The sequence below is a fragment of the Stenotrophomonas sp. C9D9 genome (assembly GCF_056491205.1).
This window is the reverse complement of the sequence record NZ_JBSZIF010000007.1, coordinates 1-57,671: the sequence shown is the minus strand read 5'-3', so window position 1 is coordinate 57,671 and position 57,671 is coordinate 1. Positions and strand designations below refer to the sequence as shown.

39 protein-coding genes (1 of these 39 running past the window's edge) are annotated in these 57,671 nt (G+C 67.1%); 9 read left to right on the top strand and 30 right to left on the bottom strand.

Going from position 1 to position 57,671, the window contains the following annotated elements; all coding sequences use genetic code 11:
* Together ACXI0D_RS21150 and galE are read left to right on the top strand one after the other, a co-directional pair.
* Nucleotides 1-237, top strand: the end of a protein-coding gene (locus ACXI0D_RS21150; protein ID WP_014037956.1) for a polysaccharide deacetylase family protein. 621 nt of this gene lie to the left of the window's left edge; the window shows 237 of its 858 coding nt (coding positions 622-858); its start codon lies off the left edge, out of view; it ends in the stop codon at nucleotides 235-237.
* A 74-nt stretch (nucleotides 238-311) separates the two neighbouring features.
* Nucleotides 312-1,334 carry a UDP-glucose 4-epimerase GalE gene (galE, locus tag ACXI0D_RS21145; protein WP_479643126.1) on the top strand — a complete coding sequence of 341 codons (1,023 nt, stop codon included), beginning with the start codon at nucleotides 312-314 and terminating at the stop codon, nucleotides 1,332-1,334.
* A gap of 48 nt (nucleotides 1,335-1,382) precedes the next feature.
* On the opposite strand, the gene ACXI0D_RS21140 is transcribed toward galE, so the two are convergent.
* From ACXI0D_RS21140 to trpB, 6 genes are all read right to left on the bottom strand, one after another.
* Nucleotides 1,383-1,865, bottom strand: a complete 483-nt coding sequence (locus ACXI0D_RS21140; protein ID WP_479643125.1) for an RcnB family protein — start codon at nucleotides 1,863-1,865, stop codon at nucleotides 1,383-1,385.
* Nucleotides 1,866-2,121: 256 nt separating this feature from the next.
* Entirely contained in the window at nucleotides 2,122-3,483 is a 1,362-nt protein-coding gene (gene glmM / locus ACXI0D_RS21135; protein WP_049445557.1) for a phosphoglucosamine mutase, read from the bottom strand.
* Nucleotides 3,483-4,358, bottom strand: a complete 876-nt coding sequence (gene accD / locus ACXI0D_RS21130; RefSeq protein ID WP_005410473.1) for an acetyl-CoA carboxylase, carboxyltransferase subunit beta — start codon at nucleotides 4,356-4,358, stop codon at nucleotides 3,483-3,485. The genes glmM and accD overlap by 1 nt, the downstream gene beginning before the upstream one ends.
* A 261-nt stretch (nucleotides 4,359-4,619) precedes the next feature.
* Complete coding sequence (gene trpA / locus ACXI0D_RS21125; protein WP_479643124.1) at nucleotides 4,620-5,429, bottom strand: tryptophan synthase subunit alpha; 810 nt, start codon at nucleotides 5,427-5,429, stop codon at nucleotides 4,620-4,622.
* Nucleotide 5,430: 1 nt separating this feature from the next.
* On the bottom strand, nucleotides 5,431-6,111 hold the full coding sequence (locus ACXI0D_RS21120) for a hypothetical protein (RefSeq protein ID WP_014037961.1): 681 nt from the start codon (nucleotides 6,109-6,111) through the stop codon (nucleotides 5,431-5,433).
* Nucleotides 6,108-7,325 (bottom strand): tryptophan synthase subunit beta, encoded by a 1,218-nt coding sequence (gene trpB / locus ACXI0D_RS21115; RefSeq protein ID WP_014647880.1) that lies wholly within the window; start codon nucleotides 7,323-7,325, stop codon nucleotides 6,108-6,110. Before trpB ends, ACXI0D_RS21120 begins: the two co-directional genes overlap by 4 nt.
* A 97-nt stretch (nucleotides 7,326-7,422) precedes the next feature.
* Between trpB and ACXI0D_RS21110 the strand changes: the two genes are divergently transcribed.
* Nucleotides 7,423-8,310, top strand: a complete 888-nt coding sequence (locus ACXI0D_RS21110) for a LysR family transcriptional regulator (protein ID WP_479643123.1) — start codon at nucleotides 7,423-7,425, stop codon at nucleotides 8,308-8,310.
* A gap of 71 nt (nucleotides 8,311-8,381) precedes the next feature.
* Here the strand turns inward: ACXI0D_RS21110 and ACXI0D_RS21105 are convergent, their stop codons facing one another.
* The 13 genes from ACXI0D_RS21105 to prmB form a co-directional block, all read right to left on the bottom strand.
* Nucleotides 8,382-9,491: a toxic anion resistance protein gene (locus ACXI0D_RS21105; RefSeq protein ID WP_049445566.1), complete on the bottom strand. Its 1,110-nt coding sequence runs from the start codon at nucleotides 9,489-9,491 to the stop codon at nucleotides 8,382-8,384.
* Between the two features lie 44 nt (nucleotides 9,492-9,535).
* Nucleotides 9,536-10,243, bottom strand: coding sequence for a hypothetical protein (locus ACXI0D_RS21100; RefSeq protein ID WP_119006568.1), 708 nt, complete (start codon nucleotides 10,241-10,243; stop codon nucleotides 9,536-9,538).
* On the bottom strand, nucleotides 10,240-15,630 hold the full coding sequence (locus ACXI0D_RS21095; protein ID WP_479643122.1) for a DNA repair ATPase: 5,391 nt from the start codon (nucleotides 15,628-15,630) through the stop codon (nucleotides 10,240-10,242). The genes ACXI0D_RS21100 and ACXI0D_RS21095 overlap by 4 nt, the downstream gene beginning before the upstream one ends.
* Nucleotides 15,631-15,715: 85 nt before the next feature.
* The gene (locus tag ACXI0D_RS21090; protein WP_075677095.1) at nucleotides 15,716-17,734 is read right to left on the bottom strand and encodes a hypothetical protein; all 2,019 of its coding nucleotides are present in this window, start codon (nucleotides 17,732-17,734) and stop codon (nucleotides 15,716-15,718) included.
* Nucleotides 17,731-18,405, bottom strand: coding sequence for a DUF1449 family protein (locus ACXI0D_RS21085; protein ID WP_049445573.1), 675 nt, complete (start codon nucleotides 18,403-18,405; stop codon nucleotides 17,731-17,733). Before ACXI0D_RS21085 ends, ACXI0D_RS21090 begins: the two co-directional genes overlap by 4 nt.
* Nucleotides 18,406-18,573: 168 nt before the next feature.
* A complete protein-coding gene (locus ACXI0D_RS21080; RefSeq protein ID WP_014037969.1) occupies nucleotides 18,574-19,230 on the bottom strand; it encodes a phosphoribosylanthranilate isomerase in 657 nt (218 codons plus the stop codon).
* Complete coding sequence (gene truA, locus ACXI0D_RS21075) at nucleotides 19,227-19,997, bottom strand: tRNA pseudouridine(38-40) synthase TruA (RefSeq protein WP_014037970.1); 771 nt, start codon at nucleotides 19,995-19,997, stop codon at nucleotides 19,227-19,229. The genes ACXI0D_RS21080 and truA overlap by 4 nt, the downstream gene beginning before the upstream one ends.
* A 32-nt stretch (nucleotides 19,998-20,029) precedes the next feature.
* On the bottom strand, nucleotides 20,030-20,392 hold the full coding sequence (locus ACXI0D_RS21070) for a VOC family protein (protein ID WP_075677367.1): 363 nt from the start codon (nucleotides 20,390-20,392) through the stop codon (nucleotides 20,030-20,032).
* 26 nt (nucleotides 20,393-20,418) lie between these two features.
* Nucleotides 20,419-22,443 carry a motility hub landmark protein FimV gene (locus tag ACXI0D_RS21065; RefSeq protein ID WP_479643121.1) on the bottom strand — a complete coding sequence of 675 codons (2,025 nt, stop codon included), beginning with the start codon at nucleotides 22,441-22,443 and terminating at the stop codon, nucleotides 20,419-20,421.
* Between the two features lie 150 nt (nucleotides 22,444-22,593).
* Nucleotides 22,594-23,622 (bottom strand): aspartate-semialdehyde dehydrogenase, encoded by a 1,029-nt coding sequence (locus ACXI0D_RS21060; protein ID WP_049445577.1) that lies wholly within the window; start codon nucleotides 23,620-23,622, stop codon nucleotides 22,594-22,596.
* 92 nt (nucleotides 23,623-23,714) lie between these two features.
* Nucleotides 23,715-24,752 carry a 2-hydroxyacid dehydrogenase gene (locus ACXI0D_RS21055; protein ID WP_049445580.1) on the bottom strand — a complete coding sequence of 346 codons (1,038 nt, stop codon included), beginning with the start codon at nucleotides 24,750-24,752 and terminating at the stop codon, nucleotides 23,715-23,717.
* Entirely contained in the window at nucleotides 24,745-25,848 is a 1,104-nt protein-coding gene (gene aroC / locus ACXI0D_RS21050) for a chorismate synthase (protein ID WP_005410486.1), read from the bottom strand. The genes ACXI0D_RS21055 and aroC overlap by 8 nt, the downstream gene beginning before the upstream one ends.
* Nucleotides 25,845-26,774 (bottom strand): 50S ribosomal protein L3 N(5)-glutamine methyltransferase, encoded by a 930-nt coding sequence (prmB, locus tag ACXI0D_RS21045; RefSeq protein ID WP_014037975.1) that lies wholly within the window; start codon nucleotides 26,772-26,774, stop codon nucleotides 25,845-25,847. The genes aroC and prmB overlap by 4 nt, the downstream gene beginning before the upstream one ends.
* A 122-nt stretch (nucleotides 26,775-26,896) precedes the next feature.
* Between prmB and ACXI0D_RS21040 the strand changes: the two genes are divergently transcribed.
* On the top strand, nucleotides 26,897-27,547 hold the full coding sequence (locus ACXI0D_RS21040; protein ID WP_005417991.1) for an SCO family protein: 651 nt from the start codon (nucleotides 26,897-26,899) through the stop codon (nucleotides 27,545-27,547).
* Nucleotides 27,544-28,386, top strand: a complete 843-nt coding sequence (asd, locus tag ACXI0D_RS21035; protein WP_049445583.1) for an archaetidylserine decarboxylase — start codon at nucleotides 27,544-27,546, stop codon at nucleotides 28,384-28,386. The genes ACXI0D_RS21040 and asd overlap by 4 nt, the downstream gene beginning before the upstream one ends.
* Before the next feature lie 71 nt (nucleotides 28,387-28,457).
* Here asd and ACXI0D_RS21030 read toward each other — a convergent pair whose 3' ends face one another.
* Together ACXI0D_RS21030 and ACXI0D_RS21025 are read right to left on the bottom strand one after the other, a co-directional pair.
* The gene (locus ACXI0D_RS21030; protein ID WP_014037978.1) at nucleotides 28,458-28,805 is read right to left on the bottom strand and encodes a ribonuclease E inhibitor RraB; all 348 of its coding nucleotides are present in this window, start codon (nucleotides 28,803-28,805) and stop codon (nucleotides 28,458-28,460) included.
* A gap of 23 nt (nucleotides 28,806-28,828) precedes the next feature.
* A complete protein-coding gene (locus tag ACXI0D_RS21025; protein ID WP_119006573.1) occupies nucleotides 28,829-30,439 on the bottom strand; it encodes a transglycosylase SLT domain-containing protein in 1,611 nt (536 codons plus the stop codon).
* Nucleotides 30,440-30,561: 122 nt separating this feature from the next.
* On the opposite strand from ACXI0D_RS21025, the gene ACXI0D_RS21020 reads away from it, so the two are divergent.
* Nucleotides 30,562-32,067, top strand: coding sequence for a helicase HerA-like domain-containing protein (locus tag ACXI0D_RS21020; RefSeq protein WP_014037980.1), 1,506 nt, complete (start codon nucleotides 30,562-30,564; stop codon nucleotides 32,065-32,067).
* 89 nt (nucleotides 32,068-32,156) lie between these two features.
* Complete coding sequence (greB, locus tag ACXI0D_RS21015) at nucleotides 32,157-32,663, top strand: transcription elongation factor GreB (RefSeq protein WP_014037981.1); 507 nt, start codon at nucleotides 32,157-32,159, stop codon at nucleotides 32,661-32,663.
* Between the two features lie 87 nt (nucleotides 32,664-32,750).
* Here greB and ACXI0D_RS21010 read toward each other — a convergent pair whose 3' ends face one another.
* Together ACXI0D_RS21010 and rimO are read right to left on the bottom strand one after the other, a co-directional pair.
* Nucleotides 32,751-33,590 carry a DUF3025 domain-containing protein gene (locus tag ACXI0D_RS21010; RefSeq protein ID WP_119006574.1) on the bottom strand — a complete coding sequence of 280 codons (840 nt, stop codon included), beginning with the start codon at nucleotides 33,588-33,590 and terminating at the stop codon, nucleotides 32,751-32,753.
* Nucleotides 33,587-34,945 carry a 30S ribosomal protein S12 methylthiotransferase RimO gene (rimO, locus tag ACXI0D_RS21005; protein ID WP_479643120.1) on the bottom strand — a complete coding sequence of 453 codons (1,359 nt, stop codon included), beginning with the start codon at nucleotides 34,943-34,945 and terminating at the stop codon, nucleotides 33,587-33,589. The genes ACXI0D_RS21010 and rimO overlap by 4 nt, the downstream gene beginning before the upstream one ends.
* Nucleotides 34,946-34,991: 46 nt before the next feature.
* Between rimO and ACXI0D_RS21000 the strand changes: the two genes are divergently transcribed.
* Nucleotides 34,992-36,614, top strand: coding sequence for a recombinase family protein (locus tag ACXI0D_RS21000; RefSeq protein WP_479643119.1), 1,623 nt, complete (start codon nucleotides 34,992-34,994; stop codon nucleotides 36,612-36,614).
* Nucleotides 36,615-36,678: 64 nt separating this feature from the next.
* On the top strand, nucleotides 36,679-36,999 hold the full coding sequence (locus tag ACXI0D_RS20995) for a hypothetical protein (protein WP_479642750.1): 321 nt from the start codon (nucleotides 36,679-36,681) through the stop codon (nucleotides 36,997-36,999).
* On the opposite strand, the gene ACXI0D_RS20990 is transcribed toward ACXI0D_RS20995, so the two are convergent.
* The 7 genes from ACXI0D_RS20990 to ACXI0D_RS20960 form a co-directional block, all read right to left on the bottom strand.
* Nucleotides 37,000-50,682 (bottom strand): PLxRFG domain-containing protein, encoded by a 13,683-nt coding sequence (locus ACXI0D_RS20990; protein WP_479642751.1) that lies wholly within the window; start codon nucleotides 50,680-50,682, stop codon nucleotides 37,000-37,002.
* A 3-nt stretch (nucleotides 50,683-50,685) separates the two neighbouring features.
* The gene (locus ACXI0D_RS20985) at nucleotides 50,686-52,194 is read right to left on the bottom strand and encodes a hypothetical protein (protein WP_479642752.1); all 1,509 of its coding nucleotides are present in this window, start codon (nucleotides 52,192-52,194) and stop codon (nucleotides 50,686-50,688) included.
* A gap of 17 nt (nucleotides 52,195-52,211) precedes the next feature.
* Entirely contained in the window at nucleotides 52,212-54,125 is a 1,914-nt protein-coding gene (locus tag ACXI0D_RS20980; RefSeq protein ID WP_479642753.1) for a hypothetical protein, read from the bottom strand.
* On the bottom strand, nucleotides 54,125-55,324 hold the full coding sequence (locus tag ACXI0D_RS20975) for a hypothetical protein (RefSeq protein ID WP_479642754.1): 1,200 nt from the start codon (nucleotides 55,322-55,324) through the stop codon (nucleotides 54,125-54,127). Before ACXI0D_RS20975 ends, ACXI0D_RS20980 begins: the two co-directional genes overlap by 1 nt.
* On the bottom strand, nucleotides 55,317-56,702 hold the full coding sequence (locus ACXI0D_RS20970) for a hypothetical protein (RefSeq protein ID WP_479643118.1): 1,386 nt from the start codon (nucleotides 56,700-56,702) through the stop codon (nucleotides 55,317-55,319). Before ACXI0D_RS20970 ends, ACXI0D_RS20975 begins: the two co-directional genes overlap by 8 nt.
* A complete protein-coding gene (locus ACXI0D_RS20965; protein WP_479643117.1) occupies nucleotides 56,699-57,340 on the bottom strand; it encodes a hypothetical protein in 642 nt (213 codons plus the stop codon). The genes ACXI0D_RS20970 and ACXI0D_RS20965 overlap by 4 nt, the downstream gene beginning before the upstream one ends.
* 109 nt (nucleotides 57,341-57,449) lie before the next feature.
* On the bottom strand, nucleotides 57,450-57,671 hold a 222-nt coding region (locus ACXI0D_RS20960; protein ID WP_479643116.1), incomplete at its 5' end, for a hypothetical protein.

The following is a 57,671-nucleotide window of genomic DNA, read 5'->3' as shown; positions in this document are numbered from 1 at the left end:
TTCGACGATGACTACATCGAAGTGGCGCGCGAACAGGGCTTCCGCTACCTGCATACCACCCATCCGTTCGGCCGCAACGTGGTGGGTGGAGATCCGGAGCGCATCTACCGTTTCGCGATCCGCAACCGCCCGGCCAGCTGGCTGCGCAAACGCATCGCCTGGAGCTACAACCCGCTGATCGCGCCAATCTTCAACGGCTTCAAGGCCCGGCAGAAGAAGATGGTGCCGGGCCCGTAAACGGCGCAGAGGCGCCCATCCCTGTGATCGGCAGCACCCGATTCTTGAATGGATTCGAAGGAACAGTGAAGGCAATGAACGTACTGGTGACCGGCGGCGCTGGCTATATCGGCTCGCATGCCTGCGTCGAGCTGCTGCAGCAGGGACACGACGTCGTCATCGTGGACTCGCTGTGCAACAGCGACGCCAGCGTCGTCGAGCGTATCGGACGGATCACCGGCACGGCACCGGTGTTCGTGCAGGCTGACATCCGTGATCGACTGCGCATGGCCGCCCTGATGCAGCAGCATGCGATCGATGCCGTGCTGCACTTCGCGGCGCTCAAATCCGTGGGCGAATCGCAGACGGTGCCCCTGCAGTACTTCGACAGCAACATCAGCGGCACGATCGCCCTGCTCGGTGCGATGCAGGATGCGGGGGTGACGCTGCTGGTCTTCAGCTCCTCCGCCACCGTGTACGGCAACCAGGAGCATTGCCCGGTGGCCGAGTCCGCTTCAACCTGTGCAATGACGCCCTACGGCCGTACCAAGCTGGTGGTGGAGCAACTGCTCGCGGACCTGGTCGCGACGGGCCAGGACCTGCACGTGGCGACGCTGCGCTACTTCAATCCGGTCGGCGCACATGACACGGCATTGATCGGTGAGCTGCCGCACGGCACGCCGAGCAACCTGATGCCCTACATCGCGCAGGTCGCTGCTGGCCTGCTGCCGGAAGTCCAGGTCTTCGGTGATGACTATCCGACCCATGACGGCACCGGCGTACGCGACTACATCCATGTGCAGGATGTGGCCAACGCCCACGTGCTGGCCCTGCAGTTCCTGCGCGACCAGCGGCGCAGCATCACGCTCAACCTCGGCACCGGCCAGGGCCACAGCGTGCTGGAACTGATCCAGGCCTTCGAGCAGGTCACCGGGATCCGGATTCCGTTCCGCATCGTCCCGCGACGCAATGGCGACATCGCGGTCAGCTTCGCCGACGCCTCGCTGGCGCTGCGCGAGCTGGGCTGGAAGGCCCGTCACACGCTGGCCGACATGTGTCGTGACGCCTGGAAGTGGCAGCGGGAAATGCCGGCCCAAGCGCCACCGACACGCCCGTGAACGAACGACTGCACCTGCCTGCGCCGTGACGCAGGCAGGTTCTTTCAGTCAGAAGAATCGCCCGTAGACGACCTGCACGATCTCACCGTTCCCGGTATTGATCAGCAGCGCGTCCGGCCCATAGCGCACCCATTCAAAGCCCATCGGTGGCATGTCCAGGCCGAACAGCCAGAAGTCGTTGAGGATGTAGTCTCCGACCCAGTAGGGGCGCGGCAGGATCTGACCGTAATGCCAACGCTGGTAGGCGTAGCCGACCGGCGGATGGTACGGGCCGATTCGGAAGGCATGGTCGGCACGGAAATTGTGCCGGTAGTCATCGCGGAACACCGGTCGTGCATTGCCCAGCTCACGTGGCCGCTCCATTCGCGGATAGCCCCACGGCGCGCGCAGGGGCTCCTCGCGTGGGGCAGTCATATGCGGCCCGCCTTCGGGGCGACGTTCGGCACTGGCAATGGAGACACCGCCCAGCAGCGGCAGCACCAGCAGCGCACCTGCCAGCAGGCGGCGGCTGTAGCGCAGTGAGGTGTTCATGGTCATGGTCCTTGCAACGAAGGAAGAAGGATGGAGCGTGGTCCGCTCCGACCGGGCCCCCGCCTGCGCATCGCGTGCGTCGATGCGGGGATCCTGATGCCGGGGATACGCCGCGCATCGTTCAGAGCGCGTCACAAAGCGCACAGCCGCAGCTGAACGTGATCGCAGGTCGCAATCGGTTCAGTCAGTGGTGCGGGAAAGCGACATGGCCGCAGAAGCGGCCATGTCGGGGTGCCAGATTGTACCGTCGCCAGCCTCAGGCGGCGGCGTCGCGCACCGCAGCGGACAGGCGGTCCAGCGTATCCTGCATCAGCGTTGCGTCATCGGCCTCGACCGTGACCCGCACCACCGGCTCGGTACCGGACGGGCGCAGGAATGCACGACCACGGCCAGCCACCGATTGCTGCGCGACGGCCAGCGCGGCCTGCACGCTGTCGGCCTGCACCGTGGCCTTGGCAGAGACATTGCCCAGCCGCACGTTGACCGTCTTCTGCGGCACCCGCACCAGCCCCTTCAGCGCCTGGCGCAGGGTCTGCCCGCTGTTGCGCAACGCCACCAGTACCTGCAGCGCGCTGACGATGCCGTCACCGGTGGTGGCCCGGTCCAGGCACAGCAGGTGGCCGGAGGCTTCGCCGCCGAGCACGCCGCCGCCTTCCATCAGCGCCTGGTGCACGTAGCGATCGCCGACATTGCTGCGCACGAACGGAATCTGCAGGTCGGCGAATGCCTTCTCCACACCGTAGTTGCTCATCAGCGTGCCGACCACCGGGCCGCGCAGGCGGCCTTCGGCCTTCCAGGCGCGTGCCAGGATGTACAGCAGGTCATCGCCGTCGACCGGATTGCCCTGGTCGTCGGCCATCAGCACGCGGTCACCATCGCCATCGAAGGCGATGCCGAGATCGGCACGGGTTTCGCGGACCTTGGCCGCCAGGTTGTCGATATGGGTGGAACCCACGCCGGCGTTGATGTTGACGCCGTTGGGCTCGGCACCAATGCCGATCACCTCGGCGCCCAGTTCGCGGAACAGCAGCGGTGCGATCTGGTAGGTGGCACCGTGCGCGCAATCCAGCACCAGGCGTACGCCACGCAGGTCGAACGCGCGCGGCACGCTGGCCTTGCAGAACTCGATGTAGCGGCCGACCGCCTCGCGCGCACGCGACGCCTTGCCAAGCTTCTCCGATTCAGCGGTGGTGAACGGAACGTCCAGCGCCGCTTCCAGGGCCAGCTCGGTGGCATCGTCGAGCTTCTCGCCCTGGGCGGAGAAGAACTTGATGCCGTTGTCGTAGTGCGGGTTGTGCGAAGCACTGATGACGATGCCGGCATCCACGCCCAGCGTGCGGGTCAGGAACGCCACCGCCGGGGTCGGCATCGGCCCCAGCAGCTGCACGTCGGCACCGGCGGCGACCAGGCCGGCTTCCAGTGCCGCTTCGAACATGTAGCCGGAAATGCGGGTGTCCTTGCCGATCACCACGATCGGCCGGCGCCCGTCCTGGCCGCGCTGGGCGACCAGGACACGGCCCAGGGCATTGCCCAGGCGCAGCACGAAGTCGGCCGAGATCACGCCCTGGCCGACCCGCCCACGGATGCCATCAGTACCGAAGTACTTGCGGCCTCCCATCAAGCCACCTCCGGCGCCGGCTGACGGCCCAGCATTGCCAGCAGATCGGACAGGCGGTCGCGCATTTCGCGGCGGTCGCAGATCTGGTCGATGGCACCATGCTCCAGCAGGAACTCCGAGCGCTGGAAGCCTTCCGGCAGCTTCTCGCGCACGGTCTGCTCGATCACGCGCGGGCCGGCGAAGCCGATCAGCGCCTGCGGCTCGGCGATGTTGATGTCGCCCAGCATCGCGAACGAGGCCGACACGCCGCCGGTGGTCGGATGGGTCAGCACCGAGATGTACGGCAGGCCGGCTTCACGCAGCTTGCCCAGCGCAGCCGAGGTCTTGGCCATCTGCATCAGCGAGAACAGGCCTTCCTGCATGCGCGCGCCACCGCTCTGCGAGAAGCACACGTAGGGCGCACCGATCTCGACCGCGGTCTCCGCGGCCAGTGCGAAACGCTCGCCGACCACCGAGCCCATCGAGCCGCCCATGAAGGCGAAGTCGAACGACGAAGCCACCAGCGCACGGCCCTTGAGCAGGCCGCGCATGGCGATCAGCGCGTCGTACTCGCCGGTATTCTTCTGCGCGATCTTGATGCGCTCGCTGTACTTCTTCTGGTCCTTGAACTTGAGCAGGTCGGTCGGGCCCAGGCGCGCACCGATCTCGGTGGTGCTGTCGGCATCGAACAGGGCAGCCAGGCGCGCACGCGCACGGATCGCCATGTGATGGCCGCACTTCGGGCAGACTTCCAGGTTCTCTTCCAGTTCCGGACGGTACAACGCGCTGCCGCAGTTGCTGCACTTTTCCCACAGGCCCTCGGGGACACTGCGCTTCTTGCTGGGGGTGTTGTCGGTGCGGATGCCGGACGGCATCAACTTGCTGAGCCAACTCATGCGGGAGGACACTTCCGTTCAGGGCGGCCCAGGGGCCGCAAAGGCGGACAGTCTAGCTCCGCTTTCCCCGCCCGTGCACCCCCTTGCCAGCCACGGGGCCGCCGGAAAAAACCATGCTGGGACGTACGTTTAGGTGTGGGGTAGTGCCGGCCGCTGGCCGGCAACCATTGTGTTTGGACCGATGGGTAGTGCCGGCCGCTGGCCGGCAGCCCCTGCGCGCAGGCGGGTATGGACGATGCCGGCCAGCGGCCGGCCGTCCTGTTACGCGTCCAGCGCCTGCCGCAGCGGGGCCAGGAAGGCCCGGGCGCGCTGCGCGGCCTCTTCCGCCGAGCCCGCTTCGGCCAGCGCCGCCACCAGCGCGCTGCCCACCACCACGCCGTCGGCCTGGCGGGCCATGGCCGCGGCACTGTCGGCATCCTTGATGCCGAAGCCCGCCACCACCGGCACCGACGCACGCGCGCGCAACGCCTGCAGGCGGGCACTGGCGGCATCGCTGTCCAGGCGCTCGGACGCGCCTGTGACACCGGCAAAGCTGACGTAGTAGAGGTAGCCACGGGCCAACGCCAGCAGCTTGTCAGCGCGCGCCTCGCTGGTGGTCGGCGACACCAGCAGCACCAGCGCCAGGCCGGCTGCGTCGAACGCCTGCAGGGCCTCGCCCGCTTCTTCCGGCGGCAGGTCGACCAGCAGCACGCCGTCCACGCCGGCGTCCACGGCGGCCTTGGCGAAGGCCGCGTAGCCGTGGATCTCCACCGGGTTCAAGTAGCCCATCAGCACCACCGGAGTCTGCGCATCGCGCTCGCGGAACTGCGCCACGGCCTGCAGCACGTAGCGGCTGCCAGCACCGCGCGCCAGCGCGCGCTCGGAGCTGCGCTGGATGGTCGGGCCATCGGCCATCGGGTCGGAGAACGGCACGCCCAGTTCGATCACGTCGGCGCCGGCATCGACCAGTGCGTGCATGACCGGCACGGTGGCTTCCAGCGAGGGATCACCGGCCGTGACGAAGGGGATCAGCGCCTTGCGCTGCTGTTCGCGCAGACGCTGGAAACAGGCATCGAGTCGGGATACGGACATTTCAGGCACATCCTTCAATCAGTTCAATCGCATCGCTGGTTCCCCAGTACATCTGGGTGACCCTTCCTTCAAACAGTTCCACGCGGATACCCAGGTCCGAACCCGGGTCCTGCCAGGTGAGGTACTCGCCCTGGTCACCGTCGTAGGCATGCGGGCTGGATACCGGCGGCTTCGGGAACTGGGCCATGGCCTGGGCGCGGGTCATGCCGACACGCAGGCCGAACGGACCGGGCTGCTGGGTCGGCGCCCCGCTCTCCGGATCCAGGCCGAGATCGAAACGGACGACGCGATCTTCATCGGTCATCATCGACACGCCGGGCGGTAGCCCCTTGCCGTCGTAGTACTCGCAACTGCCGCCGATGGCTTCGACCGCCCCTTGCGCGGTCCACGGCCCGAGTGCCTTCAGATCGGTCATATGCTGGCCGATCAGCACCTCGCCGGCATGGTCCAGCGCCACCGAGACCACCGCGGGCGCGCCATCGCTGTCCGTATCTTCCATGGACGGCGGATCGACAATCGGCGCACGCGCCATCGGGTCGAGGTCATCGTTGGCGGCCGGCTGCTGTGCCGGCTGCGTGGTGGCCTTGGCGGCCGGTGCCAGCACCGGCGGCTCCGGCGGCTGGCATGCGGCCAACCCCAGCGCCAGCAGCAGCACGCCACTGTTGCGCAGCAGCGCGCTCACAGCACCAGCCCTTCGCGCGCGGCGATGGTATGCACGTCCTTGTCGCCACGGCCGGACAGATTGCACAGCACGATCTGGTCACGCGGACGCTCACGCGCCAGCTTGATCGCCTGTGCCAGCGCATGGCTGGACTCCAGCGCCGGCAGGATGCCCTCGGTATGCGCCAGCAGGTGGAAGGCCTGCAGCGCTTCTTCATCGGTGATGCCGAGGTAGCGTGCACGGCCGGTGTCGGCCAGGAATGCGTGCTCGGGGCCGACGCCCGGATAGTCCAGGCCGGCCGACACCGAATGGGTCTCGATGATCTGGCCGTCGTCGTCGCACAGCACATAGGTGCGGTTGCCATGCAGCACGCCGGGACGACCGGCGGCGATCGACGCGGCGTGGCGGCCGGTGCTGATGCCATCACCTGCGGCTTCGGCGCCGACGATCTCGACCTGGCGATCGTTGAGGAAGGCATGGAACAGGCCGATGGCATTGCTGCCGCCGCCGACGCAGGCGGTGATCGCATCGGGCAGGCGGCCGTACTCGGCCAGCATCTGCTCGCGTGCCTCGCGGCCGACGATGGCATTGAAGTCGCGCACCATGCGCGGATAGGGATCCGGGCCGGCGACCGTACCGATGATGTAGAAGGTGTCCTGCACATTGGTCACCCAGTCGCGCATCGCTTCGTTGAGCGCGTCCTTCAGGGTGGCCGAGCCGGAGGTGACCGGCACCACCGTCGCGCCGAGCAGCTTCATGCGGTAGACGTTGATCTTCTGCCGCTCGATGTCGGTGGCACCCATGTACACCACGCATTCCAGGCCCAGCCGCGCGGCAACGGTGGCGCTGGCCACGCCGTGCTGGCCGGCACCAGTCTCGGCGATGATGCGCTTCTTGCCCATCCGCGCCGCCAGCAGCGCCTGGCCGATGGTGTTGTTGATCTTGTGCGCGCCGGTGTGGTTCAGGTCTTCGCGCTTGAGCAGGATCTGCGCGCCGCCGACATGGTCGCTCAGGCGCTGGGCGTGGTAGATCGGGCTCGGCCGGCCCACGTAATGGGCCAGGTCGCGATCGTAGGCGGCCTGGAATGCCGGGTCCTGGCGGGCCTGGTCATAGGCCTGGGCCAGTTCCTGCAGCGGGCCGACCAGGGTTTCGGCAACGAAGCTGCCGCCGTAGCGGCCGAAATGGCCCTGGGCATCCGGGAAGGCGTGGTAGTCGGCAATGGGGGAGGCAGACATGGAAGCGACCGCTGGTTCGAGACAGGTGGATACTCTAGCGCACGGGTCGTGACCGGAAAATGGATATTATCTGGCGCATATCGTCAGGAAATCTCACATGAGCCATTCCCTGCTGCCACCGCTCAATGCGCTGCGCGCGTTCGAGGCCACCGCCCGCCTGGGCGGGGTTGGCCGCGCCGCGCAGGACCTGCACGTCACCCACGGTGCGGTCAGCCGCCAGCTGAAGCTATTGGAAGACCACCTCGGCCTGGCGCTGTTCCAGCGTGCCGGTCGCGGCCTGCGCCTGACCGCTGCGGGCACGCGCCTGCAGGCCGCGTGCAGCGAGGCCTTCAGCGGCATCGAAGACTGCGTGCGCGAACTGCGGCGGCCGGCGGCGGCTCCGGCGCTGGTGCTGGGTTGCAGCGGCAGCGTGCTGGCGCGCTGGATGATCCCGCGCCTGCCTGCGCTGCAGGCCGCCCTGCCCGGCGTACGCCTGCAGTGGTCGGCGCTGGATGGCAGCTTCACCGAGGCGCAGGCCGCACTGGATGCGGTGCTGCTGCTGGCGCAGGGGCCGTGGCCCCGGGGCTGGCAGGTGCGTGAGCTGGCGCCGGAACGGGTCGGCGTGGTGGTGGCCCCCTCGCATCCGGCCGCGCAGCGCCTGCGGCATGTACCGCCCTCGGCGCTGCTGCAGGAGACGCTGCTGCACACCAGTTCACGGCCGCAGGCGTGGCCGGCGTGGGCGCAGGCACACGCTCTGGACACCTCGAAGCTGCAGCTGGGCACTGCCTTCGAGCATCTGTACTACCTGCTGGAGGCAGCAGTGGCCGGGCTGGGCCCGGCGATCGCACCCGAGCCGCTGGTGGCCGAGGACCTGGCCGCCGGGCGACTGGTCGCGCCGTGGGGGTTTGCCGCCACCGGTGGTTTCTGGGTGCTGGCGCGACCGGACGGACCGGCCGATGCGCGCGTGGATGCGCTGGCCGACTGGCTGGGCCAGCAACTCCGTTGACAACAAAAAGGGGACGGAGGGGATTAAGTCGCAAGTGGCACAAACGACTTAATTCCCTCCGTCCCCTTTTTTCAGCTGGCGGTCGGTGTGGCCAGGCGCTGCTGCAGGTCTTCGCGCAGGCGCGACAGCTCGACTTCGGCCTGCTGCCGCTGCTGCATGCCTTCGCGATGGATGCTGCGCACTTCCTCGACCGTGGCGATCAACTGGTCGTGCACGTGGCGCAGCGTGGCCACGTCGATCACGCCGCGCTGGTTGCTGCGCGCGGTATCCACCGAGGCCTGGCGCAGCAGATCGGCATTGCGGCGCATCAGCTCGTTGGTGGCATCGTCGATGGCGGTGGACAGCTCGACCGCGGCCTTCTGCTCACCCAGCGAAAGCTGGATCGCGAACTGGCGCTTCCACGACGGGATGGTGATCTCGCGCACCGTGTTGAACTTCTCGATCAGCTGCAGCGCATTGGCCTGGATCAGGCGGATCATCGGCAGCGACTGATCGGCCGCATGCTGCATCAGCTGCAGGTCGGACACGCGCTTTTCGATCAGGCGGATCGCGTTGTCGACTTCGCCCTGGCGGATGCGCTGCTGCGGATCCTCGCTGCCCTGCCCGGCCTGCTGCTCGGCCTGCAGTTCGGCCAGGCGCTGCTTGCCGGCGGCAGCATACAGGCCCAGCGCATGGCGTTCTTCGCGGACGATGTCATGCATGCGGTCGAACTCGCCCACGCGCTTGCCCATCAACGCCTGCTGCACACCGACATCGCCCAGCAGCTGCTCGATCTGCGCGTTGGTGTCGCTGAACTTCTGCACCAGCTCACCCTTGGATACGCGCAGGCGGTCGATCAGGCCACCGATCACCGGCACCTTCGACCGCTGGGCGAAGCCGTCCAGCTTCAGGCTGCGCGCGATGCGCACCACTTCGCCCAGTTTCTCGCCACTGGCATCCAGGTCACGATTGCGCACCTGGTCGAGCAACTGGCTGGAGAACGCTGCGGTGCGCGTGGCCGCTTCGCGACCGAACACCTGCAGGTTGCCCGGGCGCAGGTCATCCAGCTCCAGACGGATCTCGGCGATGCGCGGCAGATCCTCGCGGACCAGGCCGAGCGCCTGCAATGCGCCGTCATCGAGCGGAGTGGCGGTGGTCGTGCCGGGCACGAGGGCACCGGGGGTCTGGCTGTCCTGGGTCATCGGGCAGTCTCCTTGCAGTTGGGTAAGCGGCAGCGGCGGCCGGCTCAAGGCAGTCTAGCCTGAGCCGCCGCGACCTCGTCATCGATCTGTGCGTGCAGCGTGGCGGCCTTCGCCGCCAGTGTGGCGCCGGCCGCGGCCTGGCCCGCCACGGCGGCCTGCCGCCAGGCCGGCAGCAGGACGTCATGGATGCGCGCGAAGCGTTGCAGCAGCACGTTGTCCTGGTCCTGCAGCAGCTGCCACTGGCCGGCCTCGAGACGGCGCAGCATGGCCAGCCGGCGCAGATGATCGAGCCGTTGCGACAGCGCGGCCTGGCCGGCGATATCCAGCGACGCCAGCCGCGCCGCAGCCAGCTCGACCCAGGCGTCCAGTGCCGTGGCTGCCTCTGAATGCTCGATGATGGCCCTGGCCCGCCGCTGCAGGTGCTGCTGCAGGTGCTGGGCCTGCTCGCGCGCCTGCAGGGCCAGCACGCCCAGCTGCGACTGCAGCGCACGTCCCTCCGCCTCGCGATCGACATCGCGCCCCAGCAGGCGGCCCCACCAGCCCTCCTGCTGCCGGATCTGCGCCGGGTTGGCGGCCTGCAGGGCCAGCGCGATGCGTGCCAGTGCGGCCACCAGGCCGTCGCCCGCACCCGGCGGCAACGGTGTTTCGCGCCGCGCCAGTGCCTGCAGCAACGGCGCACCATAGTTGGCCAGCACGGCGACATCGGCCGTGTCCGGCAAGCTCGGTGGCGGCAGTGGCGCCTGCGTGGTCACGGCAGCGGCGGCGGCTTCGGTGTCGTTGCCGGAATCTCCTCGCTGTCGTCCGGCGGCAACGACTCGCCATAGAAGTGGCGCATCAGGGCTTCATCCAGCGCGCGCTCCTCCGGCGTCGTGGCACGGCGCACACGCGCTCGCTGCGCCACCGCACTGTTCGGCACGCCACGCTCGACCTGCTGCCGCGCCCAGCCGGCGAACGCGGCCAGGGTCTGCGACACCTGTGCCTGCTGCGCCTGCGATGCCGCCAACAATTCCACCAATGGCGCCAGGCCCGCCTGCAGGTCGTCGGCCAGGACCGTGGCCGGCACACTGGGGGCCGCCACGACCGGCTCCGGCGCTGCGGCGGCGGGACGTGTCTCAGAAAGGCGATGCAGGGCCTCCAGCAATGCCGACCACGGTGCCGGGTCGGCAACGGCAATTGCTTCCGGCGCCGGCGGTGGCAGCTGCAGGGCGGTGGCGATGTCGGCCAGCTGCGCGACCACGCGCCCGCCGACATCGCTGTCGTCAGCACCCATGGCCTTGTTGCGCAGGAAATCGCGCTTGATCTGCGTCCAGCGCTGCGCCTGCGTGTCGTCCAGCACGCCGCGCAGCTCGGCCAGCTTCAACAGGTTTTCTTCGGCACCAGTGGTCAGCAGCTGTGCCTCGCCCAGGTAGTGGTCGGAGATCAGCTGCTGCAGCTCGTCCTCGTTCATCACCGGCGAGATTTTCTCGGCCAGCTTGTTCATGTTGCGGTAGCTGCCCTGCAGCCGGAACGGCGGCTCGGTACGGTAGCGATCGTCCTGTGCGGCACTGGCGATGTACTGCTGGTTGACCCGGTAGACCACGTCGCGCACGCGCAGCATGCGCTGCAGGGTGGCGGTGATCTCGTTGATCTCCGCGCTGCTGTAGGCGTGGCTGAGGCCGTTGGTCGAGACCTCCTTGCCCATCGCACGGTCGACCAGTACGTACAGGTCAGCCATGTCGCGCGTGGCCAGCGGCGCCAGCACCGGGTTGGAGGTCAGGCTGTTCTCGATGTAGCTGAGGGTAAAGGCCGCCTCCATGCCACCGAGCACATCACCGAGGTTGTAGATGTCGGCACGGTTGGCCAGCATGTCGGGAATCTTGAACACCTCGCCGGACTCGGTGTACGGGTTGCCAGCCATCACCACGCAGAACTTCTTGCCGCGCATGTCGTAGGTGCGGGTGCGGCCGCGCCACACGCCCTCGATACGGCGGGTGCCATCGCACAGCGAGATGAACTTCTGCAGGAACTCGGGATGGGTGTGCTGGATGTCGTCCACATACAGCATGGTGTTGTTGCCCATTTCCAGCGCGAGGTTGAGCTTCTCCAGCTCCTGCCGCGAGGTCGCGTCCGGCGCCTGGGCCGGGTCCAGCGAGCGCACCTCGTGACCCAGCGCCGGGCCGTTGATCTTCATGAAGACCAGGCCCAGGCGGTGCGCCACGTATTCCATCAGCGTGGTCTTGCCGTAGCCCGGCGGCGAAATCATCATCAGCAGGCCCATCAGGTCGCTGCGCTTGTTCTCGCCGACCGTGCCCATCTGCTTGGCCAGGTTGTCACCGATCACGCCCAGGTAGACATCGTTGATCAGCTTGTTGCGCACGAACGAGGACAGCGGCCGTGCCTTGAACTCGGAAAGCCGCAGGGTCTCGCGCTCGCGCCCGATGATGCCCTGGCGCAGCGCCTGGTAGGCGTGGAACGCCGGCACGAAATGACGCAGGTGCTGCGTCAGGCGCTCCAGGAAATCATCCAGCGATACCACCAGCGTGCCGTTGCTGATGCGTGCGTGTTCACCCAGCAGGCCATTGACCTCCGCCTGCAACGCGGCGTCGCTGGCACGGGTACGCAGCTGGCGCTGCACCAGCAGCAGTGCCGCAGCCTCGTCGACGTAGCCGGCATGCAGGGCATGCGCCGGCATCCGCGCCAGCGCCCGCAGCCACTGCCCGGCCAGCGCCCAGCGCGTGGCCAGCGGATCCTGGCTGCGCTGCAGGGCGCGTTCGACCGCCTCGCGCTGCCCGGCCTGTTCCAGCTGCTGCGCCAGCGCATCCAGCAGCGCTAGCGCATGGCGACTGCTGCTGAACACCGGCTCGCCGGTCGCCAGCTCTTCGCCCAGATAGGCGGCCGCGGCCTCTGCGGCATCGGCATCGAACGGCAACGCGTGGGATTGCGCATACGCCAGCAGTGCCTCGGCCATTTCCGCACGCAACGCCAGTCGCCCTTCGTCGGACCCCAGCAGGCGTGCCAGCGCTTCGGCACCCATCTGCCGGCCCGGCCATTGCGCCACCGCTTCGCGCCGCTGCTCGGCGGCCCAGAACAGCAGTGCCAGCGCACGCACCCGCGGTGCATGGCGCAGGCTGCCGGCCGCCTGCTGCAAGGGCAGCAATGCACGCAGGATCAGCGCGGCATCATGGTCATGGATGCCGCGCTCGTAGCCTTCGCGGTAGCGCGGTGCGGCGAACGCACGCACGCGCTGGTCCAGTGCTTCGGGCGTGGCGACGTCGTGCTGCAGCGTGGCCAGGTCAAGGCCGTCGCTCCCCTCCTGCGCGGCCATCAGCAGGCTGCCGGTCAGATACTCACCGCGATACAACGCAGGTGATTCCGAGTCCAGGGTGACCGGCCAGAACGGCTTCAGCGCATCCAGCTCCGGATCGTGCAGGGTCTCCAGGAAGTCGGTGCCGGTCAGATGGATCGCCAGCGTGTCACCACGCGGCAGCAGGGTCAGGTCCAGCGCCTGGGTGTTGACGCTGAAGCGATGGCGCGGCCCCAGCCGCACCACGTTGCCGCCCGCTTCGTACAGATCACTGCGGTCGCGCAGCTGGCGTACCGCCTGGTCACGCACGCCCTTCAGGCGCGCCTCGATGTCGTCGGCCTTGACGTTGTCATGCAGCGCGCGCAGGCGTTCGGCCAGCTCACGCAGCTTGAGGATCAGCGGATCGCCGGCAAAGAACGCATTGAGCTCATCGGCGGTGGCGAAGCGCTCGGTGCGCTTGGCGAGGCCATCGAGGATGCGGTTGGCCGCATCCAGCACCGAACGTGCCTTGCGCTGGCGATCATCCAGCAGTGCCTGCTTGTGCGTTTCGAAGGCTTCCACCAGCTCTTCGCGCTTGCTCAGGATGTCGCCAAGGAACTGCTCGTGTTCGCCGAACTGGCTCTCCAGCTCCTCCAGCTGCACCAGCAGGCGCGACAGCTGCTCGTCGGCGCGTTCCGGATCGGTGGCCAGCGCCAGCGCGCTGGTGATCGACTGCGAGAACAGCGCGAACTGCGCGGCGAACTGCGCCACGGCCTCGGCCGAACCCAGCGACCGGCGACGCTGATCAGCACGCGCACGGGCCTGGTTGAGGCGGCCGTACAGCACCGAGATCGACTCGACCACGCGGGTGCGGGCGGTGGCATCGTCCACCTTCAGGCCGGCCATCAGCTCGGACAACATGTCCAGGTCGGCTGCCATGCCACGCAGCCCCTCCAGCTGCTCGTCCAGCTGGCGGGCACTCTGTGCCTGCTGGGCTGCTTCATCCAGCGCCTGCAGGCGCGAGGTCAGCGGCGCCAGCGCGGCTTCGTCCGCAAGGAACTCGCCAGTGGCGGCGCCGACGCGGTCCTGCGCTTCTACCAGCTCGGCCGCCATCACTTCGATGCGCGCGGTGTCGATGTAGCGCAGCTCACGGATGGTCAGCAGCCGTCCACGCAATGCGGTGATCGCATTGAGCGCCTCGACGAAGGCCTGCACCTCGTTCCAGTTCTGCGGCTGCAGCCGCCCCAGCAGCGCCTTGTGCGCGGCCTCGGCCTCGACCATCGCCTGCGCCGACTGCTGGCGGATCGACTGCACCTTCTCGTATTCGTCCAGCACCGATTCGCCGGTGGCGCTGATCTGCCGCAGCAGCGCCTCGGCGCCATCGCAGGCCGCGTCGCCCAGCCAGTGGTGGGCATCGAACAGGCGCCGGGTGTCGGCCACCAGGCGCTGGTAGCGCTGCACCGACACGTCCTGGCCTTCGATCTCGCGCGCCAGGTTGAACAGGTTGGAAATGCCGCGCACCAGCTCGGCGTTGCCGATGCGGCCCATGAAGGTGTTGCCGGGCGGTCGGCTGGCTGCAAACTCGTCACTGCTGAACGGGGTCTGCCAGACCTGCATCGGATGGATGCGGGTCGGTTCGCTGCCTTCGGCATGGAACAGCACCATGCGCCCGTCCTGCATCAAGGCGTAGCCATGGCCGAACACCGGGTTCTGCAGCACGCGCTGGATGGTGTTGTAGACGAACAGCGCCGAGCGTCCGCCTTCGCGCTCGTAGAAGATGTACAGCACGTCCTCGCCGTTCGGCGAACGGATGCTGCGCTTGAACTGCATGCCGGCCATCGAGGCGTCGAATGCCTTGTGCTCGCCGCCCTGCAGGTAATACCCACCCGGGAAGATCACGCCGTGGTCTTCGGGCAGCTGCACGCAGGCCTGCACGATCGCATCGTTGCGCACGATGCCGCCGGTCAGCGTGTTGTAGATCAGGCCGCGCCACTCCGTCTCGCGGTACGGCAGCACCTTCAGCAGCACCAGCGAGCCGACCCGGGCGAATTCGAACTGGGCGTCGTCCAGCGACTGCGTGCTGTCCTCCACCGGTTCGCTGTAGATGCCCTGCCCGGTCTCGGTATTGTTCTCGACCTTGATGGTGAGGTCGCCGCCGGTGGTCTCCACGAACAGGGTGTCGAGGATGTTCAGGTGCGAATGGCGTCCATTGACTGCCAGGTCGCGGGTCGCCCTGGTCCATTCGAAGTCGAACGGCGGCGGCAGTGCGATATCGCGCTCGCCGCGCGCATCCAGATAGGTCAGTTCGCCATCGCGCGACAGCGCCCAGCGGAACACGCGCACGTCGCTGCTGCGCTCGCCGATCTGGAACGAGGCCAGCAGCTTGTCGCCCACCACGATCAGCTGCAGCAGGCGTGCGTGCTTGTAGTACGCGTACAGCTCATTGAAGTCGTGCACGAAGCCGGGCTGGTCGAGGAAGCTGCCCTTCAGCTCCAGCGCGGCCACGTCGTAGCCGTCGCTGCCCTGCACCAGCCGGTACAGGCCGAACACGTCCTCGATGCGGGTCTGGGTCTTCAGCCCGATGAACACGTTGTAGCCGAACAGCAGGCGGTCCGGGCCGACCTGCACGATGTCACGGCCGACGCAGTTGTTCTCGCTGCGGATGCGGAAGCGCCCGACCACCTCCAGGCGGCTGTCGCCGAACTCGGCCAGGCGCTGGCGGTTGAGCGTCTCGGCCAGGCCCTGCAGGCGCTGGCCCTGCTCGGCCAGGCGGCGGCGCAGGACTTCGTAGGCGCCGCCCTGGGCAACGGCCTGGTCGACGGTGGTGCCGCCGGCCTCCGGTGCAGTGGATTCGGCGGACGGATGGGTATCAGACATCAGCAGGCTTCCGGCTCACGGGCGGACGGCCGCGGTTGCGGCCGGCGCGGGCGGGCGATGGCCGCAGCAGCCATCGCCCGATGCATCAACGGGCGCTGTCGACCACGGTGGCCGACACGGTCGGCACCGCTTCGGCATCCTCGGCGATCTGGCGCGGTGCCGGTTCGGCCACGGCCACGCCCAGGTAGCGCTGCATCAGCTCCTGCACGATCGGGCTCTTGCCGGCGAAGCCTTCGATCGACTTGCCCAGCGACACCGCCTTGACCAGGTTCTCGAACATGCCGCCGTCGCCACCGACCAGGTCGATGTCGGCGTTGCGCAGCGCGCTGGCGATGACATTGGCGTTCTCGCGCGAGACTTCCTTGCCGGCTTCGATCGAGGCCAGCGCCTGCTTCAGGCTGTTGTCCAGCATCATGCGGAACTCTTCGTGGCCACGCGCCTGGTCGCTCAGCGAGGCGATGGCTTCGAACTTGCGCACCAGGCCCTCGGCCTCGGCCAGCAGCTTCTTCTGCACCACGCCGGCTTCGGCGTTGCCCAGCGATTCGGTGGCGGTGGCACGGGCCAGGCCCATCTTCTCCTCACCCTGCGCCTGCGCCTGCAGGGTCTCGGCCAGCACGCGGGCTTCGTTGCTGCCCTGCTTCAGGCTGGCTTCGGCCTTGGCTTCGATCACGCGGGCCTCGGCGATGCCGACCTTCTCGATGGCCAGTGCCGAAGCTTCACGCACCTGCGCTTCGGCCAGGCCAGGAGCGGCCTGTTCGGCGCGCAGCGCGTCGGCCAGCAGGCGCTTGGCTTCGGCCTGTTTGCCGGCTGCTTCGTGCTCGGCCTGGGCCAGCGTGGTCAGTTCCACCGCACGATGCTTGGAGGCGGTTTCGCGCGCCTGCGCTTCCTTCACTTCGCGCACCAGCGATTCCTGCGCCTTGGCTTCGGCTTCCAGGATCAGCACCTGCTTCTGGCGGTCGGCCTCGGAGACCTCACGCACTTCCTTGATGCGCTCTTCTTCCTGCGCCACGGTCTTGTCGATGGAGATGCGTTCGCGGGTAATGTTGGCCACGTCCATCTTGCCCTGCTCGACCACCTTGTCGCGCTCCACGCCCTGCAACTGCACTTCGCGGTCGGTGGTGACCTGCTCCAGCTGGCGTGCACGCTCCACGCGCTCGGCCTCGATGGCCACGGCACGCTGGCGGTTCTGCTCGGCCACTTCCACTTCGCGCAGACGGTTCTGGTCGCGGATCTCGATCAGCTGCTGTGCTTCGATGCGGGCATTCTCGGACAGCTGGCGCTGCTCTTCCTGCACCTTGGCGGTCTCGGCCTCCTCGCGCGCGCGGATGGTCTCGATCTCGCGCTTCTGGCGTGCTTCGGCTTCGGCCTGCTGGCGTTCCAGCGCCAGCAGCGCTTCACGCGCTTCCACGTTCTTCTTGGTGATGGCGAGCTTCTCGTTCTGCTCCAGCTCGTTGGTCACCACGTTCTGCGCGGCGGTCAGCTCGGTGATCTTGCGGATGCCCTGCGCGTCGAGGATGTTGAACTGGTCCAGCAGCGACTTCGGGGTCTGCTCCAGGTAATCGATCGCCACGTCTTCCAGCACATAGCCGTTGAGGTCGTTGCCGATCACCGCGATGATCTCGTCGCGGAACTCCTGGCGCTTCTCGAACAGTTCGGTGAAGTCGAACTTCTTGCCGACCGTCTTCAGCGCTTCGGAGAACTTGGCGTTGAACAGCTCATCGACGGCATGCTTGTCCGACGCACGGTCGGCACCGATGGCCTTGGCCACGCGCAGCACATCGGCCTGGGTCTCGTTCACCCGCAGGTAGAAGGCCACGGCGATGTCGGCACGCATGTTGTCGCGGCAGATCAGGCCTTCCTTGCCGCGGCGGTCGATCTGCAGGGTGATCAGGCTGATCCGCATCAGCTCGGCGCGGTACAGCACCGGGATGATCAGCGCACCGGTGAAGTGCACCTTGGGCGTGGAGCTCATGTCGTTGACGATCAGGGCCACGCCCTGGTCGACCTTGCGATAGAAGGCCTTGAACAGCCCGGCCACGCCCAGCAGCAGGACGAGCAGGCCGCCGGCGACGGCCAGGATCGGTAAGAGGGATGCCAACGTCATTGATGATTCTCCTTGTTGCCCGGAAGCAGGTTGTCCTGGAAATCGAGGGCGATCGCATCGGCGCGGACCACCCGGTAAAAGTGTTGTTCGGCCATGTGCTCGACCAGCACGATGCGCTCGCCACGCTGCAGTTCGATGTCGCTGCGGATCTGCAGCACCAGCCCGGCGCCGCCATCATCGACAGTGGCATGACCGCTGCGTGCGTCCACCTTCGGCGATGCGACCACGCCGATCCGGCCCAGCAGCGATGCCTGCGGCACCGGACGCAGACGCAGCAGGAAGCGCCGGACCGGGCGCAGGATCAGCGCGGTGACCGGTACCGCAGGCAGCGGTGCCAGCACCGCCACGAGCGTACCCAGGCCCCAGCGCAGCAGGTCCGGCAGCGGCAGCAGTACGAACAGATGGATGAAATAGGTGATGAGCCAGCCGAACAGGCCCAGCAGGGTGACCACCACCATGATCGGGACGCCGCCCAGGCCCCAGCGCGCCAGCATGGCCGACAGGCCACTGAGGTCGGTCCCCGTCTCGAGCGCGCCATCGGCGCCGAGATCGCCAAAACCGTCATCGACCAGGCCGAACGCCGCAACCGCCCAATACATCACCGACACCAACAGCAGAATGCTGTACGGCAGCGTCGGGTAACCGAGTACGACGGTGAGAAACTCCTGCATCGCTTGCCTTCCTGGGCTATGGGCGGCGGCCGCCCGTTCGGGGCGCGCCGAGCGCGTCCCGTCGATCCCCGCGCCAGCCCTCATGGCAGGCGCGCTTGGGACCATCCTATGTGAAGAATGCGTGCAGGCTCAAATCGGGGCGCTGATCAGGGTAAATAGTGACGCGAATCACTCGAGAACCGTGCAATCGGCGCGGCGCACTTCCTCGACGAAGGTGCGCATCTTGTAGCCGTCCTTGATGCCCGGCTCCAGTTCGATGCCGCTGGAGACATCCACGCCCCACGGCAGGGTGGCCAGCACCGCGTCGTAGACGTTTTCCGGGTTCAGGCCACCGGCCAGCAGGAACGGGCGATGCAGGCCGGTCGGGATCCGGCCCCAGTCGAAGGCCACGCCGGTGCCGCCACCGCCGCCCGGCGCATGACTGTCGAACAGGAAGCCGGCGGCGCTGGGATAGCGCAGCTGCAGGGTGCGGGCGTTGATCTCTTCACGCCCGCCCATGGCGATCGCCTTCAGGTACGGCATGTTGAAGCTGCGGCAGAAGCTCTCGTCTTCCTCGCCATGGAACTGCAGCAGGGTCGGTCGTACCGTGCGCAGCACCTCGCGCACCTCTTCCTTGCTGTTGTTGCGGAACAGCGCCACCACGTCGACCATCGGCGCGATCGCCTGGCGCATCGCGCGTGCCTCGGCCGGGGCGACCCGGCGGCTGCTTTCACGGGCGAAGATGAAACCCACCGCGTCCACACCCAGTTCACCGGCCAGGCGGACGTCGCCGGCCCGGGTCATGCCACAGAACTTGATGCGCGTGCGGTAGTAGGAGCGGCTCATAGCGTGACCTCGGCGGGCAGATGCCAGTTGTCGGGGTACAGGGGCCCAAGGAACACCAGGCCCTGCGGCGGTGCGGTGGGACCGGCTACGGTGCGATCGCGCCCGGCCAGCAGTTCGGCGATCCATTCCACCGGTTTTTCGCCGCTGCCCACCAGGATCAGCGATCCGACGATATTGCGGACCATGTGATGAAGGAATGCATTGCCCTGCACGGCGACCTCGATCACCTCGCCCTGGCGGCTGACCTGCAGTGACTGCAGTTCACGCCGTGCATGCAGCGCCTGGCACTGCACCGAGCGGAACGCACTGAAGTCGTTCTCGCCGAGCAGGGCCTGGCCGGCGGCATGCATCAGGGTCTCGTCCAGCGCCCGGCGCTCCCAGCTGAGGGTCTGCCGCTGCAGCGCCGGCCGCACTTCGCGGTTGAGCAGGCGGTAGCGGTAGCGGCGCGCACGCGCCGAGAAGCGGGCGTGGAAATCATCGGCCACCGGCACGCACCAGCGCACCGCGATCGAGCGCGGCAGGCGGGTGGTGGTGCCCAGCATCCAGGCGCGCGGATCGCGCACCACGTCGGTATCGAAGTGGACGACCTGGCATTGGCCATGCACACCGGCATCGGTGCGACCGGCACAGACCACCTGCAGCGGCGCATCGGCCACCGACGACAGGGCCTGCTCAAGGCTGGCCTGCACGCTGGGGCCGCCCTCGCCCAGGTTCTGCCAGCCCCTGAAATCGCTGCCGTCGTATTCGACGCCAAGCGCGTAACGCATGTGCTACCTCGATGTTGCGGGTGGGGCGGCGCTCAGGCCGGATCGCGTTCGGACCAGACTGCCAGTTCGTTGCCACCGGGCTCGACGAACTGGAAGCGGCTGCCGCCAGGGAAAGAGAACACCGGCCGCACGACCTCACCGCCAGCGTTGCGCACCGCCGCTTCGATCGGCGCCAGCTGGTCGGCATACAGGACCAGCAGCGGCGCACCGCTGTCGCTGGCCCGTTGCGGCTGGCCGCGGAAGAAGCCGCCCTGCAGGCGGCCATCGTCGAAGGCGGTGTAGTCGCTGCCATAGTCGACGAACGACCAGCCGAACACCTTTTCGAAGAAGGCGCGGCTGGCGGCCGGGTCACTGGAGGCGAATTCAACGTAGTCGATGCGGCGCTCGCGGCTCATGGCACGGTCCTTGTCGGCGGGTTCGGTCACGGCAGGCGGGCCAGCAGTTCGCGAGCCTGGGCCTGGCAATGCAGGTCGCCGCCCTCGGCCACTTCCTGCAGCAAGGTACGGGCGGTCTGGGCATCGCCCAGATCGAGGTAGGCGATGGCCAGCTCCAGGCGCTCCTGCCCGGCACGCGGCGCCCAGCCGGCATCGCTGGCCGGTGCCGCGGCGTGTTCGTCGTGCGCGGCCGTGGCCAGCGCGTCGTGTGGCGCGCCGCTGGAATCGCCGTTGTCATGGTGATCGGCCGGCAGGTCGAACACGCCGCGGAACTGCGGCTGCTGTTCGGCGTGCAGCGCGTAGTCCGGCACTGCGATCTCGTCAGGGACTGCCTGCGCGACCGGCTCATCCTGCACAGCTTCCGGCACAGGGGTGTCCTGCGTAGTCACTGGCTCGTCCCAGCGCGGCAGGTCGGTCACGGCCTCGGGCAGCTGCACCACTTCGTCATCGCGCAGCGTCTGCGCCTGCCAGTCAGCCTGGGCGGCGACGTCGGCGACCGGTCCGGCAGCCACGTCATCCTGCACCTCGGTTTCGCTCGCCCAGGCCGGCATCGCCGGCTCCTGGCGGCCACTGTCGGACACCGCCGTCGACCACGAAGACTGCTCGGCCAGCGTATCCAGCGCCGCGCCCGCCGGTACCGCAGCGGCCAGGCCTGCGGCATCGCCTTCCTCGCGCAGCGGCGGCAGTGGCGACGGCTTGCGACGACGCAGCAGCCAGGCCGCGCCGGCCGCCAGCAACATCACCGGCAGACCCAGCCAGTACCACGGCGTGGCCGCATCGCGGGCATCCGGTGCCTGCGCCAGGCGCTGCTGCGCGGCGGCCAGGTCGTTGTCCTTCATCGCGATCAGCGACTGCTGCTGTTCCTTGAGTTTTTCCAGGTCGGCCACGCGCTGCTTCAGCTCGCCGATCTCGGCATCGCGGGTCGCGATGTCCTCGCGTGCCTGGCGCAGTTGTTCGTTGCCCAGCATGTCACCCTCGCTGCCGGCTCCAGTGCCGGTGGTTGTGCCCGCGTGCGCGGCGTCGGAGGCCAGCGCCGGAGCGATTTCAAGTCGTGCCCCATTGGCCGCAGCCGGGGAAGAAGCGTTCGTGGTTGCCGCCGTGGCGACCGGGGCCACGGTACCCGCCGGTTGCGGCACGGTGCGTGCCTGCCGCCACTGTGCGGCATGCTCACGCACCAGCGCTGCGGCCTCGGCGGCATCGACCGCCGCCAGTGCATCGCTGCCGGGCATGCGCAGCACGGCGCCCTGCTTGAGCAGGTTGACGTTGCCGCGGATGAAGGCCTCCGGGTTGGCGCGCAGCAGCGCAATCATTGCGCGGTCGCGGCTGACCTGGTTGCCGCGGGCCACCGCGCTGGCGATCTGCGACAGGGTCTGCCCACGCTGGACGGTGACGCTGCCATCGGCTGCCGGCGCGGCAGCGGGTGCGGCCACTGCACGCGGGCGAGCCGGTGCGGGTGCCGGCGTGGCGGCGGTGGACGGTGCAGGCGCGCTCGCGCTCTCCGCAGCGGCGGGCGCCGGGGCGGCCTCACGGGCGATGGTGTTGGAGAGCGTGCCTGCGGGTGCAACGATTTCCGGCTCGGCCACGGCCACTGCGCTGGACGGTGCATCGACCAGCGCCGAGTACTCGCGCACCAGGCGGCCCTGGCCCCAGTCGGCCTCGATCAGGAAGCTGAGCGACGGGGTCTCGACCGGCGTCTGCGAGGTTACCCGCACCACCGCCCTGCCCTGCGCATTGCGGGTCAGTTCGAACTGCAGTTCGCCGACCAGCCCGGTCGGCCGCTGCAGGCCGACGCGCTCGAAGGTGACCGGTGAGGCCAACGCGACACGCAGGTTCTCCAGCTCGGACGGATCGGCGGAGACCACCGGGATTTCGGCCAACAGGGGCTGGCCCGGCTTGGACAGGACACGGATGTCGCCCAGACCCAGGGCAAGCGCCGAACTACTGGCCAGGGCCAGCAGCGCGGTGGAAAGATAGAGGAGCGGGCGCTTTGCGCCCCTGGCCCGTTTATTCATGGGCGACACTATAAAGCGTGCGGACCGGGGTCCGCACCCACCGGAAAGACCCTTGAGGGAGTGCCGGCCGCTGGCCAGCATGCACTCCGGCGCATGGATCACGGCAATGCCGGCCAGCGGCCGGCACGACCGGTGAGGCAACCGCAGTGATCAGCGCTGCTCGGCGGCGACCAGCTCGGCCAGCTGCACGGCATTCAGGGCAGCACCCTTGCGCACATTGTCCGACACGATCCACAGGTTCAGGCCGCGCGGGTGCGACAGGTCCTCACGGATGCGGCCGACATACACCGCGTCGGTGCCCGAGGCGTGGGTGACCGGGGTCGGGTAACCACCGGCCTCGTGGCGGTCGACCACTTCGATGCCCGGCGACTGCTCCAGCAGCGCGCGTGCTTCGGCCACGGTGACCTTGTCACGGGTCTCGATCGCCACTGATTCGGAGTGGCCGTAGAACACCGGCACGCGCACCGCAGTCGGGTTCACCAGGATGCTGTCGTCGCCGAGGATCTTGCGGGTTTCCCAGATCAGCTTCATCTCTTCCTTGGTGAAGCCGTTGTCCTGGAAGTCGTCGATGTGCGGGATCAGGTTGAAGGCGATCTGCACCGGGAAGCGCTGCGGATCGATCTCCTGGAAGCTCAGCAGCTGGCCGGTCTGCTTGCCCAGCTCCTCGGTGGCCGAACGACCACCGCCGGACACCGACTGGTAGGTGGAGACGTTGATGCGCTCGATGCCGTACTTGCGGTGCAGCGGCGCCAGCGCCACCAGCATCTGCATGGTCGAGCAGTTGGGGTTGGCGATGATGCCGCGCGGACGGTTGGCGACCTGTTCCGGGTTGACCTCGGACACCACCAGCGGCACGTCATCGTCGTAACGGAAGGCCGAGGAGTTGTCGATCACCACCGCACCAGCGGCGGCGAACTTCGGCGCGTATTCCTTGGACACGCTGCCGCCGGCCGAGAACAGCGCGATCTCGACGCCGGTCGGATCGAAGGTGGCCAGGTCCTGGACCGTGACCTTCTGGCCGTTGAACTCGATCTCGCCGCCGGCCGAACGCTCGGAGGCGAGGACGCTCAGGGTGCCGACCGGGAAGTCACGCTCGGCCAGGATCGACAACATGGTCTCGCCGACGGCGCCGGTGGCACCAACGACGGCGACGTGGAAACTGCGCTGTGCATTGCTCATGGGGGAAACTCTCACGAAAACGGGGATGGGGAAAAATCACGCACGACAGCTGGGTTCGGGGAACCTCCTCAAGCGGGGCGCGCGGAGGTTCCCTATCGTTTCCCGGTTTTTTTGCCCAGAGTCACGCGCGCGGCCATCGCCGCGTCAGCGTTGATCGCGCTCGGCATGCGCGACGGGCCGCCGTCCAGGCCGAGCCCGGCGACCAGATTATCGACGGCCAGCTGTACCATCGCCGTGCGCGTAGCCAGCGAGGCACTGCCGATGTGCGGAGTGAGCACCACGTTGCGCAGCGCCAGCAGTTCGGGGCGTACTTTTGGCTCGCCTTCGTACACATCCAGGCCCGCTGCTGCAAGGCGACCGTTGGCCAGCGCATCGGCCAGCGCGATCTCATCGACCAGGCCGCCGCGGGCGATGTTCACCAGCGTCGCCGACGGCTTCATCTTCGCCAGCGCGGCGGCATCGATCAGATGGTGCGAGGCCGGGGTATACGGCAGCACCAGCAGCAGGTGGTCGGACTGCGCGAGCAGCGTATCCAGGTCCACATAGGTGGCGCCCACTTCCGCCTCGGTCGCGGCCGGCAGCTGCGATCGGTTGTGGTACAGCACCTTCATGCCGAAACCGTGCGCGCCGCGGCGGGCGATACCCTGGCCGATGCGGCCCATGCCGAGGATGCCCAGCGTGCTGCCGTGGATGTCGGCACCGAGCATGGTCTGGAACGACCACTGCTGCCACTGGCCTTCGCGCAGCCAGCGCTCGGATTCAGTGATGCGGCGCGCGGTCGCCATCAACATGGCGAAACCGAGATCGGCGGTGGTTTCAGTGAGGACGTCCGGGGTATTGCTGGCGAGGATGCCGGCCGCGCTGAGCGCGTCGACGTCCAGGTTGTTGTAGCCCACCCCGACATTGGCGATCACCTGCAGCTGCGCGGCGCCGGACACCTGGGCCGCACCGATGCGCTCGTTGAGGGTGATGATCGCGCCATCGGCGCTGGCCAGCTGTTCGGCTATCTGGTCCGGCGACCAGGCGGTGACCGTGTCGGTGCTGCGCAGCTGCACGCGATCGCGCAGCGGCGCGATGGCCGCGTCGATCAGCGGCTGGCTCACCCACACGGTCGGCCGCGTGTCAGCCATCGATCTGCCCGGGAATGCGCGGGGTGATCGTGCCGACATCGCCGCACTGCGCGCGGTGGCGCAGCGCCTGGTCCATCAGCACCATCGCCACCATCGCCTCGGCGATCGGGGTGGCACGGATGCCGACGCAGGGGTCGTGACGACCGGTGGTGACCACCTCGACCACGTTGCCGGCGGTATCCAGCGACGGGCCCGGCAGGCGCAGGCTGGAGGTCGGCTTCAGGGCGATCGAGGCGACCACCGGCTGGCCGGTGGAAATGCCACCGAGGATGCCGCCGGCATGGTTGCTGGCGAAGCCCTGCGGGGTCAGCAGGTCGCGGTGTTCGGTGCCCTTCTGTGCGGCGCTGGCGAAACCGTCGCCGATTTCCACGCCCTTCACCGCGTTGATGCTCATCAGCGCGGCAGCGAGTTCGCCATCAAGCTTGCCGTAGATCGGCTCGCCCCAGCCCGGCGGCACGTTGTCGGCGACCACGTCCACGCGCGCACCGACCGAATCACCGGACTTGCGCAGCGCATCCATGTACGCCTCCAGCTCGGGCACCTGTGCGGCGTGCGGCCAGAAGAACGGGTTGTCTTCCACCGCCGACCAGTCGAAACCGGCCGGGGTGATGTCGCCCAGCTGCGACAGGTAGCCACGCACGGTGACGCCGAAGCGCTCGGCCAGCCACTTCTTGGCGACCACGCCGGCGGCCACGCGCATGGTGGTCTCGCGTGCCGAGGAACGGCCGCCACCGCGCGGGTCGCGGATGCCGTACTTGTGCCAGTAACTGTAATCGGCGTGGCCCGGGCGGAACTGCTGGCCGATGTTGGCGTAATCCTTGCTGCGCTGGTCGGTGTTGCGGATCAGCAGCGCGATCGGGGTGCCGGTGGTCAGGCCCTCATACACGCCGGACAGGATCTCGACCTCATCGGCCTCGCGCCGCGCCGAGGTGTGCCGGCTCTTGCCGGTGGCGCGGCGCTGCAGGTCGTGGGCGAATTCGGCCGCGTCCAGCGCCAGCCCCGGCGGGCAGCCATCGATCACGCAGCCGATGGCCGGCCCGTGCGACTCGCCGAACGTGGTGACGGTGAACAGCTTGCCGAACGAATTGGAGCTCACGGGCGCTGCGCCGCCAGTTCGGTGATGCGGGCGCTGTGGGCGATCAGCTCGCGGCATTCGACCGCGAAGATGCCCATCTGGCCGACCTTGAACTCGATCCAGGCGAAATCGACTTCCGGCAGCAGCTTGATCAGATGCTGTTCGGACTCGCCCACTTCACAGATCAGCAGGCCGTCTTCGCTCAGGTGCAGCGGCGCGTCACGCAGGATCTTCAGCACCAGGTCCAGGCCGTCGTCGCCGGCACGCAGGCCCATTTCCGGCTCGTAGGAGTATTCCTTCGGCAGCGCATCGGTCTCGTCGTTGGTGACGTACGGCGGATTGGTGACGATCAGGTCGTAGTGGCGGCCGGACAGGCCGTTGAACAGGTCCGACTTGATCAGGTTGACGTTGTACGCCTGCAGCCGCTCCCGGTTTTCTTCAGCCAGCGACAGCGCGTCGTCGCTCAGGTCGACGCCGTCCACCTGCCAGTTCGGGTAGTAGTGCCCCATGGCGATGGCGATGCAGCCCGAACCGGTGCACAGGTCCAGCGCACGGTACACGTCGCGGCCGGCCAGCCAGGGCTCGAAGCCGCACTCGATCAGTTCGGCGATCGGCGAGCGCGGCACCAAGGCGCGCTTGTCGCTCTTGAAGCTCAGGCCGGCAAACCAGGCTTCACCGGTCAGGTAGGCGGCCGGGATGCGTTCGTCGATGCGGCGCTGGAACAGCTCCAGCACGCGCAGCTTCTCGGCCTGCAGCAGGCGCGCCTGGCCGTAGGCCGGGCCGAGGTCGTGCGGCAGGTGCAGGCTGTGCAGCACCAGCTGGGTGGCCTCGTCCAGCGCGTTGTCGTAGCTGTGCCCGAAGGTCAGCCCGGCTTCGTTGAAACGGCTGGTGCCGTAGCGGATCAGATCGATGATCGTGTGGAGTTCGGCGGCCGTTTCAGCGGTCATGGCGGTACTGCGGGCAAAGTGGCCCCCGATTATAGGGGCTGGCGCCCGCGGCGGCATCCGTTGCGGCGGAAACGATCGGGCCGCAGCCGGTATGATGGAGCCCATTTCGCGCGGGAGCCCCCATGTTCAATCGCAACGCCGGCATCATCCTGCTGATCGCCCTGGCGGCGGGGCTCGGCCTGCTGGCCGCCCAGCAGGTGTTCGCGCCGAAGCCGCCGGCCAACGCCCCGGCCACCGAAGCGATCACGCTGTACCCGCAACCGCGTGAACTGCCCGACTTCAACCTGGCCCAGTCCGATGGCACCCGCCTGATCCCGGGCGAACTGAAGGGCCACTGGACCCTGGTGTTCCTGGGCTTCACCTTCTGCCCCGACGTCTGCCCGACCACGCTGGCCGAGCTGGCCGGCGCGCAGAACCAGTGGGAGGCTCTGCCCGATGGCCTGCGCCCGCGCGTGCTGTTCATCTCGGTCGACCCGGACCGCGACAGCGCCACCCGCCTAGGCGAGTACGTGCACGGCTTCCACAAGGACACCCTGGCCGCCACCGCCGATATCCCCTCGCTGGAGCGCTTCGCCACCTCGCTGGGCTTCGTGTTCCAGAAAGTGCCGGGCAAGCATTTCGACGAGAACCCCGAGGACTACACCGTCGAGCATTCGGCCAGCCTGGCCGTGCTCGACCCGCAGGGCCGTCTTGCCGGCCTGGTGCGCCCCCCGTTCAATGCGCCGGCGATTGCCCGCGACCTGCAGAAGCTGACCGAGAAAACTGCCCCATGAGCCTCACCACCGCCCTGACGTACGCCCTGCCCCACCGCCTGCTGTCCTCGATGGCGCGTTCGCTGGCGTACTCGGACGATCCGCGCGTGTCGCGCTGGCTGATCGACACGGTCACCCGCAAGTTCAACGTCAACCTGGACGAAGCGGCCAACCCGGACCCGCGCAGCTACGCGACCTTCAACCAGTTCTTCACCCGTGCACTGAAGCCGGGCGCGCGCGTGGCCGATGCCGATCCGCGCAGCCTGGTGATGCCCGCCGACGGCCGCATCAGCCAGCTCGGCAGGATCGAGGCCGGCCGCATTTTCCAGGCCAAGGGCCAGTCGTTCACCGCCGCCGAGCTGCTGGGCAGTGACGAGGATGCCAAGCCGTACAACGATGGCCTGTACGCCACCGTGTATCTGTCCCCGCGCGATTACCACCGCGTGCACATGCCGTGGACCGGCACCCTGCGCGAGACGGTACACGTGCCGGGGCGCCTGTTCAGCGTCGGCCCGGCCGCCGTCAACGGCGTACCGCGCCTGTTCGCGCGCAACGAGCGCCTGGTCTGCCACTTCGACACCAGCTTCGGCCCGATGGTCAGTGTGATGGTCGGTGCGCTGCTGGTTTCCGGCGTGGAAACCGTGTGGAGCGGCGAGGAGATCCCGGCCTACGGTGATCGCATCACCCGCAAGGACTACCGCGGCCAGGGCATCAAGCTGGAGCGTTTCGCCGAAATGGCACGCTTCAACTACGGCTCGACCGTGATCGTGCTGCTGCCGCCCGGCGTGGCCGAGTTCGCCCCGCAACTGGGCGCCGAAAGCCCGGTGCAGCTGGGCCAGGCCCTGGCGAAACTGCGCTGACCAAAAGGGGACGGAGGGGATTAAGTCGTTTATGCATAAACGACTTAATCCCCTCCGTCCCCTTTTTGGCGTTACTGCAGGGCCGGGGCGGGGCCGACGTCCATGCCGTCGTAGTCTTCCACGCCCTTCTCCGCGGCCAGCGCCGCGAATTCCTGGTTGCGGCGGTCCAGCGAGGCTTCGTCGTGGATCTCCACGCGCTCCACGTGCAGCACGTGGAACGGCGCGTCGCCCTCTTCCGGCTCCTGCTCGAACAGTTCCACGAAGGCATAGCCCTGCGCCTGCAGGTGGTCCGCCAGTGCCTGCAGCGGCTCGGCGCTGGAGTGGACGAAGAAGTACCCCCACAGCAACGGGCCGTTGATGTCCCAGTCGGTGTTTTCGCGGAGGTTGGCGAACAGGTTGCGGGTGGCTTCGAGGTCCATGCGGGTTCCAGGGGTCGGGGGGATTACTTGTCGCAGCCCTGCAGCTTCAGCGTCTGGCCGTGGCGCAGGCTGTAGGCAGGGCCCTTCAGGCCATTGGCACGGGCCAGGGTCGGCACGTCGCACTGGAACTTCGCCGCGATGGCGCTCAGGGTCTCGCCCTTGCCCACCTTGTGGCTGCGCACCGGCTTCGGACGCGCGGCCGGCGTCGGGCGGGGCGTCGCCACCGCCGCCACCGGCGTGGTCGGCACGCTGGTGGATGCAGCCGCGTCGGCCACCGGTACCACACCGCCCACCGCCACGCTGCCGGTGTAGCTGGCCGCGGTTGGGCGCTTGATCGCTGCGTTCAGATCGGCGGTGATCAGGGTGCGGGCCAGGTCGGCACGCGGGCCACTGACGCAGTTGCGCTGGTACAGCCCGGCGATGCGGGTGGTGGCGTTGATCAGCGTGCCGGCCGGAATCCAGCCATCGGCTTCATAGCGCGGGTTGAGGTTGCGCAGCGCACGCATGTAGCCATCGCGCGTACCGTGGCTGCCCAGGCAGATGGTCAGTTCGTAGATGGTGGTGGACTTGGCCAGGCGCAGCGTGGCCGGCTGGGCGCTGATCTTCGGGAACTCCACGCCGTACTGCTGCGGGTGCAGGAAGATCCAGGCCGCGGCGATCACCATCGGCACATAGTCCTTGGTCTCGCCCGGGAACTGGTTGTAGACGCTGTCGGTCCAGAAGCTCTGGCCGGCGCTCTGCTTGAACACGCGTGCGGCACGGCCTTCGCCACCGTTGTAGGCGGCCACCGACATTTCCACGTTGTTGTTCAGTTCCCGCAGGCGCTCGTTGAGGTAGCTGGCGCTGGCCTCGGCCGCGCTGCGCGCGTCGAAACGGGTATCGAAGCCGGTGCCGTCCGGGCCGAGGCCGAAGCGGCGGCCGGTGGCCGGCATGAACTGCATCAGGCCGGCGGCACCGGCACGCGAGGAGGCATGTACGCGACCGTTGGATTCCTTGGCCATGATGCCGAACAGCAGTGCCTCGGGCAGGCCACGCTTCTCCCACTCCGGCCACATCACCGCGCGCAGGTTCTGGTAATTCTCGTAGCTGGTCAGCAGCGCCGGGCGCATGTCGGTCAGCCAGCGACGGATGCCGGCCTGCACTGCCGGGTTGTACTCGACCATGCTGTCGAAGGCGTGCCGCTTGTCGTTCAGCAGCGCGGCAGCGCGCGCGGCCTCGGGCACGTCCGCGGTCAGCGGGCCGATGTGGTCGGGGTCGGCTTCCAGGCGATCACCGCCCTCGTCGGCCACGTCATCGCTGGCGGCCGCATCGGCGTCATGCTTGAGCAGGCGCTTGTAGCTGGCCAGCAGGGTGCCCATCTGGCAACCCTTCTGCTTCACGCAGTCGTTGAGGACATCTTCCATGTCCTCCAGCGCGGCATCGGCCTCGTTGCTGCCCTTGGGATCCGCATTGGCGACCAGCAGCAGAGCGTCGCTGTAGCGCTTTTCGGCGGCGGTCATGCGCTGCTGCAGCGCATCCACCTTCACCTTGTCCCGGGCCGAAACCCGCTGTGCATGGGCGTCGGGCGCCAGGGAAACCAGGCCGGCCAGGGCCAGCAGCGGCCAACCACGGGAAATCAGGACAGGAACGGGCATTGATGGCACTGTGTGCGAAACAGGCAGGCAGAGTAGCGGCGCCGCCAAGGTCCGGGCAAGCCGACCTTCGGACCGTCACTGCCGGCGGTTAACATTGGGCTATTCATCACAAGGGCTGGACCATGGATCCGATTCTGCTCGGCAAAGGCATTACCGACGATATTGCCGTCACCCTGCTGCCGAAACTTGGCAACCGCCACGGCCTGGTGGCCGGCGCCACCGGTACCGGCAAGACCGTGACCCTGATGACGCTGGCCGAGGGCTTCTCGCGACTGGGCGTGCCGGTGTTCCTGGCCGATGTGAAGGGCGATGTCTCCGGCCTGGCCGTGCCCGGCAGCGGCGCCGAGAACCTGCTCCAGCGCGCCGCCGAGATCGGCGTGGCCGACTATGCGCCCGCCGCCAGCCCCACCCTCTTCTGGGACCTGTACGGCAAGCTGGGCCACCCGGTGCGCACCACCGTCAGCGAAATGGGCCCGACCCTGCTGTCGCGCATCCTCGAATTGAACGACACCCAGGCCGGGGTGCTCGACATCGTGTTCAAGCTGGCCGACGACCGCGGCCTGCTGCTGCTGGACATGGACGACCTGCGCGCCCTGCTCGGCCTCGTCGCCGAGGAGCGCAAGGACATCTCCACCGAGTACGGCCTGGTCAGCGCGCAGTCGATCGCCGCGATCCAGCGCTCGGTGCTGCGCCTGGCGCAGGACGGTGGCGAGAACTTCTTCGGCGAACCGGCGCTGGAACTGGCCGACATCATGCGGGTCAACCACGACGGCCGCGGCATGATCGGCATCCTCGCCGCCGACCAGCTGGTGCTCAAGCCCAAGCTGTACTCCACCTTCCTGCTGTGGCTGCTGTCGGAGCTGTTCGAGCAGCTGCCGGAAGTGGGCGACCTGGACAAGCCGAAGCTGGTCTTCATCTTCGACGAGGCGCACCTGCTGTTCGACGATGCACCGCCATCGCTGGTGCAGCGCATCGAGCAGGTGGTGCGCCTGATCCGTTCCAAGGGCGTGGGCGTGTATTTCTGCTCGCAGTTCCCCGACGACGTGCCGGGCAACATCCTCGGCCAGCTCGGCAACCGCGTGCAGCATGCGCTGCGTGCGTTCACCCCGCGCGACCAGAAGGCGGTGAAGACCGCGGCCGAGACGTTCGTGCCGAACCCAAAGCTGGACGTGGCCAAGGTACTGAGCCAGCTCGGCACGGGCGAGGCCCTGGTCTCCACGCTGCAGGACAAGGGCGTACCGATGCCGGTACAGCAGACGATGATCGCGCCGCCGCGCTGCCGGATGGGGCCGATCACCGACGCCGAGCGCGCCCAGGTGCGTGCCGGCAGCCCGGTCGGCAGCCGCTACGACACCGCGATCAACCGCGAATCGGCCGCCGAGCTGCTGGCCCAGCGCGCACAGAAGACCGTCGAACAGGCGCAGGCGCCGGCCGCGCGCAGCCGCGAGCAGGACGAAGCACAGGAAGGTGGTTTCGGCCAGGCGATCAAGGACGCGATTTTCGGCACCAAGCGCCGCCAGGGCATGATCGAAACCATGGCCAAGCAGACCACGCGCACCGTCGGCACCAAGCTGGGCAACCAGATCGTGCGCGGCATCCTCGGTGGCATCTTCGGCGGCAAGCGCTAGCTGCCCCTGCTGGGGTCGGATCCCTTTCCGCTGGAAAGGGATTCGACCCCACTCACCCATCGCTTCCCCTCGAAAAGAAGTCGTATTGCATGTCGCGTTGGCGTCCCCCCGCAGAAAAAAGCACGGCCCTGATCACCGCCTCTGGGCATGCCCGACTGAAGGCCGAACTGGATGAGCTGTGGCGTGTGCGCCGCCCGGAGGTGGTGAAGGCGCTGGCCGCCGCTGCCGCGGAAGGCGACCGCTCCGAGAACGCCGAGTACACCTATCGCAAGAAGCAGCTGGGCGAGATCGATCGCCGCGTGCGCTACCTGACCAAGCGGCTGGAATCGCTGCGCGTGGTCGATACCACGCCGACCGATCCGCAGGCGGTGTTCTTCGGCGCATGGGTGGAGCTGGAGAACGTGGACAGCGGCGACACCAGCCGCTACCGCATTGTCGGGCCGGATGAGACCGATGCCGGCCTGGGCTGGATCAGCATCGATTCCCCCCTGGCGCGTGCACTGCTGAAAAAGCGGCTGGACGACGAGTTCTCGGTGGAGCTGCCCGGCGGGCAGTTCACCTTTGCGGTGATCGGGGTGGAGTACGCGCCTGTGTAGCGTCGAGTCATGCTCGAACTCGCTGTACATGTAGAGCCGCGCCCATGCTCGGCTGATGGGCAAACGCAGCCGAGCATGGGCTCGGCTCTACAACGGCAGCGGCGGCAACGGCGGCGGGTACGCGCGTTCTGCACGCAGCGGGCGGAAGTAGTCGGCATTGCGATAGAAGGCGGAATCCTGCACGTCGTGCCAGCCGGGAATCCCGGCCAATGGCAGGGGCCGCAGCTGCAGCGGATCGGTCACCGCCCTGCCCTCGGCAATGGCCTCGGTCACCGCGTCAATGCAGGCAGCATCGGCATCACCCTGCACCACCACGCACTTGCCCACCAGCAATCGCCCTGGCAGCAACGCCTGTTCCATCAGCGCATGCCCGAATACCGCGGCAATGGCGATGTCACCCCCCTGCCAGCGCGTTGGCTCGAACAACGCAGGCCAGTCATGCCCATCCCACGCACGCAGCAATGTGTCATCGCGCACACGCACGATCACGCCGGTTTCGTCGAACTGGGTCAAGGCGGCCTGCGCGCGGTTGCGCTGGCCGGGTGGCATGGCCTCGATATGCCGGCATTGCTGCGCGTTCAGTGCACGCTTCAGCTGCGGATGGGAGGCCCACACCAGTGCATTGAACAGGTCATGCCAGTTGTCGGCACGGGTGGCGATGCGCCCCTGCGCGATGCGCGCCTCGTAATGCAGGCCGTCGGCCAGCAGCGCGGCATCCTGTTCCACCAGCTGCCAACCCGGCAGGGACAGGCGTGCGTCAAGTGCCGCGATGGACGGCCAGTGGGGGCCAACCAGAAGATCACGGACGTCCTGCAGCCCGGCAAACAGCGGGTGCCCGAACACCTGCGGATCGACCGCCGCACGTGGCGGCGGTACGAAGCGGCGGACGCCGCTGCCGTCACCGGCGGCGGCCGTCGCTGCGGTCACAGCATCTTGAGGTCGAATGCCGGGCGGGTAGCGGCGGGCAGCGCGTCACCGTACAGGTCGTGCTCGTCGCTCTCGGTGATCTCCACGTCGACGAATTCGCCCACGCGCAGCGGAACCTGGTCCGCATTCTGGATGTGCACCAGGCCGTCGATCTCCGGGGCATCGGCCTTGGAGCGGGCCACGGCGATGTCGCCTTCGATGGCGTCGACCAGGCACTGCTGCACGGTGCCGATCTTGGCCTCCAGGCGCGCGGCGGAGATCTGTGCCTGCTTCTCCATGAAGCGGGCCAGACGCTCCTGCTTCACTTCCTCCGGCACAGCATCGGGCAGATCGTTGGCGGTCGCCCCCTCAACCGGCGAATAGGCGAATGCGCCCACGCGGTCCAGCTGCGCTTCGTCGAGGAACGACAGCAGTTCTTCGAACTCGGACTCGGTCTCGCCCGGGAAGCCGACGATGAAGGTCGAACGCACGGTGATGTCCGGCGCAATGCGGCGCCAGTTCTGCACGCGTTCCAGGGTCTTCTCGACCGCGCCGGGGCGCTTCATCAAGCGCAGGATGCGCGGGCTCGCGTGCTGGAACGGGATGTCCAGGTACGGCAGGATCCGGTTCTCCGCCATCAGCGGCACCACCTCGTCCACGTGCGGATACGGGTAGACGTAGTGCATGCGCACCCACGCATCCAGCTCGGACAGGCCTTCGCACAGCGCCTTCAGGCGGGTCTGGTAGGCCTTGTCGCGCCACATCTTCTCGGCGTACTTCACGTCCACGCCGTAGGCCGAGGTGTCCTGCGACACCACCAGCAGTTCACGCACGCCACCACGCACCAGGCGCTCGGCTTCACGCAGCACCTCGTCGACCGGGCGCGAGACGAGCTTCCCGCGCATCGACGGAATGATGCAGAAGCTGCACTTGTGGTTGCAGCCTTCGGAAATCTTCAGGTAAGCGTAGTGCCGTGGGGTCAGCTTGATGCCGTAGTCGGGTACCAGGTCCACGAACGGATCGTGCTTGGGCGGCAGCGCTTCGTGCACCGCTTCCATCACGCTCTGGTAGTCCTGCGGGCCGGACACCGCCAGCACGTTGGGGTACGCCTCGCGGATCTGCTCCGGGCGCTTGCCCAGGCAGCCGGTGACGATGACCTTGCCGTTCTGGTTCATCGCCTCGCCAATGGCATCCAGCGACTCGGTCACCGCCGAATCGATGAAGCCACAGGTGTTGACCACCACCACGTCGGCCGAATCGTAGGACGGGACGATGTCGTATCCCTCCGAGCGGAGCTGGGTGAGGATGCGCTCGGAATCGACGAGGGCCTTCGGGCACCCTAAAGAAATAAACCCTATACTCCTGCGATCCGACACTGCGACACCTGGCTCTATGGCTACAAAGGCGAGAGTTTACAGCTACTTGCGCTTCAGTGACCCCAAGCAGGCGGCCGGCAGCAGTGCCGACCGCCAGCTCGAGTACGCTCGCCGCTGGGCCTCCGAGCACGGAATGACCTTGGATTCGGCCCTCTCCATGCAGGATGAGGGCCTTTCCGCCTACCACCAGCGCCACGTGAAAAAGGGCGCCCTCGGGGTGTTCCTGGCGGCCATAGATGAGGGACGGATCCCCTCCGGGTCTGTGCTGATCGTGGAGGGCCTGGACCGCCTCAGCCGCGCCGAGCCCATTCAGGCGCAGGCCCAGTTGGCACAGATCATCAACGCCGGCATCACCGTGGTGACCGCCAGCGACGGCCGCGAGTACAACAGGGCCGGGCTCAAGGCCCAGCCCATGGATCTTGTCTACAGCCTCCTGGTGATGATCCGGGCCCACGAAGAGTCCGATACCAAGAGCAAGCGCGTGCGCGCGGCGATCCACCGGCAATGCCAGGGCTGGATCGCCGGCACCTGGCGCGGGGTCATCCGGAACGGGCGTGACCCGCACTGGCTGGAACTGACCAAGCCCGGCGAGTTCAAGCTGGTGCCGGATCGAGCCGAGGCCGTTCGGCTGGCCGTCCGCATGTTCCGCGAGGGCAACGGCGCGGTCACCATCATGCGCGCCCTCGAGGAGCAGGGACTGCAGATCACCAACGGGGGCAACCCCGCCGGCCAGCTCTACAAGATCGTCCGCAACCGGGCGCTGGTGGGCGAGAAGGTGCTCGAGGTGGAGGGGCAGGAGTACCGGCTGCCGGGCTACTACCCGCCCCTGCTGACGGCAGAGGAGTTTGCCGACCTGCAGCACGTCGCCGGCCAGCGCATCCGCCGCAAGGGCACCAGCGAGATCCCCAGCCTGATCGCCGGCATGCGTGTCACCTACTGCGGGTACTGTGGCTCGGCCATGGTTGCGCAAAACCTGATGAATCGCGGTCGTCGGGCGGATGGCCAACCGCAGCATGGGCACCGCCGCATGATCTGCGTCGGAAACTCCCAGGGCTCGGGCTGCGCAGTTTCCGGGAGTTGCAGTGTGGTGCCGATCGAGCACGCGCTTATGACTTTCTGCGCCGACCAGATGAACCTGACCCGGCTCCACGAGGGGGGCAATCGCGAGGCCAGCATCAGTGGTCAGCTCGCAGTGGCCCGCGCGGCCGTCGCCGACACCACCGCCAAGATCGAAAAAGTGACCGATGCCCTGCTTTCGGCGGCCGCTGGTCAGGCCCCGGCTGCATTCATGCGCCGCGCCCGCGAGCTGGAAGAGACGCTGGCCGGCCAGCAGGCCGAGGTGGACGCCCTCGAGCACGAGCTGGCCAGCGCTGCCATCTCGCCGCCGCCGGCGCTGGCACAGGCCTGGGCCGATCTGGTGGAGGGTGTGCGTGCGCTCGACTATGACGCCCGTATCAAGGCTCGCCAGATGGTCGCGGATACATTCGAGCGAATCGCCATCTACCACCGCGGCATTGAGCCCGTCCAAACCCGGTCATGGAAAGGAACCATCGATCTGGTGCTGGTGGCCAAGCGCGGCAGCACGCGGGTGCTGCACGTTGACCGGCAGACCGGCGAATGGCGGTCCGGCGAGGAGCTGACCACTGAGGCGCTGCCAGCGCCGCTGTAGCGGAACGATTCGACACGCCGGCCGCGCCCGGCGATCATTCGCTCCTGACATCAGGAGGATCGTCATGTTCCGCATCATCGCCGCGCTCGCTCTGGCTCTGGCAGCCACCGCTGCGGCTGCCGAAGAACCAAACCCATATGCGCGCTACGCGCAGCCGCAGTGCGCTGCAGGCTTCAAGCCGGTCGGCAAGTCGTGCTTCAAGCTGTGCCCCGACGGGCAGCACGCGCCGGCGGCGAATGTGGATCGCTGTGAAAAGGACGTGCCGCAGTTCGTGAAGCGCGGCTTCTTCGGCGGGTGCCCGACGGGCTACGTCGGGCATCCTGCCGACCCCAGGCAATGCACCCTCCCGATCATTGCCGAGAGGATGCTCCGCCCCAGGCGCTGACTACTCGGCGAAGCGCGCCTCCTCCCGCGCCTTGTCCGCGATCTTCGGGTTCAGCACAACGCCACCCTCAGCTCGGGAGCTGTAACGCATGCGGGCCTGCAGTGAGTCACGGATGGTGGACGTGTTGATCGCCAGCTCCGGCTGAGCCTCGTTGAACGAGCGGATCTTGCCCAACACCTTCGTGACCGTATCGGCGTCCCCCGCCCGCCACGCCATCGCGTAGGCATTCAGCAGCGATGAGCGGCGGTCAAGCAGGCGCTTTTCGTAGTTCTTGGCCGCGTTGATGCCTTCGTACCGCTCGTTGAGGCTCGCAGGCGAGAATCCCGCGAGCTGCAACAGTGAACCGCCTACCCCAAGATCCTCGATCACAGGGTCGCCGCGCAGGGTGTTGACGCCCTGAGTGGTGTAGCGGACCGACTTCATGCCGTCCTTGACCGCCTTGGGCATCATCGTCTCGACGCCGCGCCAAGTGTGCCCCTCTTGGACCTGTGCCAGGCCGCGCAGCGTGTTGACCAGCATCCCGCCGAACAACGGGCCGCCAGCCTGCTCGAGCAGATAGTCGGCCATTTCCTTGCCTTCCAGCTCCCGGTTGGGCTCGCGGAACCAGAGATCGTTGAGGCTCACGCGGCTGCCGATGCTGGCCGAGGTGAAATAGTCGACCGGCCCCTTTGCCAAGATTCTGGCCGCATCGGCGCCCAGCAGATCGGCAAGGAAGTTGCGGAATGCCACCTCCGAATCGAACGGCTCGTCGTCGTCATCGCCGAACGCCGACGCCGCGGCATCAGCCAGTCCGAACATCACCGAGGTCAGCGGCATGCCCATCAGGCCAGCGAACAGGCCAGTCATGCCGAGCACCCCACCCAGCTTCGTGCGCGCCTCGCGGCGAACCTCCGGTGCCTGGCCCTTGATCGACTGGTACAGGTTTCTCCACAGGAACCACGTCATGTTCAGGCTGTACTGCCGGAACAGCAGTAGCACCTTCGCTGCGTTGCTCTGCATGAAGCGCGCACGGTTGGCGTTGCTGTAATCGAAGTGGCTCTCCGTCACCACATCACCGGCGTACTTCACCGCCTCGTTGAACGTCTGGCCACCTTGGCGCGCAAGGCGGAAGGCCGCCAACGCGGTTGCCTCTCGGTTCACTACCTCCGCCTTGTGGAACAGCCAGGAGATCACCTGCATGCCCTTGCGCACCGCAGGGTTAAAGGCGCGGGTGTCCGTTTCCGACAGGCCAGCCAGGTTGTGTGCCTGGGACTTGTCGATCGCGCCCGACGTGCGCCAGACGTGGTACGCCGCACGTTCTTCCGCATTGAGGTTGCCGGTGATGTCGCCCGTCGCGGTGCGCAGCGCAAGGCCCATCCCGGACGACAGGGCCGAGAACGCCTTGCCGACCCCGAAGCGGGCGGCCAGCACCGGGAAGGTAACGATGGCCGTCTGCGACAGGTTGACCAGTGCGGCCGCCGGCGTGGTGCCCAGGTACCACGCGAAGCCCAGCGAAGTCAGCCCGCTGACCGTCTTGGAGTCCTTGGGGTTCATCACCCACTCGTGCCGCTTGTTCATTTCGCTGTAGAGCGCCGCCCCCTTTGCCGCCCGCTCCGGATCACTCTCGGTCAACCGGTCAACGGCTGCCTTCATGTCCATCAGATCGGCGTCCAGCTCGTGGGAATGGCGGAGCCGCGCGACCTGGAAGCTGCCGTGGAAGAGGTTTGACGAGAACGACCGCAGGGCGTCAGCGCTGTAGCCGGCCGTGCCCTTGCGGTGGATCTGGTGCTTTCGCACCGACAGCTCCGGCAACGTGCGCAGGTAGAGCTGGTACACGTCGTCGCGTGTGCTCTCGTCAATGCCGGCGTTGGCCAGCAGCTCCTGCAGGTCGGCCATGAAACCGCCGCTGGCACCGGCCAGGCTGCGGGCCTCATCGAGCTTGCGGCCCGCCTTCTTCACGGTGAAGCCGCGCGCGGGCAGCTCCCGCTGTGCCTCCCGCCACTGCTCAACCTTCTCGTACATCAGGAAGGCGGGCTCGCCAGCAGCGTCCGTGGCGGAGATCCAGAACTGACCGAAGCGCTGCAGCGGGAAGTAGGGGCCATTCAAACGCGCCGACTCGAACTGCTGTCGGATCTGGCTCACCATCGTCGCTTTGGACTTCCGGTCGGCCTGCAGTGCTTCAATGCGGTCGATCAGGGCCTGCTCCATCTGTTCCGATTGGCGAACGTAGGCCTGCTTGGCGGTGCGGTAGAGCTGCTGGCCGGCGGCCGGCAGCGCCAGGAAGCGCCGGACCAACTCGGGGTAGACCGCCTTTCGAGCCTGCTCCTGTGCGAGCAAGTCATCCAGTGCCTGCAGCTCGGCCTCCAGGCGGCCCACTGCCTCCGACGATCGCGCCTGGCGCATGTCCTCTGCCACCGAGGCCTTGCGGCGCTCGATGCTGGCGGGGGTGACGATCTCGTCGGGACCGCGGCGGGTGGCGCCGGTACGCAACGGCACATAGTCTTGGGACGGGTCGACACCCTCGATGGTGGTGTCGTGCATCAGGTTCGCGGTCGCATCAGCCCCGGCGCGGTCCTTGCGCTGGAATTTCTCCCAAGAATCGGCGGTTCCTGCGGCCTCCTCCTGCATGATGTTGCGGTCGGTGGCCATCTGCTGCACACGGTCCGCGTAGGCCGCCACCTGCTGCAGGTGCAGGTCGTTGCCCAACTCGGCCAGATGCCGCAGGGTCAGCGCACCGAGCCAGGCCGGCCGAGTGTTCTCGCGCAGATTCTCGGGCTTCAGCCCCCGGAACATGGCCTTCAGTTTGTCCGCCACCCGGCTCGACGGTCCACCCAACGCGGCGTCCACGGCCGCGACAGTGGCCGCCGGATCGGGCTTCGAATAGCGCATGTCCGCGTTACGCGAGTTGAATGCGCCTGTGTTGGCGGTGGCCGACTTCACTTGGCCCGGATCGAACGCAATCCACTGGCCGATTTCGGCCACGTGGATACCGTCGTGCCCTTCGGCCTTGAGGGCCGAGCGAAGCGCCCTCGCCTCCTCGAAGGAATCGACCGCGAGGAACTGATCGAGTGTCATGGCCTTCGGATTCTGCAGCGACAAATACGCGTCAATCACGCGCTCATCGGCGGGCACGCCGTCTGCTGCCTTCTCGGCGTACCGCGTCGCCTTCGCCTTGCTTTCATCGAAGAAGAACCCCAGCGGGGCCGTCATGTGCCCAGTTGAACGGCCCAGCCTGGCCGGATCGAACGACCAGAACTCCTCGCCGGTACCGTGGTACACGACCTTGGGGTCGCCGCTGGCATCGACCACCTGCGACCGACCGAACCATTCCCTGAATTCGGGGCTGCGGACCTGATCGGGCCTTGACATAACCCAACCGGGGCGATCCACGGAATTGACCGCATCCCGCAACTGCGATAGGGTCAGCGCCGTGAGCCCCGTTGTGGGCCGTGACGCGCCTTGGATGTGACCGGGTTCGCGCACGGCTTCTGCGGGGCTTACGTTTTCCAGAACATCCGATTGCTGCAGGTCGTAGGCGAACTTCCCGTTGCGCTGCTCCTGCACCACCACGCGGGCCACACGCAGCTCGCCGCCGATCCGGACCGGTGCGTAGAAGTCGTGATAGGCCACCACCGAATCGCCAGACGGGTTCACCGCAGATGTGTCCGCGTTCGGGCGTGACCGCCCCAGTACCGCCGCCTTCGTGATCTGCGGCAGCGCCGGAACCAGCAGCAGCTTCTCGGGCCGGAAACTCACCAGCTCATTGATCGAACGGCGGGTGAGGCCGATGTCCCAGCCCTTGTCGTCGTTGTGCATCACCGTGCCGGCATCGCGCATGCGCACCAGGTAGTCGCGGGCTACGCGACGGGCCTCCTTCGGCGGCAGATCCGGCGGAATGTCGCCCACCGTGACATCGACTACCGGGATGGACTGGTTGGGATCGCCGGCAGTGCGGGAGAAGGCCAGGCCGGCGCCTGCGCTGCTTGCGCGCGGGCGCGCTCCGCCTCGGACATAGCGCGATGCCGCGACCACGTGCTGCCTCAGCTCCGCTTCGCTCAACTGCAGCGTGAACCCGAGCTGCCGCAGGAAGTTGCGCACCGCCGTGATGGCTCGATCGATCACGCTGTTGCGGACGCCCTTTTCGGCCATCACGGCCACGGCCTCGCGGATGCCGATTTCCCGATTCGCGCCACGGTAGCGGCGGTCGATCTCTGCAAACAGGGCGGCATGCTTTCCTCCGGCTCGCATGCGGTCAATCGTCCGCGCAATGTCCGCCCACGTCCGGTCGCCAGTGATGGCTTCGATACCGAAATGCCCCACCGCCTCATGCGACAGCACCTGCAGGGCGCGCTGCGGACTGCTCAGGTTGTTGGCCACCAGGTAGACGGTCCCGGTCGAGTCGTCGTAGAAACCCTCCGCGCTCACGTACTCCGGATCGCTCTTTGCCCGCGCTGGCAGATCGGCATGGCTTTCCAGCACCACCACTGCCGGCGCCTCGCCGCCCCACTTCGCAGTAACCGTGCTGATCGCCTTCTTGGCCTGGGCCGCCGAGATGCCGCGGGTGGCGACCTCAGCCGGTCGTGACAGCTTCACGGCCTCAGCCGGTGCCGCCTTCTTGTCCACCAGCACCGGGGATTCGAAGGTGCGCGGCTCATACAACGGCATGCCCTGCCCGTCGGTCGCCTCCGCATACGGAATGGCCACCTCGCCGCGTGCGTCGCGGCCAACCACGAACCAGCCGTCAGCGGTCCACCGGTGGCCGGTCACCTCGAACGTCTTGCCGTTCCAAACCACCTCAGTCTCGACGGGCGCGCCGCTGCGGAGCCATGCCGGCGGTGGAACCGGGTTGGCCTGAATGTCGCGCTCAAGCTCCACCAGCGCCTTCTCGGCCGCCTTGAGCTGGTCGCCCATGTGGAACGGCTCCGTCGTGGCCTTGCGCAACCGCTCCGCCGTCGCCCGATCCTCGGCAATGCCTTCGGCCAGCTCCCGCACTTCAACCGGGTATCGGCGCAGCGCCGCCTCAAGGCTCGCCACGGTGGGCTGGTTCGACGTGATCTCGACGCCGCGCACATCCAGCACCAGGTGCGGCACCTCCGCGTAGCGGTCCCACATGGCCTTCACCGGGAACTCGCCGTAGGTGGCCACTCGCTCCGGGCCGTCACCAACACGCATGTTGGCCGAGATCCACTTCCCGATCGCCTCGCTCGCTTCCTTCCGGTCGGCATGGACCCCGCCGTCAACGTCCATGGAGAAGCCCTTGCCGGCATTCATCGCCACCAAGGTGTCCACGGCGTCAACCGCGCCGGCCTTCTCGATCTTCGAAAGCACCACCTCATTGCGGTCCGCACGGTTGCTGATCGAGCGAATCTTCGATTGCGAATCAGCAATGCCGCGGCTGTGCAGGCGCTCCCTCGACTGCAGGCCTTCGATCTTCTTGCGGAGCTTTTCCCGGATCAGGATGCGCGGATCGCCAGCCGCCTCCGCAAAGGTCTGCAGGATGTCGCTCTGCTCCTCCGCTGCCGCCTCTCCCTCGATCACTCGCTCATCGCCCTTGGAGCGCAGGAACGCCTTGATGAAGCGATCCTTCACCGCGAGCACCTGCCAGCGGCGGCCATCGAGTCGGTCCGTCAGGTAGCGATACTCGAGCACCGTGTTCCACTGGTTGCCCTGTCGATGACCGCGCCCGTTGCGTTGCTCGAGGTCGCCGGGCATCCACGGTGCGTCCAGATGGTGCGTGGCACGCAGATTGCGTTGCATGTTGACGCCGACACCCAGCGACGCGGTGCTGCCAATGACCACACGGATTTCCGACCGGTTCATGCGGTCGGCAACTTCCTTGCGCTTTTCCTTGCTGGTCGACCCATCCACCAGGGCAATCTGCTCGCGCGGGATGCCCTGCTCGACCAGACGAGCCACCACGTCCTGGATCGTGGAGAACACCTTGTAGCGCTGGTCCATGCGCGCCCCCACCGGGCCCACCTTGCGGGTGGCGGTGGTCGAGATCCCCAGCTCGGTGAAGATGACCTGGTTCGCCTCCGGATGGCTGCGGTAGAGATCCGCGACGTTACGCACCAGTCGGCTGGCCTTGCTGTTCGGGTCATCCTCCACACGGCCCTCTCGGCCGGCCAACTTCTCGCCGTCGAGCAAGCGCACATCCAGGCTTGCCTTGTTCGCCAGCCCTTCGGTGATGATGGGCGACTCCGGCAAACCGGCGAGCATGGCCTCCTTTCGGGCCTTGCTGCTCATGCCCCGCCAGGAGCGGGCATACCCTTGGATACGCTCGAAGGCAGCCTTTTGCGGCGCGGTCAGGTCTGCCGTCTCGACAACCACCTTCTTGTACGGCCGATCCTTTGCCCCCTCCGTTCGGCCGTTCAGCAGCTCGGCACTCTCGGCCTCGGTGAGCGTCTTGTCGCCCAGGCGCTTGCCAGATGCCGTACGGCGCGGGCGCATTTCCGGCATGTCATCGGCGAACACCACGTCCATGTACTGCCCGACCATCCGGCGCAGTTCGGGCACGTTGATGAAGGCGGCCAGGCGGGTGACCGCCTCGTATTCGGCAGCGGCGTTCAGCTCGACATCCTGCACTTCGCGCGCAAACGATCCGAACCAGCCGTCCCATTGGTCGACGCCGGCCGCCTCCATCTCCTCCGCCATCACGTACCGCATCTGGTGGAACACCTCGGTCATGGTGTTGGTGACCGGGGTGCCCGTGAACAGGTGCACGTTGTTGCCGTTGTTGTTGGTGCGGACGTAGCGCGTGAGGAAGTTCAGTCCAATCGACTGCGCTGAGGATTGGGTCTGCAAGCCCTTCATGCGCATCTTGGTGGTGAACGGCGGCTTCTTGAACTCGTGGGCCTCATCCACCAGCACCATGTCGATCCCCAGTTCCTCGAACGGGATGGCGCCGGGCCGCGACGCACGGTCGGCTTGGATCTGGATCGAGTTCAGGATGCGATTGCGAATCTTCACCAGCTCCTTCGCCGTTGGCGAGCGCAGCTTTTTCAGCTCATCCTCGTCCGCCAGCATTTCGGGCGTGAGCTTCGTTCCATCATCGCTGGCGGCCTCGTGCGCGGCCTCCTCGAGCTGGGCGATCTCTTCCGCTGCCAATCCCATCAGCGTGTCCTTCCGGAACGTCAGGCGATCCATCAGGGAATGAGGCAGTACCACGGCATCCCAATCGTCGTTGGCGATCTGGCGCAGCTTCACATCGACGGTCGCCGGCGACAGGTTGTCCACATACAGAACCTTCGCAGCCGGGTACATCATCTGAATCTCGGCAGCGACGCTGGCGCTGTTGGCGTTGTGCGCCAGCAGCAAGGGCTTCTTGGCAATGCCGTAGCGCCGCGATTCAACGGCAATACCGCCCATGGTGAACGTCTTGCCGGTACCCACCTCATGGGCGTTGATGGACTTGCGCATCACCAGGCCTCGCCAGATGGCGTTCCGCTGGTGGTCGCGCAGGTCGAACGGGCCGCTGCCCAACGACAGCGCCATACCCTCGAAGCTCAGGAAGGAACCGTCGAACTTAGGCGTTGCGTAGGCGTTGCGGACCTCGTTGTACTCGCGCTCCACCGCCACCTTGCGTTCGGCGTCACTCCACAACCATTCGGCAAAGCGACCGCGGATGTTGGCGATTTTCTCCGTCACCTCCTTCGTTGCGTCGACATCCACGCCTCCGCCGTCTCTGGCAGGGCGATGCAGCGTGATGGTCTGATTCGAGATCGCCGCGTTCATCAGGCGCTGGAACGGCACCTTGTCGGTGCCGAAGTTGGTCCGGGCTTCCGCCCTTCCCTTCATCGAATCGGGAATTCGGACCCGCCAGCGGCCGGCCGAGAAGGACACTTCAACGCCCTGTGCACTCTCGGTACCGAGCATGTGCGCGATGTAGTCGCGGTAGGCATCTACCGGCACCCAAGTGGCGCCGAGCTGCGTCTCGATCTTGTAGTAGGGGATGTCCGCAGGCACTACGTCCTTCAGCGCATTCACGTTGCGCTGAATGTGTCCCATGCCCTCCGCTACGGCTGCCTGCGCCTGCCGCAGCTTCTCGCGGACATTACCCGATAGGTAGATGTCCGAAGGCACGATGTCGCCGCCAGGAAGCTCGAACACGGCGCCCTGCTCGATCAGCTCGGCCTTGACCTCGGCCTCGGGGCGGCGGGCGATCTCGGCGATTTCGGCGGCGCTGGGGTTGATCGATCGATTGCGGGCCAGCACGAAGGCATCCGCCACGCTGGGGTTCTCAATGCGGCGAGCGCCGCGCGTGGTGCTTTCTGTCAGGATCCGGGCGGGCCGGAAGCCCTGCGTCCGACCATCCGGAACCTCGAGCGCCGCCAGCGCCGGATAGAACGGATCGTCCACCTTCCGCAGGTACTGCAGCCCGTAGCTCGCTCCAAGCCGGCCATGCTCCTGCACGAAGCCATCGTAGAGGGCCCGAAGCGCCGTGCGCGCCTGATCTGCGTCGGTACCGGCTCGTTCCGCCTCGATCAGTGCCGCGTACTGCTGCCGCATGTCGATCAGGCTCGAGAGCTGGCGCTCGCGCGCGGCCGTCTTGGCCGGATCCTTGACGGCGTAGGCAATCACTTCGCTGGCCGGTGCCAGGTGCTCGCCGCGCACGATGAAGAATCCCTTTTCCGTCTTGGTCAGGGCGTTCTCGCGATCGGCCGTGTGGTTGGTGATGTAGCTGACCTGCGCCGGGCGCGCATCCATCTGGTACGCCCCCTTCGGCACGAGGCGGGCAATGCGCTGCAGCTCGGCGCCCATGTCGGCCGGCCGGCGCACCAGCATCCCAGGCCGAGCACTGTTGGCGCCCTGCCCGTGGTCGATCTTCCCCACCACGTGGTCAGGATTGGCGTGGAAGTATTCGTTGACCAGTACCGGCTCGCCGGCCGGAGTCATCAGCTCCTTCGACTCAATCCATCCGGCGTCCATCGCCTGCGCCAACGGCACGTCGCGCTTGCGCAGAATCAGGATGTCCGTGACCACCTGCGTGCCGGCGTATTCCTCGAACGCTCCGGACGGCAGGCGGAATGCGGCCAACAGCTCGCCCTTCTTGGCCAGCTCTGCGCGGACGCCGAACCCCTTCTTGTCCATGGTGCCGGCGGACGTGATGCCCACCACCAGGCCGCCCGGCCGGGTTTGGTCAAGGGCCTTCAGGAAGAAGTAATCATGCAGGTGCGGGTTCAGGCGCTGGTAACGCCGGTCCGCAATCACAGTGTTCTCGAACGGCCAGTTTCCGATCACCAGGTCGTAGAAGTTGTCGGGGGTCTTCGACTCCTGGTACGGCATCACCCGCACGTTGGCGCTTGGGTACAGCAGTTTGGCCATGCCGCCCGTGGTCTGGTCCAGCTCAATGCCGGCGAGCTGGCTGCGCCGCTGCAGTGCCTGCGGCATCAGCCCGAAGAAGTTGCCGATGCCCATTGCCGGCTCAAGCACGCGGCCGCCTTGGAAGCCCATGGTCTTCACCATGTCCCACATGGCGGCAACCGTCGGCGGGTCCGTGTAGTGAGCATTCGTGATCGAGCGCTGCGCGCTCTCCCATGCTTCACGGCCAAGGTTCTCCCTCAGCCACGCGTCGCGCTGCTCCCATCCGGCCTTCGGTCGGGGGCGCTCCCACGTGCCTTGGAACAGTTCCTGGCCGAAGGAGCCCCAGCCGGTGTAGCCAGCAAGGACAGCCTGCTCCTCAATCGTGGGCTCTCGCCCCACGGCAGACAGCTCATTGAACAGCTCGATCGCGGCCTGGCTCTTTTTGAAGCGAGCCACCGGACCACCACCAGCGATTGCCGTCGGATCCGCGATGTGGAAGTTCCCCGGCCCAGGATTGGCCGGGCTGACCTCCGCCGGCGACTTCGCTACGCCGCGGCGCTGGGATCCCGCATCAGGTTGTTCCGCTCGGCCTGCTCGCGCGCGTCGGTCACCGGTAGCCCGGCTGCCATCAGCTCGTCCTGCTCCGTCCACATTCTCTGCTGCAGCACGTACGCCAGTGCGTCGGCCATCCCCTCGCGCTGCAGGCTCGCCAGCAGTTCCGGGTTGGTTTCCTTCCACGTTGCCAGAATCCGCCGATGCAGCTCCTGGTTGTGCATCACGTCCTCGTCGGCCTGCAGGCGCTTGTGCTCCTGCTTGATCTGCCGCACCCAGTTCGGGTCCAGTCGGTTGCTCATCAGCATTCCCCTGCTCGGTGTACTCGGTCTGTGCCGCAGCAGCGGCGATTGCGTCCACGTCGGCCGATTCAACGGCGGCCGCACTGTCCATCCCTTCGAAATCGGTTGCGCGCGGGTCAAACCTGACTCCCATGTACCAGCTTTTCAGGTATGGACGCACGCCCTCGCCAAGGTCGGCCAGCATCGCCTGGGCGTACGCCGCAAAGGTTCTGGCGCCCTTCTCGATATGGTACCCGGCCAGCGTGATGCCCGCCTGCAGGATCTCAGGATCGATCCCGGAGTTGAGCTGGCTCAGCTTGGAACGAAGAGTCGCACGCGCCCTCTCGGCCGCATCTTCCGTGAAAATGGTGTTCGCGCTTGCCTCGGGAGCGCGCGCGGCCTTCTTGGCCTTCTTCTCCGGCTTGCCCGTCGGCGCGGCGTCGCCACCGGGCTTCACCGCAACCCGACCGGGAACGATGCGAATTGCACCGTTCTCGAGGCGAACCTGCAGCGTGCCCTGCTCGTTGTCGATCTCCATCACCTCCGCAGCCAGGGTCTCATCGCCGGAGCGGAACTTCACGGTGTCACCGGCGCCGATGCCCTCCTCTGCGATGGCCTCGAGGTTCTCCGCGAACTCCTGGTCGATCTTGCGATGGATTTCCGTGCGCGCGGCGCCGTCGCCCTTGCTGGTCGGCTGGGCACCCCGGCCCTCGTTGCCGGCCGTCGGCGTTTGGCTCTTGATCGCGGTGTCCGGGGCCTCCTTCAGCACCCCCACATAGCCGCCGAAGTGCTTGCGCACCTCATAGTTGGCCGGATCGAGCCCACGCCGCTTGATCTCGCGCTGCACTACTTCGGGCTTGGAAAAACCCTCTTCCTTCGTATTGCGGGCACCGTGACGCGTGATCGTCTTCGCACCCGCGTTGAAGGTGGCCACCTGCTCATCGCTGGCGATGTTGTCCCGGTGCAGGCGCGTTACGCCCTGCTTGGTCATACGGGGCTTGCCGCTGGCGTCGTACGTCGGCAGCAGCACGCGGGAGCCTTCCAGATCCTTCTTGCGCACCTTGAAGGCTTCGCCGTGGACGTTGCGCACGGTGGTCAGCTCGGACGCCTTTGCGCCCATGACTCGATCTACTTCGCGGGTGTCGATCGCGGCGCGACCAGGTGCCGCTTGTTGATCCTGCTGGACAGCAGCGGGCACGGTCGTCCTGCTCGGATCCTTCACCCAGCGGCGGAACTCCTCCTGCGACATCTGCGTGATACCGCCCAGGCCATCCCAGCCCGGCTCGTAGTTGCGCAGATAGGTCTGTCGGGCGTCCGCTTCCGACGGCGCCCCCATGACCACCTTGTGTTCATCGAAGGAGCCATCCTTGTTCACTTGGTCCACCACGAAAACGGGCAGGCTCTCGTCCTCTGCCCGGTCCGTCATGAACACGTCCACGTGGTCCTTGTCGGCGCCCTTGGAACCCTTGAAATACCCGTAGTGGTCCTGCAGCGGCGGCCACTCGGGGCGGCGGCTGGTGCCGGCCGGGTTCTCGATCGACACATCCAGGCCAGCCACACGCGCATGGCCCTTCTTGTAGTTGCCGGCCTCCTTCTGCGCCTCGGTCGGCTCGGGACGCGCGTTCGCCGGGCTCGTCGCAGCCTCTGCTGCGGCGGCCTGGACGACCGACGGAGCACTCAGGGGCTCAGTCGCCGCCCGCTCAACTGCCGCGGTGGCGGGGGCGTTGCGGGTGCTTTCTGCGCCAGAAACAGGCTGCGGAACAGCGACACCTTCGACTGGAACCCCGCCAGCTTCCACAGCGCCGCGCGCCAGGTCGCCTCGTCCGGCTTCGGATCGTCCGGCAGCTCGTGCATTGGTCTTCGCCTCTTCGTTCAGGGCACGGCGATCAGCGAACACATCGCTCACCACCTGCTGGGCCTCGGGCGCATCAACACCCATGGCGCGCGCCAGCGTGCTCACGGCCGGCATGCGTCCATTCGTCTCCATCTGCCGATGCAGGAAGGAGCGCATTTCATCAGCACCCGGCCGCTGCAGCACTTCCCCGGTTGCCGGATCCACGCCGCGCGGCGCGGACGGCAAGCGACGCGCGGTGCTCTCGATCAATTCGCCCTGGCGCGGGGGCACGGGCTCGCCCTGCAATGCGGCCGTCATAGCCTGCACGTCGGCGGCAGCCTGCGCTGCGCCGTTGTTCACGGCAACATTCACTGCGCGCGACAGGGGGCCATTCGAGGCGTCCGGTACCGGGCTTCCATCCGGCAGCGTCGGAGTGGCTACCGGCGCGGCCGCAGGGTGCTGAGCGCGCGCCTGATTTACATCCGGCGTCAGGCCGATGTTCTGCCGCTCCTGAGCAAATGCCGCATCAGCCGCGTCGCGCGCATACGCCTGGGCCGCAGTGACCGCCTGCCCCTCGGGGTCGACGGTGACCGCCTCCGGCGGGGGCAGCGCCAGCGGAGCTTGCTGCGGAACGCTGGACTGCTCCTCCGGCGCGTTCTGCGGCAGCCTGCGGCGGAAGCCAGACGCGGCGCCTGGCACGCTGCCGCCCAGCGCACCGGCGGCGACGTTCTCGAGGTAGTCGTCGTAGGCCTCAGCACCAGTCAGCGCCTGCCGCGCGCCAGCGCGCTCCATCACCGCCTGCACGCCCTCGGTGGCACCTTCGGTGATCGCCCCCTCCACCGCACCTGTCAGCATGCGGCGCCCCATCTGCGGGCTCGCGGAGGCGCCTCGGAACAGCCGGCCCGCGATCAGGCCCTCGGCCGCAGAGTCCACCAGGCCGGCCGGTACACCCCAAGCGATCGCGCGCGCGGCGTCTCCGCTGGTCAAAGCCTCGCCGGCCTCAGCGGCATCATCCGCTCGGCCCGTGTACGCGATTCCCACTTCCTGCCCGACGTTCAACCCGGTGTTGGCAAGGGCGCCCCCGCCAAGCTGTGCAAGGCGCTTCTTCGCCAGTTGTGATCCCGCCAGCTCCGCCGCCTCGAGACCGACGCCCTTGGCCAACTGCTGTTCCACAAGGTTGCGCACTTCTGCGTTGATGATCTTCTTGGCGCCGGTCTTGGCGACCAAGCCGCCCACGGCGCCGACCACCGCTCCGGGCGCAGCACCAACACCGCCCGCAGGAGCGCCGGCAGCACCACCTGCAGCGGCGCCGGCCGCAGAAACGGCCAGGCTTTGAAGGGCCTGGCCACCGAAGTTACCCAGGGTATCGCCAGCCCACTCACCGAAGGACGCGTCGCCCGAAATCGAGCCCTTGAACGAGGAGTTGTTCTGCAGCGGCTCAACCTCCTCACGCTGCACGCGCTGGTAGTTCTCCAATCCCCAGTCGCGCAGGCCATCGGCACCAACCAAACCGCCGGTGGCGGCCGCTGCGCCGTACAGCAGGCTTTTCGTCTCTGGCAGGCTGCGCTTGAAGCCGCGCAAAGCGGCTTCGCCGAAACCGGCCGCCTTCGGCTCGGTCGCCGCCGCGCCGCTCAGCCGGCGAGGCTGGGCGTATTCGGCATAAGGGTTGCTCGCCGCATCCTCTGGTGCCGCATGTTGAACGTACTGCTCGTAAGGGTTCTTGTCCTGCGACATCGGTTATTTCCCCAGGTAACGGGCCGCTGCGCCAGCGCCGAACGTGGCGTCGAACTGGGCGCGCGTGCCAGGATTGGCTCGCAACTGGGCAATGGCCGCCTCCGGCGGCGTAGGTCCGCCTTGTGGAACCTGATTGCCGCCGAGGAGTGTAGCAATTTGGGCATCCACGTCAGCCAGCGCTGATGCCTTCTCCTCGGCACTGAGCCCCAAGGAATCGTTGATGCTCTTGCGCTGCTCGCCGAGGAAGTCGAGTCGCACCTTCGGGGTGATCGCCCCGGCAGCGTCGGCCGCCCCACGGAATGGCTTGCCATCGGCGCCGGTGATCTGCCGCACGGTGCCGTCGTTGGTCAGCCCATAGGCATTTCCATCGGCACCCGTCAGCATGCGGGCCACCTGCTGGCCCTGCTGGTTGCGCTGCGCAATGTCTGCCGCCAGACCCAGCCCGCGAAGCTGCCGATCAGCGCCAGCCTCGGCGGAGCGCGCGGCGAGGTTCGCACCGGCCAGCCCTTCATCGCTGGCAATCTTGGCGGCGTTGTTCGCCATGCTGACCGCGTTGCCCTGCTCCGCCTGGTACTGATCCATCAACGCGCGGCGCATGCTCGGGCTGCCGCGCCCCTTGGTCCGCAGATCGGTGGCCAGCTCGCTCTGCCGCATTGCCGCTCGCCGTTCAGCTTCACCGGGCATGCCGATGACCGCGCCCGCCGCGCCGGTACCGGCGGCCCCGGCGCCGACCACGGGCAGGCTGGCGGGCAGTCCGCCAACGGTGCGCGCGTCGAATGCGCCCAGCGTGTTGCGATTCTCGTTCTGGCCAAGGCGGGCCAGGCTCGCGTTGTCGTACACGTTCTCGCCGTGTTCACCGATGCGCGAGGCAACTCCGCCCGGCTGGCCGTCCAGCGTTCGCATACCCGGAACGAGAGCCTTCGGATCGGCCTTGAGGTAGGGGTTCTCCGGCGCCCCAACCGTGCCATCGTTCACGATCACCGTCGGACCCTGCGGCGATGCCGCAGCAGCTCCCACCGGGCCAGGCGCTGCGCTCGTAGCGGCTGGTGCTGCCGGGCTGTCCGCTGAAACGGCGCCCGCCGCTGGCGCGGCCGCCGCTGCGCTCAATCGGGGCAGCGTGACCCGCAGGTTGAGCGGTTTGCCGGCATCCGGGTGCTCAGTGCCATTGAAGCCGCTCACGGCGTCTCGAGCGAAGCCGCCAAGCGTGCGGCCGGGCACCAGAGCGGCGTTGGCCAGACCTTCGGCTGCCCCCAGCCCGGCATTCACCGTTCGACGGTGCACCTTCTCGGTTTCGTCGGCCCAGTTGCGCAGCCCACGGCCAAACCGCGTTCCCGCCGCTGGCGCGGGTGCTGCGGCAGCCGCCGGTTGCCCGGCCGCCGCTTGGAGTGACGGTACCGCGCCGCCGCTCAGGCCCCGGCCTACGCGGTAGTCGGCGCCAGTGAGATTTGCCGTCGCTGCAGGCGCGAAGTTGCTGCTGACCTGCGGATACGGCTTCTGTTGGTCGTTTGCCATGGCGGTTCCTTTCGTGGTTACGAGGCGTCGGCGATCTCGCCGGAATAGTTGTAGCTGCGGCTGACCGAAGTCGAATCGCTGGCACTGCCGCTGCCGCTGATCGATGCGGAGGCATGGATAGCGCTCATCGCACCGGCGGCCATCTGAGCGGACATCTGGCCCGCCGAACTCATCGCGTCCTTCAGGGCCAGCGCGACCTGCTGCAGACGTTGCATGCGTGCTTCGAACTGGCGGCTGACCACCTCAAAGTACGCGATGTTGTTGCGCACCGATGCCTCTTGGGCGCGCACCCGGATCTCCTCAGCCTGGCCGGCATACCGCATCTGCTCGCCCCATCGCTGCGTATCAGCGGCATAGGTCTGAGCCCGCGCAGTGATCGCGTCCTTTCGCGCGGCGACTACCGCTGTCTGAGACTGCAGTAGGCCCAGGAACTTCCGCACACTGGCATCCGTGGCGCTCAGCTTCGCCTCGATCACGCGCAGTCTTGAGTTGTTGCGATCGCTGGCGGCAGAGACAGTGGCGGCATAGGCCCGCGCTTCGGCTTCGAAGGCCTGAACCTTGGCCACCTCACCTCGCACCTGTGAGTCGTACACCTCAAACCGGGTCTTCTCCGCACTCAGGCGCGCATCCCAGGCCTCCACATCCACCTTGTAGGCGTCGATCTTGTCGCGCTCGATCTCCGACCGGATCTTTGCCCCATGCAGCCGCGTACTGAACATGTCGGCCAGCACCTTCACTCCCTCGAGCTGGCTGGTATAGATCCGAACCCTCTGCTCATTGATCGTGCCCTTCAACTGCTCCGCTTCGATCTGCGCACGCAGAATGTCCAGCTTGGCCAACTCCGCACGCAGCCGCGCTTCGAACACCTCCCGCTTGGCTTGGATGCTCTGCAGCCGCAGGCCGAATGCCGCGGCATGGAGGTTGAACTCATCCTTCATCGCACCGAGCACCACCTCGGCGCCTTGGAAGGCCCTCTGCGCGGTCTGTTGCCAATGCTGCGACCACATCGATTCCAAGGCGATACCCTGCGCAACCGCAGTTCGAAGATTCTCAATCGCCCATTCTGCAGCCTTCGAGAACACATCCCGGCTGTGACCATTGGCATTCAGCGCCGCCTGTTCCCGAACAGCGTTCACCTGCTCCACAAGCATGCCCGGCGGCATGGTGTACCCCCGCGCCGCCCAGTCATCAGCCGCCGCGCTGATCGCCTTACGCGCGGTCGCATCCTCCCGTTCCACTGCGGCCGCCCATAGCGCCTCCTGCACCGCCTGTGGCATCGCGAAACCGCCGGCGAGCATCTTCTTGATGCTGGCCGACAGTTCGTTGAGCGCCATCGGTGAATACTCCTGCTCCTGCCAGTCGAACCGCAGGCTCGGAACATCGGTATTGAACGTGGGCACCTCCTCCACATCGAACGGTGGAATGTCCACCTGTGGCACGGGCGGCAACGTGAGCGCTTCCAGCGAGGGCGCCGCAGGCAAGGTCAGATCCGGCTCAACCGGCAACTCGACCGGGTTCACCGCCGGCCGCTCGGGGGCGGCGCCAGGGTTCAGCGGCGCCGGAGTAGCCGGCATCACCGGCAAGCCAACGCTCGGCTGGAACGGACCAGGATCATCGAGATCAAGATCATCGATAAGGTGCAGCAGATCCTCGTAGGGCGGCGGCACAACCTCCCCCACCTCCCCCAGCAAGTTCGGATCGGGCGGGGTAAAGGTCGGCATATCTCCAACAACGACCTCACTGGGCCGTATATCCGGTGGCGTCAGCTCCTGCGCCGGCGTCCAGCGTCCAAGGTTGTGGATGCTGGTTTCGGTCCGGCCCAGCCACTCGCCGGCCGCACCCATCATGTATTCCATGGCGTTGTTGACGTTCCGAATGGCCTCCTGATAGGCATTCTTCGTGTCATTCGACGGTGCGATCGAGTTGTCCATCAAACCCTCCTCTGGCCGGCGCTATCGAGCACCGACACGCTGTCAATCGTGAAGTCAGCACCGGCCTTGTTGCCGATGGTCGCCTGCCAGTAGCGAGACTTCAGGCCTCGCCCCAACTTTGCCCGCTGGGGCGCCAGGTCTTCAGCCAGGCGCTGCTCGAAATCGTAGGTGTAGAACACAGGCACCCCCTTGGGGGCGGCATCCACCGTCAACTGCAACCGGCCATCGGTGGTTGCGCCGGCGTACACCATTCGCATCGTCGCCGTCTGCTCGCCGGTCAGGGCCTGCTTGCCAGTCCGCACGTGCGCATTGATCGGCAGCCCGAAGTCGTCCTCGCCTTCAAGGCGAAACAGTCCGGCATCGCTGGCGCCGTACAACACGCCGTCAATCACCGCCAGCGAATTCATCGGAAGATCGGTGTAGCGGCTCATGGCCCAGGTGTCGGTGTTTGCAGTCCAGGCCGTGGTCATTCCGACGCGTCGCGCGGTATGCCCATCCCCGGCCGGCATCGGTGGCGATGGCAGGTATCGCTCCTCACCCCATCCAGCATCCACCAGCGTTCCGCGAGGCCGTCCAATTCCCGTGAACTGGTCAGCCAACACGCCGCGCTCGCGGATGAACACGATCGCATTGGCCTCCGCCGAGAGGATCTCACCGAGTCGCCCAGCATCGGCCAGAAGCGCGCTACGCGTTGCAGTGAAGAGCTCGTCCCAATGACCAAGCTCGGCCAAGCCTCCGGTGCGGGCGCTTGAGTACCGCTCTACCCCCTTGGCGATGTCCGCAAGCATTGCGGACGGCGATCCGGTCGGCATGTATTGCTCGGAAAATGCACCGCGCTCCTGCATCGCCAGCCGGCTGTTGCCGCCGTACGATTCTCCCCAGGCACCGGCGTCCGACATCGTGACCGACCGCCGCGTCGTCCACCGCTCGCCGATCCTTCCACGGTCCAGCAGCACAGCTTCGGGCAAGGCGACCGGTCGGTAGACCTCCTGCCACGTCCCGGCCTCAGCAAGCCCCAGAGTTCGAATTCCAATGTAGCTCTCGAGCACCAAGGCAGAGTCGCGCAGCGACACGGACAGGCCGAAAGAGTATGCCTCTACCACGCTCCCAGCGTCGGCCAGCAAGTCATTCCTCGCGATCAGCCACTGCTCGGAATGGTAGATCCCGTCTTCCAGCATGAGGCACTGATGTTCAGCCACCGTCGATTACTCCGATGTAGGTGAGGGGGCGGCTCTCCATGCCTGGGTACTGCGGTACACCCACCGCTCGGCTTCCGCCGTTGAGATTCAGGCCATACCGCGCAGACGTGGCCTCGCCCAGGCAGTTGTAGGTCGCTTCGATGTACTGGGTCAGGTTGGTATCCACCGTCGGTGACGGGGTAGCCCAAAGGCCGAACCCCAGCTCCTCCTCGCGGTGCGTGCGTATCTGCCCCAAAGTCGAGCTGCTGATCCACCACACCTCGTACTCGCCTCCCGGCGGTGACAACTCCCTAACCGGCGCGGGGAGCGGGGGTTCAGGGACGGAGTACGCCAGTGAAGTCGCATGCTCGCCGCCCGAAAGCCACGGTCCCTCATCGGCGGCATCGCCGCAGTCGTAGGGGCTGTAGCTGTTGCCGTCGTGCCAGGCCGTGCCGGCGAGCCAGTTGTAGTGCGCGTGGCGGACGCCGGGCGTGCACACAGTGCGCTGAGTCACCGGGCCGTAGCCGGTTGGATGCTGTTCGAGGCGTATCCAGTAGCTGGTACCGGGTTCCTCACCCTCGCTCGGTGGCCAGCCTACGCCGCTTGACCACTCTCCGCCCGACCACGGAGCGCGGTTCCGCCAGTGCTCGTAGTGGTGTGGGTCAAGCAAATAGCGATACTCGTGCTGAACCTCACGCTCGGTGCCGGCGTGGCTGCGGCGCCAGGCGTAGTAGTAGCTCTCGCGATCGCCGAAGGGTACCGCCACGCCGCTACCGAGGTCCGGCGATGAAACCCGCCTCACATCGGTACGGCGAAGGAATCGTTTGGTACGCGTCACTGTGCCCTCATTCGCGTAGGGCGGCCCGAAATCAATCACGTCGACGCTCGAGTAGCCAAGATCCTTGCTCACGATGTCGGTGTCTGCGGTCCCGGCAGGCAGCTCGTCGCGGTGGTCGAAATCATTCGTGTAGAACATCATCGGAACACGCCGCGTGCCCACCTCGTCGTGCGCACTCCACTGACCGACGTACATGCAGTCTTCAAGGTCGCTGGTGTTCTGTGCAGGAGCGTTTGAGTCCCGCACCCAGTAGAACTTGACCCATTTCAGGTCATTTCCGGCGAAGAAGACGTGCATGGTCGTGTGGCAGAGGGCCGGCTGCTCCGCCAACCGCGACGCAGGCTGCATGGAGTGGGAGACCAGGTGGCCCAGCAGCGTTTCGGGGAACCTGATGACGTTCCCGTTGTCCTGTTTGGCCGCCGGGGAGAACCACAGGAAGCCCTCGCTTACCCTGCTCACTCGAGCGCCCCCCACGGCGATCGGCTCCAACACCAATGCGTCGACATAGCGGAACACCGCCTCATCGGTACCTGTCGCCAAGGCACGCTGCTTTGCCGTCATACGCGCAGCCTTCCAGATTGCCGCGTCGATTCCATCTGGAACAAGCCAGCGTCGCGCATGCGCTCGAGGCGCTTCAACAACAGACTGTCGGCAGTCTCTATGACTGGCCGAACAGCGCCGATCTGCAGGCTGATCGCGTAGTGCACGCCCCGCTGCAGATCATCATCCCCAAAGCGCCATGCTGTGTTGTGCGCTTCGTCGCCACGCAGATTGAACGCCCAGCCCATGTCCGATGAGTAGGGACTGTGACGATAGAAGTCAGCGAGGTCCGCTCGCGCCGCGAGGCGCACAACTCGCCCCGCGCGGATCCATGATTCCAATGATCCTGCTTTTGGAAACGGCTCGCCTGTCGGGAAGCCTCCGAACTGCTCGAGGAGGTGGAGCGCGTCAACGTCTCCGCGCTGCTCGAGCAGCTCACGGAAGGTGCTGCTCAACGTGGCGTCATGCAGCGGCAGCGGCATCGCGATCACTCCCGCACTGCCACTGATCTCCACCAACCACCAGCGGCCATCCGCTGCCCGCGTCAGACCGTGCGTGCGGTAGAACTTCCAATCGTAGCGAACCTGCAGCCCCTCATTGGCCACCTCCCTGAGGTATGTGGACTTGGAGCGGGATGATGGCGGGGTACCGCCGTCCACGTCGGTCTGCGCTGGCTCGCTGCGGATCTCCTCGTACAGGCTGACTTCCCGCCCGCGTGCCTGTCCCCTCTTTCGCGGGCGGCTGACGGCGCTTGGCGGCCGAAGCCCATCAGTGCTGCACAAGCCCCCGCATCGCACCGGAGTACATCGTCGGACGCAGCAGCGTGTACTGCGAATAGACGCGCTCGGCCGCCTGTCCGCTTGTTGTAGGGTTGCGCAGTTCGGGAAAGCCCTGCAGGGGCTCCACAGCCAGGCGCTCGAGCTCCTGATAACCGTAGGAAGGAACCTCCACCTTCTTCCCCCACAGGCTGTAGGTTTCCGCGCAACGGAA

Excerpts from the sequence above, each read along its gene's own strand:
- ACXI0D_RS21090 (WP_075677095.1), bottom strand. The coding sequence starts at position 17,734 with ATGACGTTGGCATCCCTCTTACCGATCCTGGCCGTCGCCGGCGGCCTG.
- ACXI0D_RS21065 (WP_479643121.1), bottom strand. The coding sequence starts at position 22,443 with ATGAATAAACGGGCCAGGGGCGCAAAGCGCCCGCTCCTCTATCTTTCC.
- ACXI0D_RS21085 (WP_049445573.1), bottom strand. The coding sequence starts at position 18,405 with ATGCAGGAGTTTCTCACCGTCGTACTCGGTTACCCGACGCTGCCGTAC.
- ACXI0D_RS21080 (WP_014037969.1), bottom strand. The coding sequence starts at position 19,230 with ATGAGCCGCTCCTACTACCGCACGCGCATCAAGTTCTGTGGCATGACC.
- ACXI0D_RS21140 (WP_479643125.1), bottom strand. The coding sequence starts at position 1,865 with ATGAACACCTCACTGCGCTACAGCCGCCGCCTGCTGGCAGGTGCGCTG.
- galE (WP_479643126.1), top strand. The coding sequence starts at position 312 with ATGAACGTACTGGTGACCGGCGGCGCTGGCTATATCGGCTCGCATGCC.
- ACXI0D_RS20970 (WP_479643118.1), bottom strand. The coding sequence starts at position 56,702 with ATGACGGCAAAGCAGCGTGCCTTGGCGACAGGTACCGATGAGGCGGTG.
- ACXI0D_RS20980 (WP_479642753.1), bottom strand. The coding sequence starts at position 54,125 with ATGGACAACTCGATCGCACCGTCGAATGACACGAAGAATGCCTATCAG.
- ACXI0D_RS21025 (WP_119006573.1), bottom strand. The coding sequence starts at position 30,439 with ATGCCCGTTCCTGTCCTGATTTCCCGTGGTTGGCCGCTGCTGGCCCTG.
- trpA (WP_479643124.1), bottom strand. The coding sequence starts at position 5,429 with ATGTCCGTATCCCGACTCGATGCCTGTTTCCAGCGTCTGCGCGAACAG.
- prmB (WP_014037975.1), bottom strand. The coding sequence starts at position 26,774 with ATGACCGCTGAAACGGCCGCCGAACTCCACACGATCATCGATCTGATC.
- ACXI0D_RS20985 (WP_479642752.1), bottom strand. The coding sequence starts at position 52,194 with ATGGCAAACGACCAACAGAAGCCGTATCCGCAGGTCAGCAGCAACTTC.
- ACXI0D_RS20995 (WP_479642750.1), top strand. The coding sequence starts at position 36,679 with ATGTTCCGCATCATCGCCGCGCTCGCTCTGGCTCTGGCAGCCACCGCT.
- greB (WP_014037981.1), top strand. The coding sequence starts at position 32,157 with ATGTCGCGTTGGCGTCCCCCCGCAGAAAAAAGCACGGCCCTGATCACC.
- accD (WP_005410473.1), bottom strand. The coding sequence starts at position 4,358 with ATGAGTTGGCTCAGCAAGTTGATGCCGTCCGGCATCCGCACCGACAAC.
- ACXI0D_RS20990 (WP_479642751.1), bottom strand. The coding sequence starts at position 50,682 with ATGTCGCAGGACAAGAACCCTTACGAGCAGTACGTTCAACATGCGGCA.
- ACXI0D_RS21070 (WP_075677367.1), bottom strand. The coding sequence starts at position 20,392 with ATGAGCCGCGAGCGCCGCATCGACTACGTTGAATTCGCCTCCAGTGAC.
- ACXI0D_RS21055 (WP_049445580.1), bottom strand. The coding sequence starts at position 24,752 with ATGGCTGACACGCGGCCGACCGTGTGGGTGAGCCAGCCGCTGATCGAC.
- ACXI0D_RS21060 (WP_049445577.1), bottom strand. The coding sequence starts at position 23,622 with ATGAGCAATGCACAGCGCAGTTTCCACGTCGCCGTCGTTGGTGCCACC.
- ACXI0D_RS21040 (WP_005417991.1), top strand. The coding sequence starts at position 26,897 with ATGTTCAATCGCAACGCCGGCATCATCCTGCTGATCGCCCTGGCGGCG.
- ACXI0D_RS21030 (WP_014037978.1), bottom strand. The coding sequence starts at position 28,805 with ATGGACCTCGAAGCCACCCGCAACCTGTTCGCCAACCTCCGCGAAAAC.
- truA (WP_014037970.1), bottom strand. The coding sequence starts at position 19,997 with ATGCGTTACGCGCTTGGCGTCGAATACGACGGCAGCGATTTCAGGGGC.
- ACXI0D_RS21105 (WP_049445566.1), bottom strand. The coding sequence starts at position 9,491 with ATGACCCAGGACAGCCAGACCCCCGGTGCCCTCGTGCCCGGCACGACC.
- ACXI0D_RS21110 (WP_479643123.1), top strand. The coding sequence starts at position 7,423 with ATGAGCCATTCCCTGCTGCCACCGCTCAATGCGCTGCGCGCGTTCGAG.
- glmM (WP_049445557.1), bottom strand. The coding sequence starts at position 3,483 with ATGGGAGGCCGCAAGTACTTCGGTACTGATGGCATCCGTGGGCGGGTC.
- ACXI0D_RS21095 (WP_479643122.1), bottom strand. The coding sequence starts at position 15,630 with ATGTCTGATACCCATCCGTCCGCCGAATCCACTGCACCGGAGGCCGGC.
- ACXI0D_RS21020 (WP_014037980.1), top strand. The coding sequence starts at position 30,562 with ATGGATCCGATTCTGCTCGGCAAAGGCATTACCGACGATATTGCCGTC.
- asd (WP_049445583.1), top strand. The coding sequence starts at position 27,544 with ATGAGCCTCACCACCGCCCTGACGTACGCCCTGCCCCACCGCCTGCTG.
- trpB (WP_014647880.1), bottom strand. The coding sequence starts at position 7,325 with ATGTCTGCCTCCCCCATTGCCGACTACCACGCCTTCCCGGATGCCCAG.